Origin of the sequence: Streptomyces sp., assembly GCF_019510245.1 — a bacterium.
Lineage (GTDB): Bacteria > Actinomycetota > Actinomycetes > Streptomycetales > Streptomycetaceae > Streptomyces.
This window is the reverse complement of the sequence record NZ_JAEKKT010000128.1, coordinates 56,426-114,096: the sequence shown is the minus strand read 5'-3', so window position 1 is coordinate 114,096 and position 57,671 is coordinate 56,426. Positions and strand designations below refer to the sequence as shown.

Below are 57,671 nucleotides of genomic sequence, written 5' to 3'. Positions count from 1 at the left end.
CGATCAACGCCACGAGCAGCTGCCTGAACAACACCGCCACCAGTACCTTCACCACCACGACCAGCCCGGCCGACGCCGACGGCTCGGGGAACAGCATCAACTCCGCCGACCTGACCGGCACTTCGGGCTGGCAGAGCGGCAAGTCGGTGACCGTCGGCGGCGCGACCGTCACACTGCCCAAGTTCGGCACCGGCACCTACGACAACATGCTGGCCTCCGGCCAGACCGTCACCGTTCCCGGCAGCGGCGTGACGAACACGGGTGGCGCCGTGGTCTTCCTCGGCTTCGCCACCGGAGGCGCGGCCAAGGGCGCCACCGGCAGCATCACCTACGCGAAGAACAACTGCCTGGACCCGAACGGCGACCCGGCCGACCAGTCCTACACACTGGACACGGTGCCCGACTGGCTCAGCGGCCCCGCCTCGTCCGCCTCGGTGACCCTGGTCCACCAGAACCACAGCAACAACACCCAGACCAGCCCCAGTCCCGGGCCGAAGATCTACGCCATCAGCGTCCCGCTGGCCTGCCCAGGCTCGGTCATCAGCAGCATCTCCCTCCCGCTGTTCACCAATGGTGTCCAGGCCGGCCAGCCCACCCTGCACATCCTGGGCATGGGTGTGCGCCCGCTGACGACCACCGGGAGCGGAACCGGCGCCCAGCACTGGGTCGGCACCTGGTCCTCCGTCCAGGACACCGCCAAGGTGACACAGTCCGGCGGCACCACCGCCACCGTCAACGGGCAGACCCTGCGCGTCCCGGCCCACGTCAGCATCGGCACCGATGACGGCAACGGCGTCCGCCTCCACCTGTCCAACGCCATGGGCACCGCACCCGTGACCTTCGACGCGGCCTCCGTGGCTCCGCAGGACGGCACCGCGGGTGGCGCCACGGCAGCCTCGGCGCCGACGCCGTTGACCTTCAACGGCGCCGCCTCCGTCACCGTCCCGGCCGGCGGCGACGTCACCAGCGACCCGGTGACCCTGCACGTCGACCAGCAAGCGACCGTACTGGTCAGCCTGCAGGTGCACGGCTCGGTGGCGGCCATGCCGGGCCACGCGGCGGCCCAGACCCCGGTCTGGGTGAGCGACGCGGCCAACCGCACCGGCGACACCGCTGCCACCAAGTACACGCAGACCACGTACACCGGCCTGCCCTACCTGACCGGCATCGACGTGACCACGCCCACCACCGCACCCACCGGCTCCCTGGTCCTCTACGGCGACCAGAGCGTCAACGGCGACACCGCGAGCGGCGACGGCCGGCACCACCTCAGCGACGCCATCACAGGCGCCATCGTCGACGATCCCAACGGTGAAGGCACCGTGGACTACGGCGTGCTGAACGCCGGTACCAACAGCAACAGCCTGAACAACAACCTGCTGCCACAGATCACCAACAGCGACACCCCGACCAACGCGCTCAACCCGCTGGACCGCAACGTCCTGGCGCAGGGCAACGTGCGCACCGTCCTCGTCTCCACCGGCGCCAGTGACCTTCTCAACTGCACGAGTGATGCCAACACCTGCGCCACGAAGGTCGAGAACGGCCTGGCCGCCCTCAACAGCCAGCTGAGTTCGTACTACACCGACGACGGACAGGCCTACATAAACGGGCAGCCGGTCACCCAGAACTCCAACCTCACCGTCTACCTGACCACCATCCCGCCGTTCACCGCGGCCCACCCGGGCACGGCCGCCCAGGAGTCCGCCCGGGAGGCGGTGAACCAGTACCTGCTCGACAACTTCCCGAGCCAGGTCATCGACTTCGCCGCGGCGGTCTCCACGGACGGCACGGCCACCTCGTCGACCGTGAAGGCGGCGGACCTCTCCAGCGGCAACCCGTCGAACACGTACTACGACGACCTCGCCGCCCGCTACCTCAACGACACCAACACCCAGGTCGTCGGCATCGCGCCGAACCTGATCGTCCCGGAGGCCACCGGCGGCGACACACCCGACAACGAGTGGGAGATGGCCGCCGACGGCACCGACGCACGCGGGGACAACCCGTTCACCGCGGTCGGCGGGGCGACCTTCGGCTCGACCGGACCCAACGCCGTCAACGCGCCGGCCACCGCCACCTCCTTCGACGGGAGCGGCGGCTTCCTGGAGAGCGACCACACCGCCGTCGACACCTCCGCCGACTACACCGTCTCCGCCTGGGTGAAGCTCGACTCCACGGACAATCCGGCCACGGCCATCTGTGAGGGAACCAGCCAGCACCAGGCGTTCTACATCGGCTACGACCGGGGCAACAAGGGCTGGATGTTCCAGACCACGACCACCAACGACGACAACGCCGACTTCCCCACCGCGGAAGGAGACACCAACACCGGGGCCGTGGGCACCTGGACCCACCTCCTGGTCACCTACACCGCACCCGTGGACGGCGACGACAGCAGCGGCGTCATGTCCATCTACCAGAACGGCACCCTGATGGGGACCGCCACCAACCTCACCCCGCAGTACGACTCGTCGATGCCCCTGACCGTCGGCGGCTGCATCAACGACCCCGCCGCGACCTCGCCGTACAACGCCTTCCCGGGCTCCGTCTCGGACGTGCAGGTCTACCCGTACGCCATGCCGGCGAGCCAGGCCGACGCGGCCAGCGTGATCGTCCCGGCGGGCTGGGACAACGGCATGCCCGAGGACGAGTGGAAGCTCGGATCGAACGGCGCCGACACCGCATCCCTCAATCCCGTCACCGCCACCGGCAGCGCCGCCTACGGCAGCGACGCGCCGAGCGGACTGTCCGGCAGCGTCGCCTTCGACGGCAGCACCGGCTTCCTCAAGAGCAGGCAGAGCGCGGTCAACACCCTCGGCGACTACACCGTCTCCGCCTGGGTGAAGATCAACTCAGCACTCGGCACCACCGCCGTCTGCCAGGGCACCACCCAGCACCAGGCCTTCTACCTCTCGTACGACAAGGCAAGCAGCGCCTGGATGTTCCAGACGACCACCACCAACGACGAGAACTCCGACTTCCCCACTGCGGAGGGAGACAACAACTCTGCACCGGTCGGCACGTGGACGCATCTCGTCGCCGCCTTCCGGGCACCGGTCCCGGGGCAGTCCACCACCGGCAACATGGCCCTCTACCAGAACGGCACCCTGATGGGCACGGCCACCAACCTCAGCCCCCAGTACGACTCCTCCCTGCCCCTGACCGTCGGCGGCTGCGTCAACAGCGCCTCCGCCACAACCCCGTACCTTGCCTTCCCCGGCTCCGTCGCCGACGTCCACGTCTACCCGAGGACACTCTCGGCGACCGAGGTCAGCAACCTGCACTGACCGCGTAATGCGCCTCGGGCCCCGCCACTCCCGGCCAGGAGCGGCGGGGCCCGCCCACGTTTCGGACGTCCCGGTCGCCTCGCCCACCCGCGGGAAGATCCGATTCCGCCCGTCATGCCCTCAGGGCCGGTCGGCACCGGCCGTCACGCGTCCCCGTAGGCCTCCCCGCCCAGTTCGAGGGTCGCGGTGCCCGCCGTGGCGTCGGCGAGCCAGGCGCGGAAGGTGTCCACGTCGGCGTCCGGCAGGCCGATCTCGATGGTGACGGCCTCGCCGTAGCGGACGTCGCGGACCTCGCGGCCGGTGGCGCGCAGGTCGTTCTGGACCTTGCCGGCCCGCTGGTGGTCGACGGTCACCGTGGCCAGCCGGAAACGGCGCCGGGTAAGGGTGCCGAGGGTGTCGAGGGCCTCGCCGACCGCACCGCCGTAGGCGCGGATGAGGCCGCCGGCGCCGAGTTTGACCCCGCCGTAGTAGCGGGTGACGACGGCGACGACGTACCGCATGTCGCGCCGGAGCAGCATCTGGAGCATGGGGACACCGGCGGTGCCGCCCGGTTCGCCGTCGTCGCTCGCCCGCTGGGTGGCGGCGTCGGCGCCGATGACGTAGGCCCAGCAGTTGTGGGTGGCGTCGGCGTGCTCCCTGCGGACCGCCGCGACGAAGTCCTGCGCCTCCTGCTCGGTGGCCGCCGGGGCGAGGGCGCACAGGAAGCGGGAGCGGTTGACCTCGGTCTCGTGGGTGCCCGCGCGGGCCACTGTGCGGTACTCGTCCTGCATCCGCCCAGCCTATGCGGACAGGTGCGCCGCTCCTTCCCTACTTCTCCTTGCGTCCCCGGGCCACCATCACCTCTGTCAGCAGGGCCGTTCCCGGGGCGAGCGAGGCCCACCTCGTGCCGTGCCAGGCCAGGACCGCGATCGCGGACGTCGGGAACTTCTCGCGCACCTGCTCCAGGGTGTCGCCGAGACCGTCGCCGGCGAGGTCGAGGACGAGTTCCTCCAGGCCGGGGTTGTGCCCGACCAGCAACAGCGTCTCCACCTCGGCCGGCACCTCGTGGACGACCGCCAGCAGGTCGGGTACGTCGGCCGCGTAGACCCGCCCGTCGTAGCGGACCGGCGGCGGTGTGCCCCACTGGCCGGAGGCCAGTTCCCAGGTCTGCCGGGCGCGTACCGCGGTGGAGCACACCGCGAGGTCGGGCAGGCAGTCGGACTCAGCGAGGGCACGGCCGGCCGCGGGGGCGTCGCGGCGGCCGCGGTCCGCGAGCGGGCGCAGCCGGTCCGGGACGCCCTCGGGCCGGGCCGACTTGGCGTGCCGGAGCACGACCAGGCGGCGCAGCGGGCCCGCGCCCGCCCGGGTGATCACGACGCCCGTCCGAGGTCGCGGGTGAGGTCGAGGGCGAGCAGCCGGTCGGCGTAGGCGCAGGTCTCGAAGCGGGCGCCGTCGGGGATCTCGGGCTGGTTCTCCATCCAGCGCAGCACGGCGAGCACCCCGGGCACGTCGAGGTCGTCCTCCCAGGCGTCCCGGAGCCGTCCCCGCACCTTCTCGGGCACCGGCCGCGAGGGGCTGCGCGCCCAGTGCGCCACCGACTGCCGCAGCCTGCCGAGCCGCCGCCCGGCCGCGTCGAGGGCGCCGGCGCCGAGGTGGACGGCGGTGCCGCGCGGGGCGTCGAGGAGGGCGAGCCGCAGTGCGGCGGGGTCGGCGAGCCTGCCCAGGACACCGGCGTCGGGACCGTCCGCGGGGGCGACCGCGACGGTCAGGCCGGCCCCGGTGGCGGGCAGGGTGCCGCCCGTGGCCGTCACGTGGACGACCTGCACCTCGCCCAGTCCCGCGGCGAGGTCGCGGCCGTCCTCGAAGGGGCGGATGCCGAGGGCGGTGGCGGCGGCGTGCAGCTCGACCTGGTGGCGGTGGGCGATGAGCAGGGGCAGGACCGGGGTGCCGCCGAGTTCCAGGGCGCGCAGGAGGAGGTCGGTGGTGAGCAGGACCCGCAGCGCCGTCAGGTCATGGCCCGAGGCGTGGGCCTCGACCCGGGTCAGGGCACGGCGGGCGGCAACGGCGGGGACGGTCTCACCGGACTTGGCGTCGAGAATGCGCAGCACGGGCTGAGCGTAGGCGTGCGGCGGGCCGCCCGCAGGCACCTTGCGCCGATTCAGGTCACCGTGGCGGGACATGCGGGACATGCGACACCCTCTGCCGCGCCCATGGCCCCGGCGGTAGGGCGCGGACCGGCTCCGGGCCGGGGAATCAGGGTCCGGCGGCCGCTGTTGCCCACGGCGGATGATCCCCGAGCCGAGGAGGCCGACGGTGTACGGAGACGAAGCGACGGTCCGCAGGATTCTTACCGGGACGGGTGACACCTGGGCGGTGGTCGGTCTGTCATCCAACCGGGGACGGGCCGCGTACGGGGTGGCCCAGGTGCTGCAGCGGTTCGGCAAGCGGATCGTGCCGGTCCACCCCAAGGCGGAGACGGTGCACGGCGAGAGGGGCTACGCGTCGCTCGCGGAGATCCCCTTCGAGGTCGACGTCGTCGACGTCTTCGTCAACAGCGAGCTGGCCGGGGCGGTCGCGGACGAGGCGCTGGCGAAGGGCGCGAAGGCGGTGTGGTTCCAGCTCGGGGTGGTCGACGAGGGGGCGTACGAGCGGGTGCGGGCCGCCGGTCTGGACATGGTCATGGACCGCTGCCCGGCCATCGAAATTCCTCGCCTGGGCCGGAACTGAGCCGGATTTGAGGAAGATCTGAGCTTGCCTGTCTTACCTTCTTCGCACTCAACCGAACTGAATACGGACATTCTGTGACCCTTGCTGACCTGTGTAAAAGCTTTGGCCAAGACAGGAAAGATCGAGGGTCAAATCTTTGGCAACAGTCTTCTCCGCTTGCGGCATGCCCCCTTAACTTGTGCCCTCTTGCTCGTTAAATCTGCGTTCAGAAACTGAGAGGCCACTTGACATGGTGAGTGTCGAGAAAGCCGCGACGGAGGACATCACACCTTCGGGCGGTCTGAGGCGGGACGTCGGCCTGATCGGCCTGATGTGGGCCTCTGTGGGTTCGATCATCGGCTCCGGATGGTTGTACGGCGCGCACGACGCCGTCATCCAGGCCGGCCCCTCGGCGATCATCTCGTGGGTGATCGGCGCGGTCGCGATCGTGCTCCTGGCACTGGTGCACGCCGAGCTCGGCGGCATGTTCCCGGTGGCGGGCGGTACGGCCCGCTACCCGCACTACGCGTTCGGCGGCCTGGCCGGCATGTCCTTCGGCTGGTTCTCCTGGCTGCAGGCGGCGACGGTGGCGCCGATCGAGGTCGAGGCCATGATCGGCTACGCCGGTCACTGGTCGTGGGCCCAGCACTTCCAGCACGCCGACAAGACCCTGACGACCAGCGGTCTGCTGGTGGCGATCGTGCTGATGGCGGTCTTCGTCGGCGTGAACTTCTTCGGTGTCCGGGTGCTGGCGCACACCAACAGCGCCGCGACCTGGTGGAAGATCGCCGTTCCGCTGGGCGCGATCTTCATCATGGCCGCGACCCACTTCCACCCGGCCAACTTCCACTCCGAGGGCTTCGCGCCGTTCGGCGCCAAGGGCGTGCTGGCCGCGATCAGCACCAGCGGGATCATCTTCGCGCTGCTCGGCTTCGAACAGGCCATCCAGCTGGCCGGGGAGAGCCGCAACCCGAAGAAGGACCTGCCGCGCGCCACACTCGGCTCGGTCGCGATCGGCGCCGTCATCTACGTCCTGCTCCAGGTCGTGTTCATTGCCGCGCTGCCGCACAGCTCCTTCGCGCACGGCTGGGCCCACCTCGCGTACAAGGGTGACAGCGGCCCGTGGGCCGGCCTCGCGACCCTGGTGGGCCTCGGCTGGCTGGCTGTCGTCCTGTATCTCGACGCGATCATCTCCCCCGGCGGCACCGGCCTGATTTACACCACCGCCACCTCACGCGTCTCCTACGGCCTGGCGAAGAACGGCTACGCGCCGAAAATCTTCACCAAGACCGACGCGCGTGGTGTGCCGTGGTTCGGCCTCGTCATGTCCTTCGTGACCGGTGTGATCTGCTTCCTGCCGTTCCCCAGCTGGCACCAGCTGGTCGGCTTCATCACCTCCGCCAGCGTACTGATGTACGCGGGCGCCCCGCTGGCCTACGGCGTCTTCGCCGACAAGCTGCCGGGTCACGAGCGCCCGTACCGGCTGCCCGCTGGAAAGCTGGTCTCGCCGCTGGCGTTCGTGGTCGCCAACCTGATCATCTACTGGTCCGGCTGGGGCACCCTGTGGCGGCTCGGCCTCGCGATCGTGCTCGGCTACCTGCTGCTCGGCGGCTACGCCTGGTACGCCCACAACAAGAACCTGCCGGACGCGCCCCGGCTGGACTTCAAGGCCGCGCAGTGGCTCCCCGTCTATCTCATCGGCATGGGACTGATCTCCTGGCAGGGCAGCTTCGGCGGCCAGAACCACATTGCGCTGTGGTGGGACATCCTGGTCATCGCCGCCTTCTCGATCGGCATCTACTACTGGGCCAAGGCGACCGCCTCCACGGCCGAGGACATCGAGCGGAGCATCGACGAGGTCGTGGTCACGGACGCGCCCGCGCACTGACCCCTCCTCCTCACCCGCGTCCCGTCAGCCACGGTGGCACTGCCGTGGCTGACGGGACACCGTCATAATGCAGGGGTGACTCACCCCTCCCCCCACCGCAACTCCCCTTCCGAAGAACGCCGTACGGTCGTCGTCGTGGGCGCCGGGCCCGCCGGGCTGACCGTCGGGAACATCCTGCGGGCCGCCGACGTCGACTGCGTGGTCCTGGAGACCGAGAGCAGACAGTTCATCGAGACCAGGCCGCGGGCCGGGGTCATCGAGGAGTGGGCGGTGCACGGGCTCCGGGAACGCGGCCTGGGCGACGGTCTGGTGGCCCGGGCGCAGGTGCACAGCGAGTGCGAGTTCCGGTTCGGCGGCGACCGGTTCCGGTTCGACTACGGCGAGCTGACGGACCGGCACCACTACGTCTATCCGCAGCCGTTGCTGGTGACGGACCTGGTGCGGGAGTACGCCGACGTGCGCGGCGGGGACATCAGGTTCGGGGTGCGCGACGTCGCGCTGCACGAACTGGAGACGGACCGGGCCGCCGTGTCGTACCTCGACCCGGCGACCGGTGAACGGCACCTCCTGCGCTGCGAGTTCGTGGCGGGCTGCGACGGCGCGCGCGGCGCGACCCGGGACGCGATACCGCGGGGGCGGGTACAGGTGGCCCGGCAGGACTACGGGATAGCGTGGCTCGCGCTGCTCGCCGAGGCGCCGCCGTCCTCGGACTGCGTGGTGTTCGGCGTCCACCCGAACGGTTTCGCCGGGCACATGGCGCGCAGCCCCGAGGTCACCCGCTACTACCTGCAGTGCCCGCCGGGCGACGATCCGGGGAACTGGTCCCACGACCGGGTCTGGGACGAACTGCGCGAGCGGCTCGGCGCGGCCGGGGCGCCGCCGCTCACCGAGGGGCCGCTGATCGAGAAGCGCGTGCTGGACATGCACGACTACGTGGTGGAACCCATGACGTTCGGCCGCCTCTTCCTGGCCGGTGACGCCGGGCACCTCACCGCGCCGATCGCCGCCAAGGGCATGAACCTCGCCCTGCACGACGCCTTCCTGCTGGGCGACGCACTCGCCGCACACGTCACCAAGGGCGACGACAGCGGTCTGGAAGGCTACTCCCACGCCTGTCTGCGCCGGGTCTGGGACTACCAGGAGTTCTCGCAGTTCCTGTCCGGCATCTACCACGGCACGGCCTCCGGCGATCCGTTCCTCGCGGGCACCAGCCTGGCCCGGCTGCGCAGGCTGTTCACCTCGCGTGCGGCGGCGACGGCCTTCGCCGAGCAGTACCTCGGCTCGGCGGCCTCCTTCTGAGCACTACGCGGAGACGACCGCCCGGTTCCCGGTGCGGGTGGTGAACGGCGCCGTACCGGCGAGGGCGGGCAGGACGCCGGAGAAGCTCAGCCGTCCTGTGCGGTAGCGGTCTCGGTCAGCCGGTGGTCCGCCACCTTCAGCGCCTCCTCGACCAGCCGCCGCAGATGACCGTGGCGCAGCGAGTACACCACCCGCCGCCCCTCCTTGCGCGTGCCCACCAGGCCGGCGAGCCGCAGCCGGGCCAGATGCTGGCTGACGGCGGGACGGGCGGCGCCGCACACCTCGGTGAGCGTGCCGACGTCGGCCTCCCCCGCGATCAGGGCATGCAGCAGGGTGAGCCGGGTGCGGTCACCGAGCAGGGCGAGGAGTTCGGCGGCGAGCGCGAACTGTTCCTCGCCCGGGGTGCGCGGGTGCGCAAGATGCGCAGGTGATAGGTGCAAGCGTGCGCTCATACGCACATAATGGCGTCGTGGGCGTCCCGTGTCCACGTCCCGCGCACCGGAGAGGGGAGCCGCATGAGCGACCGGCACCACCACGAACACGCACACGCGGACGACCGCCATCCTCACGAGCACGCACACACGGACGACCGCCGCCGCCACGAGCACGCGGGCAACCGCGGGCCCGGGGACCGCCACCGGCACGGCGACCCCGCCCACGGCCATGACCACGACCACGACCTCCAAAGCGCCCACGACCACGGCCACGACCTCGGCCGCAACCACCGGCACGGCCACTCCCACGCCCCGTCCGCCGGCCTCCGGCACCGCCTCACCCACCTCCTGACGCCGCACTCCCACGAGACGGCCGACAAGCTCGACCCCGCACTGGAGTCCTCGGCGCGGGGCATGCGCGCACTCTGGGTCTCGCTGGCCGTGCTCGGCGCGACCGCGCTCGTGCAGGCGGTCGTCGTGGTCCTGTCCGGCTCCGTCGCCCTGCTCGGGGACACGGTGCACAACGCGGCGGACGCGCTGACCGCCGTCCCGCTGGGCATCGCCTTCGTGCTCGGGCGCCGCGCGGCGAACCGCCGCTTCACCTACGGCTACGGGCGGGCCGAGGACCTCGCGGGGCTCGCGATCGTGCTGACGATCACCGCGTCGGCCGTCTTCACCGCGTGGACGGCCGTCGAACGGCTGCTGGATCCGCGTCCGGTCACGCACCTGACGGCCGTGGCGGTGGCCGCCCTCGTCGGGTTCGCCGGGAACGAGTGGGTGGCCCGGTACCGGATCCGGGTGGGCCGGGAGATCGGCTCGGCCGCGCTGGTCGCCGACGGGCTGCACGCCCGCACCGACGGGTTCACCTCACTGGCCGTGCTGCTGGGGGCCGGCGGCGCCGCCCTCGGCTGGCAACTCGCCGATCCGCTGGTGGGGTTGGCGATCACCGCGGCGATCGCCCTGGTGCTGCGGGACGCGGCGCGCGAGGTGTTCCGGCGCGTGATGGACGCGGTGGACCCGGAGCTGACCGACCGGGCCGAGCGGGCGCTGCGCGAGGTGCCGGGGGTGCGGGCGGTGGGTGAACTGCGGCTGCGCTGGATCGGGCACCGGCTGCGCGCCGAGGTGGCGGTCGTGGTCGACGGCGAGTCGACGGTACGCCAGGCGCACGCGATCGCCGTCGGAGCGGAGCACGCGCTGCTGCACGCCGTACCGAGGCTGACCGCGGCCCTGGTGCACGCGGACCCGGCACCGGTGCCCGGCCAGGCGGACCCGCACCTGGCGCTGGCGCACCACGCGCACGTCGCCTCCTAGACGCCCAGCCCCGCCAGCACCACCGCGCCCGGCAGCTCGGCGAACGCCTCGCCGGGGACGAGGAGCTTGCCGCGCCGCCGGCCGCTGCCGACCAGGACGTAGGGCAGCTCGGCCACGGCCGGGTCCACCAACAGGGGCCAGTCGCGCGGGAGTCCGATCGGGGTGATGCCGCCGTACTCCATGCCGGTCGCGCCGGTCGCGGTGTCCGCCGAGGCGAACGAGGCCTTACGGGCGCCGAGTTGGCGGCGCACCACGCCGTTGACGTCCACCTTGGTCGTGGACAGCACCAGACAGGCCGCCAGGGTGGTCTCGCCGCCTCGCCTGCCCGCCACGACCACGCAGTTGGCCGACTTGCCGAGCAGGTCGCGCCCGTAGTGCTCGACGAAGACCGCGGTGTCCGCCCACTGCGGGTCGGTCTCGACGTAGACGATCCGGTCGGCGGGCACGGCGCCGGTCCAGTGGCGCACGGCGTCGGCGACCGGCGCGGTCAGCTCGTCGAGGCAGTCGGGGGCGGGGACGGCGGTGTCGAAGTCTCCGATGGGTGCGCGCATGTCCGCACGCTAACAGCCCGGCCTGCCGGGCTCAGGGCACGGGCGGCACGGAGACCGTCATCACCATCTCCATCGGCACGTCCCCGGTGTTGCCGTACACATGCGCCGAGTTGGCCTCGAAGGAGGCGCTGGCGCCGGTCGGCACGCGGTAGTCGACCCCGTCGACGGTGAGGGTCAGTTCACCGGCGGTGACATGGACGATCTCCACCGTGCCGGACGGATGCGGCTCCGACGGGCTGCTCTCGCCGGGCATGAGCCGCCAGTCCCACATCTCCAGCGGGCCGGGCGCCTCGGTCCCCGCCAGCAGCCGGTTGAAGCTGCCGGCCTCGGTGTGCCACAGCCGTACGGCCTTCTCGACGGGGACGATCTGGACCTTCGGCCCCTGCTCGTAGTCGAGCAGGGTGGTGATGCTGATGCCGAGCGCGTCACCGATCTTGACGACGGTGCCGATGCTCGGGTTGGTGCGGGCCTGCTCGATCTGGATCAGCATGCCCCGGCTGACCCCGGCCCGGGCGGCGAGCACGTCCAGGGTGAAGCCGCGCACCGCCCGCCAGTGCTTCACGTTGCGGGCCAGGGACTGGGTCAGCAGGTCGAGGTCCGACACGTTCCGTCCATCGTCGAGAGCAGTGCGGCGGGCATGGTGGTCCACTATCTTGAATGACGCAGTTCATCTGACTGAACTACGATGGGGTGTACCTGATCGTTCACCGAACTGTACTGCGAGGCAGGCCGTGACAGCATTCTTCGCCCTGACCACCAGCCTCCTGTGGGGGCTGGCCGACTTCGGCGGCGGGCTGCTCACGCGACGCGCCCCGGCGCTCACGGTGGTCGTCGTGTCGCAGGGCCTGGCGGCGGTCGTCCTGGGTGTGATCGTGGTCGCCACGGGCGGCTGGAGCGAGGCCGGGCCCCGGCTCTGGTTCGCCTTCGCGGCCGGCCTGGTCGGACCCGTCGCGCTCTTCTCCTTCTACAAGGCCCTCGCCCTCGGCCCGATGGGGGTGGTCTCCCCGCTGGCCACGCTGAGCGTCGCCGTCCCGGTCGCAGTCGGCCTGTTCCTCGGCGAGCGGCCGGGGCTGCTCCAGGTCGCGGGCATCGCGGTCGCCGTCACCGGAGTCGTCCTGGCCGGCGGCCCGCAGCTGCGGGGCGCGCCCGTGCAGCGCCGCGCGATCCTGCTCACCCTGGTCGCCGCCGGCGGCTTCGGCACGGTGTTCGCGCTGATCACGGAGGCGTCCACCACGGTCACCGGGCTGTTCCTGGCCCTCTTCGTACAGCGGGTGACCAGCGTGGCGACGGGCGGCACGGCCCTGTGGCTGTCCGTGCGGCGGGGCGCTCCCGCACTGCCGGAGGGCGGCTTCGCCTGGTCCACGCTCCCGGCGCTGGGCTTCGTCGGACTCGCGGACGTCGCGGCCAACGGCACGTACTCGGTCGCCGCGCAGCACGGCCCGGTCACGGTCGCCGCGGTGCTCGCCTCGCTCTACCCGGTCGTCACCGCGCTCGCGGCCCGCGGCTTCCTCAGCGAACGGCTGCGCGCGATCCAGGCGGCGGGCGCCGGGCTCGCACTGGTGGGCACGCTGCTGCTGGCCACCGGCTGAACCGGCGCCCGGGCGCCGGCTCGGCCGGGCGCCGCTCAGCTCCCGGGCTCCAGATCGGCGAGCCGCGCCACGTCCGCCTCGTCCAGCTCCGCCAGCGCACGCAACTGCTCCGGCGTGGTGCCCTCCGGTATCGGCACCGGCGGGGGCGTGCGCAGCGGCGGCTGCCAGCCGTCCTCGGCCGTCCAGCGGCGTACGACCCGGGCGGGCGCGCCGGCCACCACGGCGTGGTCGGGCACCGTGCCCCGGACCACCGCACCGGCGGCCACCACCACGTTCCGGCCGATCCGCGCGCCCGGCAGGATCACCGCGCCGGTGCCGATCCAGCAGCCCGGGCCGATCTCCACGGGCTCCATGCGCGGCCACTGCCTGCCGATGGGCTCGTGCGGGTCGTCGTAGGAGTGGTTGGTGGAGGTGACGTAGACGTACGGGCCGAAGTAGCAGTCGCTGCCGATGGTGACCGTCGTGTCCGCGATGACATGGCTGCCGCGGCCGAGGACGACGCCGTCGCCGATGCGGAGGATCGGGTCGGGGCCGAGGTCGAGGTCGGGCATCAGGCCCGCGGTCAGGGTGACCTGTTCGCCGACGATGCAGTGCGAGCCGAGGTGGATCCACGGTTCGCCGAAGACCGTGCCGAGCGGGAAGGCGAGGCGGGTGGCCTCGCCGAGCGCGCCGAACCGGAGGCGGCCGGGGTGGTCGGCGGTGACGGATCCCGTGCGCTGCACCCAGGCCCAGGCGGCGTGCACGGCGCGTTGGGCGAGGCGGCGGCGCCAGGACGAGAACGTGTTCTTGGGCTTCGGCACGCAGTCACGCTACTCAGCGGGCGCCGACTTCAAGAGGGTGGGCCGCTGTGATCTTCGCCCCAGGTGGTGGCGTAGGTTGCGGGGACATCGACGACGACGGGAGACCGTGATGACGCACAAGGCGCTGATCGTGGGGATCGGCGGGCGCGAGCCGAAGATCGAGGCCGACGTGTTCGTGGCGCCCACGGCGTCGGTGATCGGGGACGTGACGCTGAAGGCCGGGGCGAGTGTCTGGTACGGCGCGGTGATCCGGGGTGACGTCGAGACGATCACCGTGGGGGCGCGGGCGAACGTGCAGGACAACGCCACGTTGCATGCGGATCCGGGGTTTCCGGTGCGTGTCGGGGAGCGGGTGTCCGTCGGGCACAACGCGGTGGTGCACGGGGCGACCGTGGAGGACGACTGCCTGATCGGGATGGGGGCGACCGTGCTGAACGGGGCCGTGATCGGAGCGGGGTCGCTGGTTGCGGCGCAGGCTCTGGTGCCGCAGGGGATGGTGGTGCCGCCGGGGTCGTTGGTGGCGGGGGTGCCGGCGAAGGTGCGGCGCGAGCTGACGGAGGAGGAGCGGGAGGGGGTGACCCTCAACGGGACCTTCTACGCGGAGTTGGCTGTGGCGCATCGCGAGGTGCATGAGTAGGTCGTGGGGCGGGTGCGGACGCGTGGGGGCTTGTCGCGCAGTTCCTCCCCCAGCCTTCGGCCGGGGGGGACCCCCAGCGCCCCTTCGGGGGCGCTTCAGTCCCCGGCGCCTACAGGCTCGGCTTCCTTCTCCGTGAGCTGGACCTTCTTGGCCTTGCGGCGGACGATCAGCATGGAGGCGAGGCCGAAGAGGACCGCCGCTGCCAGGCCCACGTACGAGAACCTCTTCAGCCAGTCCTCCGCGACGATGCCGACGTAGTAGACGACGGCCGTGGTGCCGCCCGCCCAACAGATGCCGCCCAGGAGGTTGGCGGTCAGGAACTTCCAGTACGGCATCTGCAGGACGCCGGCCAGGGGGCCCGCGAAGATGCGCAGGAGGGCGATGAAGCGGCCGACGAAGACCGCCCACATGCCCCACTTCTCGAAGGAGCGCTCGGCGGTGGCGACGTGGCCCTCGCTGAAGTGTCTCGGGAACTTTTTCCCCAGCCAGGCCAGCAGTGGGCGGCCGCCCTTGCGGCCGATCGCGTAGCCGATGGAGTCGCCGATCACCGCGCCCGCGGTCGCGCAGGCGCCGAGGACGAACGGGTTGACGCCCGAGTGCTGGGAGGAGAGCAGCGCGGCGGAGACCAGGACGATCTCGCCCGGCAGCGGGATGCCCAGGCTCTCCAGTCCGATCACCAGCGCCACCACGGCGTAGACGGCGACCGCAGGCACCGAGTCGAGCCATTCCTGCACGTGCACCGCCGGAACCTCCCCTGTCGCGTACTCCTTCCCCAGGAAGGCTACCGGGTCGGCGGGGTACCCCCGTGCCCGCGGCACCGGCCCGCCCTCCTGCCTTCGGTTTTCGGACATCCGGGTGTCATACGGGACGGGAAGGCTCCCCGGCGTCTGCTCGCCCGCGGCTCCCCACCGCAGGCCCGCCGTGGAAGGACAACGTCCCCGTGTCCTCACTCTCCTCGCTGTCGTCGTCCCGCCCCGACGCGTCCGTGCGTCCGCTGCCCGCGCCCTCCTCGTCGGCGGGCCGGCCGCTCCGGCTCGCCCTGTGTCTGTCCCCGCTGCTCATCGCGGCGGTCTGGGGGCTGACCAACCAGTCACTGCTGTACGAGGGCGTCACCCGGCTCGCCCGCGCCGAACCGGCGTGGCTGCTGGCCGCCGGCGGTTTCACCTGCCTGACCTGGGTGGTGGCCGCCTGCATGCGGCAGGGCGCCGTGACCGACCGGCTGCCGCCGGGGCTGCTGCTGGCCTCCCAGTTCGCCGCCGGCGCCGCCAACCACGCGCTGCCCGCCGGCCTCGGCGCACACGCCGTCACCGTGCGTTTCCTGCGCACCCGGGGCGTTCCCCTGGAGCGGGCCACCTCCTCGATCGCGCTGTACTCGGTGGCCAAGTCGGGCGCGAAGACCGTCGTGCTGATCGTGTTCCTGCTCTCCTCGTCCGCCTGGCGGCGGCTGGGCGAGCTGGTCCCGGACGGCGTGGTGCTGATCCCGGTCGCCGCGGTGCTCACCCTGGTGGCCGTGGCGACGGTCGTCGTACGACCGCTGCGGCGGCCGGTCACCGGGTTGGTGCGCTCGGCGCTCACCGACGCCCGGACGGTTCATGCCCGGCCCTCCCGCGTGCTGGCCCTGTGGGGCGGGGCCACCGCCATGCCGCTGGTGCAGGCGAGCGTGCTGGCCTGCACCGGGGAGGCGCTCGGGCTGGGACTGTCGTGGGGCACCGTGATCTTCGCGTACCTGGCGGCCGGCACGGCGGGGGGTGCCGTTCCGGTACCCGGCGGGGTCGCGGTGGACGCGGCGCTGGTGATCACACTGGTCGCGTTCGGCTCCCCGGTCGCGGTGGCCGCCGCGACCGTGATCGGCTACCGCGTCCTGACCGACTGGATTCCGCTGCTGCCGGGTGCTCTGGTGCTGTCGGCGATGATCCGCGCGAAGGTGCTGTGAGGCGTCAGTCGCGCCGGGCGACGATGCGGTAGGCATTGGAGACGCGGAGGCGGCGGGAGAGCGGCCGTACGGCGAAGCGGTCCAGGAGGGTGCCGGTGACCAGGGCCGGGACGCCCGCGATGAGCAGGGCGGCGCGGAGCGTCTTGCGCACGGCACCGGGCGGGGTCGGCAGCCAGGGGGCGTCCTCGCGGGGGGCGGTGTGGTCCAGGGCGAGCCAGACGGCGGCCAGCAGGTCGACCGGGTCGTGGGCCTCGGCGTGCTCTTCGGCGACGACCGTGAAGCCCAGGCCGGTGAGCCGTTCGCGCAGGTTGGCGACCGGGATGAAGTGCAGGTGCTGCGGCTGGAGCCAGGGCAGCCACCAGCGGCCGAGGAGGCGGGCGTAGCGGCTCTCGGGGTCGGGGACCTCGATGAGGAGGTGGCCGCCGGGGCGTACCGTCTCGTGGGCGGCGCGCAGTTCGCGGTCGGGATCGGTGCTGTGCTCCAGGTAGTGGAACATGCTCACCACGTCGTAGCGGGCCGCGAGTTCGGGGGCCAGGTCGGGGAAGGCCCCGCGGTAGGCGTGCTCCACACGGCCCTCACGGGCGGCGAGTTCGACGCCGTCGGTGAAGTCGAGGCCGTCGAAGGCGGTGCCGGGCAGGACCTCGCGGGCGGCCTCGCAGAAGTGGCCGTGGCCGGTGCCGACGTCGAGCCAGTTCTTCGGGGTCGCGTCGTGCGGGACCATGGACCGGGCGCGGCCCTGGTACATCTTGGTGCGGCCGCCGAAGGTGCCGCTCATCTTCTGCTCGCCGAGGCCGTCGTAGAAGTCCCGGTAGTAGAACTCCAGGCCCGTCTCGTTGAGGCGCGGGTTCTGGAAGGTGTGGCCGCACTCCGCGCAGCGGTCGAGGACGAAGGTGCCGGGCTTGTGCTGGAGCAGGTCGGTGGTGCGCAGCCGGGTGGTCAGCCGGTCGGAGGCGCACCAGGGGCAGGTGGTGCGCCGGGGTTCGAAGAAGCGGTCGGTGCCCTCGGCCAGGTCCCGCTGGTAGGCGGAGCGCAGCGCCTCGATCTCACTCTGCTTGCTCATCGGCTCTCCTTGCGTGCGGGTCGGCTGCGAGGGCTTCCAGGTGGGTCGCGGCGGCCGGCGCTCCGCCCGCCGCGCGGAACGCGGTGCGGATCCTGGCCGCCGCCGTGCGCGGGCCGGGCTCGTACAGGACGGTGTCGAGGGCCTCGCCCAGCCGCGGGGCGGTGACCCGGCCGAACCGGACCCGCAGGCCCGCCCCCGAGGCGACCACCTGCCCGGCGATCACCGGCTGGTCGTCGCGGATGGGGGCGACGACCAGCGGGACGCCGTGCCACAGGGCCTCGCAGACCGTGTTGTGCCCGGCATGACAGACGACCGCGTCGACCCTTTCCAGGAGCGGGAGTTGGGGCAGCGACGGCAGGATGAGGATGTCCTTGTCGTCGGCGGCGGGGGGCAGGGTGCCGCCCGGGTCGGCGACCAGCGCCTGGACCCGGTCGGCCCGTTCGCGTACGGCGGCCACGCACTCGGCCAGGAACCGCCCGCCCACGTCCGCGTTGGCGGTGCCGAGGGAGACGAGGACCCGCTCCCGGCTCGGGTCCAGCCACTCCCAGGGGAACCCGTCGGCGACCGGCCGCTCGGAGATCGACGGGCCGACGTAACGGACGGCCGGCCGGTCGGTGGGGCCTGCCAGTTCGGATGTGGTGAAGGCCAGGGTGAGCTGCGGCGAGAAGCGCGGATGCCGTCGTAGGCGCCGCCGAACTCGGCCGAGGTGGTCGCCGAGGTCGCCCAGGGCAGTCCGAGCCGCTCGGCCACCAGGGCCCCCGCGAAGGCCTGTTGGTCGGCGACCACCGCGTCGGGGCGGAACTCGTCGGCGGCCGCCCGCACGCCGGGCGCCATGGCGTCCGCCAGGGGCACCAGGAACCACTCCCAGAGGAACTTCAGCGCCTCCGCGCCGCGCAGGTCGGCGGGCCGCTCCCCCTCGGCGGTCCCCGCGCACGGGAACACCAGCGCCTGCGGCCCGGCGAGCCGGTGCACCAGCCCGGCGTCCGCACAGACCCAGGCCACCCGGTGCCCGCGCGCGGCGAGTTCGGCCGCGACGCCGACGGCCGGGTTGATGTGGCCGACCAGGGGCGGTACGACGAACAGGAAGCCGCTCACCGGGCCCCGGCCCGTACGTCGCCGCTGACCGAGTGGATCAGCTCCAGGATGTGTCCGCCGACCGTGCCGGCCGCCTCGACCAGCACGGAGTGCTCGTGCCCGGGCAGCACCACCGACCGGTAGTCCGCCAGCAGCGCCTCCTTCAGCGGGACCACCTCGACCAGGTCGGAGTCCCCGCCGTACACCCCGAGCACCGGGCAGCGTACGGCGCTGATCTGGTCCTCCGTCAGGACCCGGCTGGCGGGGATGTCCCGGCCGAGGCTGGTCTCGCGGGCGAGCCGGGCCGCGCCCCTGGCCAGCCGGGCGGTGTTGTGGCTGCGGTTGGCGGTGATCCAGGCGATCGCGTCCGACTCGTTGTGGGCGAGTTCGGTGACCACCCGGTGCAGGATGGCGCCGAGCTTCGCGGCCCAGGCGGCGGTCGCCGGTTCGGACTCGATCAGGGTCAGGCTGGCGGCGCGCTCCGGGTGGCGGGCCGCGTAGCCGAAGGCGATGGTGCCGCCGTAGGAGTTGCCGACGAGGTGGACCGGGCCGGTGATCGACAGGTGGTCGAGCAGGGCCTCCAGGTCGTCGATGTTGTGGTCGAGGGTGTAGCCGCCGGACGGGCGGGCGCTGCGGCCGTGGCCGCGCAGGTCGTACATGACCACGTCGAGGCCGGAGGCGGCGAAGGCGGGGGCCACGGTGAAGTAGTAACTGGCGAGGCTGTCGGTGAGCAGCCCGTGGACGAGGACCACGGTGGCGAGGGGGGTACGGCCCTCCCCCGGGCCCATTCTCTGTACGTGCAGCCGGATGTCCCCGGCGTCGACGATCGCCATGGCTCAGCCCGCCTCCGTGGCCTTCAGGCTCCACACCACGTACTCGACGAGCCGGCCGACGGTCAGCTCGATGATCTCGTCGAACTCCATCCCGGCCAGGAACTCGGCGAAGTTGACCCGCTTCCCGTACCGCTCCTCCAGGAGCCCGGCCAGGGTGACCAGGTCGATGCTCTCCAGCTCCAGGTCGCGGTTGAAGGTGGTGCTCATGGCGATCTCGGCGTCGTCGTCGCCGTACTCCTCCAGGAGGGTGCGGAGCATCCGCGCGAGGTCGGCGAGCACGGCCTCCTCGTCGGCGCGGATCTCGGGTTCGGTGGGATTCATCGCGGGTCCTCCTCGAGGTCTGCGGCTGCCGGTCCGGTGGTCCAGGCCACGACGTAGTCGCGGTCCGGCAGGGCGGGGGGATTGCGGACCGGCGCACAGTGCACCGGGTAGGCGCGTTCAAGGCGGCCCGAGACCAGCAGCCGGCTGCCGTCCGGGGCCGCCTCCAGGACCGTGAAGTCCCTTGGCCTGCCGTCGAATCCGGTGCCCTCCGCCTTGGCGACGGCCTCCTTGGCGGCCCAGAACCGCGTGAACCACAGAGCCGTCGAGCCGTCCGCGGAAAGGGTGTGCAGCAGCCGGAGTTCGTCCGTGCCGAGCGCGACCTCCATGGCCGCCGGGTCGCGTTCGGTGACCTCTTCGAGGTCGATGCCAGGACCGGGTCCGGGGGTGTGCGGACGTACGATCGCCACCGCCGCCTCGGCCCGGTGGGCGAGCGAGACGTCCAGCGCGGGCAGGGTGCGGCCGTGCACGCCGACCACGTACGGGCGGCCCAAGTCGTCGTTGCGGACCCGGAGTTCGGCCGGGAAGACCGGGCCCTCGCCGTGCTGCCAGAGCCACTGGCGTACCGCGTCCTTGGCGGCGATCCGGCCCAGCAGCCACTGCCGGCGACCGCGGGGCGGGTGCTCGGCGTACTGCGAACGCTCCGTGCCGCCGCAGGAGTTGCGCATGATCAGCTCGCGGGAGGCCAGGTCCGGCCAGCGTTCGTGGACCAGGGTCCAGCCGCCGGGCCGGGCCTCGGAGAGGGTGTTGCGCTCCGGGAAGCGCTCGACGGGTCGGGTGTGCGGGTCGTTGTCGAAGCGACGGTCCTGCCAGCCGTCGATCCGGGCCCAGACCCGGTCGCCGACGGTGAGCTCCACGTCCGCCTCCAGGACGGTGTCGGTGAGCGAGGTGATCCGCACGAGGCAGCCGACCTCGGTGCCGGGGGCGGGGTGCGGGCCGTGGAAGCGTGTCTCCCGCAGCTGCACCGGGAAGACGACGGTCCGCTCGGTGCGGGTGGACATGATCCAGTAGCCGAGCAGCTGGCCGACGTTGTCGAGCAGGGCGCCCGGGGCGGCAGGCGTGGTGATCACCCCGCGGACGTGCCGGTCACCGATCGCGGTGAGCTCGGTGACGCCCTGGAACGCCGGGCCGTGGAACATCCAGCGCTCGGCGTACAGTTCGGCGGCGGTGTGGTCGGGGATGCGCTCGGCGGCCGGGGGCCGGGCGGGACCGGCGGGCGGCGGGGCGTGGTCCGGGGCCACCTCCACGACCGCGCGTGCGGTGGGGCCGAAGGTGACCGAGACGCGGCCGGGCTGCTCGGGGGCGACCGTGACCGGGACGTCGACGGCGGGTGTGGCGGTGAGCCAGCGGTCGAAGCGGGCTCCGTGCACGGCGACCGCCCGCAGTCCCGTGGCCTCCTCGGCCGCGTCCATCATGTGCTGGACGATCGTGGTGGCGGGGACCACCGGCCAGCGGTCCTCGGTGTCGGGCCAGTCGGGGCGTTGCGGGAAGAAGCAGTGGTCGAGGAGGTGGGGCATCGTCTCCGGGGACACCTTGAGGGTGGTGGTGCGGGAGGTGGCGGCGGGGGCTCCCGGCGTCGGAGACGGGACGGTGCGCCGGGGTGCCGTGGTACGAGGGGCCGTGGTGACCGGCGAGGCGCTGATCGCGGTGAGGACGGCCGCTGCCGTGTCCGCCGTCTCCCGTAGCAGCGCGTCGAGTTCGGCGGCGGCCGGGACGCGGGCGGCGAGGTCGTCCAGCGGGGACGGCCCGGCGGGGGGCCGCCTGCTGCCCAACGCCGCGCGCAGTTCGGCGAGTTCAGGTCCGCCCAGGGACACCAGCGCGCCGCCCAGGTCGAGCCGGACGGGCGGCCGCTGCCGGGCCGGGGCGGCAGGGCCGGCCGTCCCCGGCAACGCCGGTGCGACAGCGGCCCCGGCGGTCCACAACGCCGTCGCCACGCGCCGGAGTTGGGCGAGCCCGGTGCGGTGCGGTGAGTTGGCGGCGACGGCGAGGTGGTCGCGGTCGCCGAGGGTGTCGCCGATCAGGGAGGCCAGCTGGCCGGGGCCGGTCTGGACGAAGACCCGGTGCCCGGAGGCGTACAGGGCCTCGACCAGCTGCCGGAACCGGACCGGCTCCAGCAGGTGCCGGACGAAGAGTTCGCGTACCTCCGCCTCGGCCGCCGGGAAGGGGGCCGCGGTGGTGCCGGACCAGACCGGGACCGTCGGCCGGTGCAGCCGGAAGCGCTCGGCGGCCTCCCTGATGGGGGCCAGGTACGGCTCCAGCATCGGGGTGTGGAAGCCGGACCGGAACGGGAGCACCTGACACAGCACACCGTCGGCCCGGAAGGCGCGGACGAAGTCCGCCACCGCCCGGTCCGGACCGCAGACCATCGACTGGTTCGGGGCGTTGTCGTGGGAGAGCACGATCCCGGCGCCCGTCCAGTCCGCGTGGAGTGCGGCGAGGACCCGGTCGGCGGGGGCGCCGACGGCGGCGAAGGCGAGGCCCGGGACGGTGACCGCATCGGGGTCGAACCCGGCCATGAAAGCGTCGACCTGGTCCCCCGCGTAGAGCCCGGCGGCCACCATCGCCGTCCATTCGCCGACGCTGTGCCCGGCGACCGCGTCCGGTACCACGCCCATCCGGCGCAGCGCGCTGTCGAGCAGCCGCCCCACGCCGACGACACCGAACCCATGACGGCCTACGTCCCCGACCCGCACCGCGTCGGCGGCCGGGCCGGTGACGGTGGGGAGGCCGAAATGCGCGGCGATGTCGTCGACGCGGGGAGTGAACTCGCCTTCCAGGCCCGGGAAGACGAAGGCCAGTCCGCCGGTGCGGAGCAGCGGGGCGGGCCGGAACCACACGTCGTTGCGGCCCTGCCAGGCCCGGCCCCTGCCGACCGCGCGCCGGGCGAGGGCGAGCCGTTTGGCGGTGGGGTCGACGATGCCCAGGCGGACCGGGGCCGCCTGGGGATGGGTCTCCTGCGGGTCGAGGCCGGCGGCGAGGACGGCGGAGTCGTCGGCGGCGAGGATCGCGGTCAGCCGGTCGGGGGTGTCGGCGGCGAGCAGGAGGACGCGCTCGGGTTCGGTGACCTCGACGCCTTCGGTCCTGCGGGGTGCGGTGACCGGTGTGCCGCGGCGGCTGACGGGGGCCGCGCGGCGGCCGGGGGCCTCCTCCAGTACCACGTGCGCGTTGATCCCGCCGAACCCGAAGGCGTTCACCGCGGCTCTGCGGAGCGGCTGTCCGGGGACGGTCTCCCAGGGCCGGGCCCGGTCCAGGGTGCGGAAGCGGGTGGCGGCGAGGGCCGGGTGCGGGTCGTCGCAGTGCAGGGTGGGCAGCAGGGTGGCGTGGTGGAGGGCGAGGGCGGCCTTGACCAGCCCGGCGACTCCGGCGGCCGGCATGGTGTGGCCGATCATCGACTTCACCGAGCCCAGCACCGCCCGCTCGTTCTCGTCGCCGATCGGCCCGAACACCTCGGCCAGGGTGGCCAGTTCGGCTGTGTCACCGGCCGGGGTGGCGGTGCCGTGGGCCTCCAGGAGGCCGACCGAGTGCGGGGCGGCGGGGTCCAGGCCCGCGGCCCGCCAGGCCTGGCGTACGGCATGGATCTGGCCGCCGGGGTCGGGGTTGACGAGCCCGGCCGTACGGCCGTCACTCGCGACGCCGGTGCCGCGGATCACGGCGTAGACGCGGTCGCCGTCGCGTTCGGCGTCGGCGAGGCGCTTGAGGACGACGACCCCGGTGCCCTCGCCGATGAGGATGCCGTCGGCGTCGCGGTGGAAGGGGCGGATGCGCTGGCTCGGGGAGAGCGCGCGCAGCTGGGAGAAGACGCTCCACAGGGTGATGTCGTGGCAGTGGTGCACTCCCCCGGCGAGCATCAGGTCACAACGCCCGGCGGACAGTTCGGTGACCGCCTGGTCGACGGCGACCAGGGAGGAGGCGCAGGCCGCGTCCACGGTGTAGGCGGGGCCGCGCAGGTCGAGGCGGTTGGCGATCCGGGAGGCGGCGAGGTTGGGCACCAGGCCGATCGCGGACTCGGGGCTGGCGGGGCCCAGCCGTTCGGCGAACGCCTCGCGCACCCGGGCCAGTTGACTCGGGGTCAGGTCGGGCACCAGCTCGCCCAGGGTGCGCACGAGCTGCCCCGCCGTGCGGACCCGCTGGTCGAGCCGGACCAGGCCGGGGGTGAGATAGCCGCCCCGGCCAAGCACCACGCCGATCCGGTGCCGGTCGGGCAGCCGGTCCGCGCCGCCCGCGTCGGCGATCGCCGCTGCGGCCACGTCCAGGGCGATCAGCTGGTCGGGTTCGGTGCCCGCCACGGAGTTCGGCATGATCCCGTACCGGGTGACCTCCACCTCGGCCAGCGCGTCCACGAAGCCGCCGCGCCGGCAGTACACCTGGTCGGGGACGGCGGGCCCGGACGCCGAGCCGGGCCGGTAGTAGTCCGCGTCCCAGCGCCCGGCCGGCACGTCGGTGATGGCATCCGTGCCGGTCAGCAGGTTCCGCCAATACGCGTCCAGGCCGGCGGCGCCGGGCAGCAGCACCGCCATGCCCACGATCGCGACCGGTGTCCGGCGGTCGTCGCTCATGTCACCAGCCCGAGGCGGTGTAGACGACGGCCCGCACGGACTCCTCGCCCCAGGCGAGTTCCCGCAGCAGCGCGGCGGTGCCCTCGTCGGGGTCGATCAGTCCGATGCCGCGGCGCGCGTACTCGCGTCCGAGTTCAGGGCTGACCATGCCGGTGTGTCCGCCCACGGGCGCCCACGGCCCCCAGTGCACGGTCAGCGCGCGGTTCCCGGTGCGCTCCGCCCAGCCGGCGCCGAGGCTCTCCAGGGCGTCGTTGGCGGCGGCGTAGTCGGCCTGCCCGCGGTTGCCGAGGACGGCCGAGATGCTGCCGAACAGGACGGCGAAACCGGGGCGGTCGGGCAGTTCTTCAAGGGCGGCGAGCAGGGTGGCCGCGCCGGTCGTCTTCGTGCCGTAGACCCGCTGGAAGGACTCCGGGGTCTTCTCGGCGATCAGCCGGTCCTCGATCACCCCGGCCGCGAAGACGACCCCGTCCAGGCGCCCGTGGTCGGCGTGGATCTCCTTGACGGCCTGGAGTGCGGCGTCGCGGTCGCGGAAGTCGACGGCACGGTAGCGGGCCTCGCTGCCCAGCGCCGCGAGTTCCCCGAGGGTGGCGGTGATCTCCCGCTGGGCCAGGATCAGTTCGGCCTCGCGGTTGATCTCGGCGGGCTTCAGGCCACCGCGGGCGGCGAGGACGGCGCGGAGTTCGGCGGGGGTGCGGGCGCCCGCGGTGCCGGCGGCCTCGGGACCGTTGGGCGCGGGTGTCCGGCCGAGCAGTTCGATCCGGCAGCGGCAGGCGGCGGCGAGGGTGGCCGCGAACTTGGCGGTGATGCCCCGGGCGCCGCCGACCAGCAGCACCACGGAATCCCGGTCGAGGCCGAGCGCGGCGGCCTCGGCGGCCCCCGCCCCGGCCGGTCCGGCCCCGGTGCCGCCGAGCGCGCCGGGCGCCACCTCGACCAGTTCCAGACCTTGCCGGCCGGTGGCCGTGCGCAGGACGACCGGAGCCGGTTGCGGTGCGAGCAGTTCGGCGAGCAGCGCGTCGGTGACCGCCTCCGGTGCGGTGTCGGCGAGGGTCACGACCCGGGCGACGGTGTCCGGGTACTCCCGGGCCACGGTCCGGAAGAGCCCGTGCAGCCCGGCCGAGCGGGCCGCTTCCGTGCCGTCGGCGGGGCGGGCGGCCAGCAGCCAGCGCGGGCTCCTGGCCAGGGCCGCCCGCAGTACCGGGTAGGCGTCGGGCAGCCGGGCAGTACGGGGGTGTCGCTGCCGGGCAGTACGGGGGTGTCGCTGCCGGGCAGTACGGGGGTGTCGCTGCCGGGCAGCGCGCCCAGGTACAGCACGCCGTCGACGGGGCCGTCCGCCTCCCCGAGCAGGTGGTCGGCGGCGACGGTCACGGCCTCGGCGCCGTACCCGGCGAGCCGTGCGGCCGCCTGTGCGGCCGTCCGTGCGCCGTCCCCGAGGACGAAGAACCGCTTGCCGGACAGCAGGGTGGACGGGTCGGCCACGGAGTCCGGGTCTGCCAGGGCCACCGGCCGCAGCTCGAACCGCTTGGGCGCCTCGCCCGCGGTGACCTCGTCGGCCGCGGCGGGGCCGGGTGCGGGTGCCGGCAGGCCGGCGGCCGCGGCGGCCGGCTCGGGCGTGGTGCCCGTCCCGTCGCCGGCGGCCGGGGCTGTGGCCGTGGTTGCGGCTGTGGCCGTGTCCTCCTCGGCGGCGCCCACCCGTGCCCGCAGCCATCCGGTGACGGCCGCCGCCGTGCGCGCCTTGGCCAGCTCCTCCAGTTCGGCGTCGTCCAAGGTCTCCGCGCCGCCCGCGATGCCGAGCCGCTTCGCCAGTTCCCCAGCGATCTCGGCCCGCTTGATCGAGTCGATGCTCAGGTCCGCTTCCAGGTCGAGGTCGGGCTCGATCATGTCCACGGGGTAGCCGGTGCGCTCGCTGATGATCTCCAGGACGACCCGCTCGACGTCGGCCGTCGCCTCGGGCTCGGCCGCGGGGGCGGATGCGAGGGCCGGCACGGGTGCGGTCTCCGTCGACTGCGGCTGCGGCTGCGGTACGACCGGTTCGGCCGACGGCAGCTGCTGGAGCACCGGCGCGGCCGGCACCTGCACCTGGACCTGTGCCGCCCCGAAGTAGGTGAGCAGTACGTCGCGCTGTGCGGCGATCATCTCCCGGCTGGTGCGCAGGAACTCGGAGATCAGCGCGTCGCGGTCGGCGGGGGCGCCGTGCGGCTGGTTCGTCGTCACAGTCGTCGTCTCCACGACTCGTCGGGCCGGTGCGAGGGCACCGGGCAGGAGGTCTCCGGCGGCGGTGCGCACGAGCTGTCCGTCGACCGTCCAGCCGGGCCGCTTCGGTGCGGGGGTGCGGAGCGCGTCCACGGCGTCCCGGCCGCGCAGCAGCCAGGCGGTGCGCACCGGTGCGCCGGCCGTGGCCAGCTGGGCCAGCGCGTCGAGCCAGCCACGCAGTCCGCTGCCGGCACGCGGCTCGCAGGCAACGGTGGTGTGCGGGCGGCTGCCGAGGATCTGCCCGACGAGCCGGGTGAGGACGGTTCCGGGCCCGGCCTCCACGAAGACGCGGGCACCGGCGTCGTACATCGCCTCGATCTGGGCGGCGAAGGCGACCGGTGAGCCGATCTGGGCGGCGAGTTCGGCGCGCACCGCGTCGGCGTCGGACCCGTAGGGGGCCGCCGTGCGGTTGGACCACACCGGGAACTCGGGCGGTCGTACGACCGTGTCCGCGAGGACCTCCGCGAACCGGTCGCCCGCCCCGGCGACGACCGGGCTGTGGAAGGCGCAGGCCACCGGGATCCGCTTGGCACCGAGACCGGCCGCGCGCAACAGCCTCACAGCTTCGGTCACTTCGCCGGTCGGGCCGGAGATGACGGTCTGCCGGGGCGAGTTGTGGTTGGCCAGTACCACGGAGGCAGGGGCGCCGGCCGTGCGCAGCGCGCGCTCGACGTCGTCCGCCGCGCCGGACACGGCGGCCATGGTGCCGGGTTCGTCGCCCGCGGCGGCCAGGATCGCGGCCGCGCGTTCGGCGCTCAGGTCCAGGAGGGCCTCGGGGGTGAGGGCACCGGCCGCGCTCAGGGCGACGAGTTCGCCGTAGCTGTGTCCGGCGGCCAGGTCGGGGCGCACGCCGGCCGCCGTCAGGAAGGCGTGGGCGGCGAGGCCGGTGATGCCGAGGGCGGGCTGGGCGGCCCGGGTGTCGGTGAGGGCGGCCCGGCGGCGCTCGCGGGTGTCGTCGTCGAAGGCGGCGGGCGGGTACAAGGTGTCGGCGTGGGCGCGGCCGAGCCGGAGGTAGTGCTGGAGCTCGGGGAAGGCGATGAGGACGTCGGCGAGCATGCCGGGGCGCTGGCTGCCCTGGCCGGGGAAGAGGAAGGCGACCTTGGCGTCGGCGTCGGGCTGCGGGTCGGTCAGGTGGATGCCGGCGGCCGGGTCGTGCTCTCCGGCGAGGACGCGGCGCAGTTGCCCGGCCAGCCCGGGAACGTCGGCCGCGACCACCGCGGCCCGTACCGGCTCGTGGGAGGCGTCCGCGAGGCGCGCCGCGGCGAGCGCCAGGTCGCGCAGCCGCCAGGAGCCGGTCGAGGCTGCCCGCAGGATCTCCTCGATGCCCCGGTGGGCGGCCTTGTCGTCCCGCCCCCGGAACAAGAACAGCTCGGCGGGCCAGGCGTCCAGTCCCTGCTCGGGCGGTACGGCGCTGTCGTACGCCCTCAGCACCACGTGGAAGTTGGTGCCGCCGAACCCGAACGCACTGACCCCGGCGACCCGTTCGGCGGGCGGAGCAGGCCAGGGCCGGGCCTCGGTGTGGAAGGCGAAGGGGCTGTCCGCCTCATTCCAGGCCGGGTTGGGGTGGTCGAGGTGCAGGGTGGGCGGCTGGACGCCGGTGTGCAGGGCGAGCGTGGTCTTGATCAGCCCGGCCAGGCCCGCGGCGCACTTGGTGTGCCCGATCTGGGACTTGACCGACCCGAGCCCGCAACCTCCGTTCGCCGCGCCCGCCTCCGCGAACACCTCGCTGAGGATGGTGAGTTCGGTGCGGTCGCCGACGACGGTCCCGGTGCCGTGCGCCTCGACCAGGCCGACCTGGGCCGGTGAGATCCCGGCGTTGCGGTACGCGCGCAGCAGCGCGGCCCGCTGGCCCTCGGGCCGGGGCGCGGTCAGGCCGAGGGAGCGGCCGTCGCTGGACGAGCCCAGCCCCTTGATCACGCCGTAGATCCGGTCGCCGTCGCGCTCGGCGTCGGCAAGTCGCTTCAGGACGACGCAGGCCACGCCCTCGCCCAGTGCGATGCCGTCGGCGGAGCCGTCGAAGGCGCGGGAACGTCCCGTCGGGGAGAGCGCGTGCACCGAGGAGAAGAGGACGTAGTCGTTGATGCCGTTGTGCAGGTCGGCGCCGCCGCAGAGCACGACGTCGCTGGTGCCGGCGGTGAGTTCCTTGCAGGCGACGTCGACGGCGGCCAGCGAGGAGGCGCAGGCCGCGTCCACGGTGTAGTTGGCGCCGCCGAGGTCGAGGCGGTTAGCGATCCGTCCCGAGATGACGTTGGCGAGCATGCCCGGGAAGGAGTCCTCGGTGAGCCGGGGCAGCTGGTCCTCGACGCCGTCGGGGACCTTGCCGTAGTAGGAGGGCAGTACGGCGCGCAGGGTGGCCGCGTTGGAGAGGTCGCTGCCGGCCTCTGCGCCGAAGACGACAGAGGTGCGTGACCGGTCGAACTCCCGTCCCTGGAGTCCGTATCCGGCGTCGTCCAGGGCGCGCCGGGCGGCCTCCAGGGCGAGCAGCTGGACGGGCTCGATGTGACCGAGTGAGGCGGGCGGGATGCCGTAGCCCAACGGGTCGAAGGGGATGGGCGGCAGGAAACCGCCCCACTTCGAGGTGGTGGAGCCGTCGGCGTGGTGCACGGCCGGGTCCCAGCGTTCCACCGGCACCTCGGTCACCGCGTCGTGTCCGGCGACCACGTTGGCCCAGAAGGTGGCGAGGTCGGGGGCCTCGGGGAACATGCAGGCCATGCCGACGATCGCGATGTCGAGCGGGGCGGGGGCCGGGGGCTGGGGCGGCCGCGTCACCGCCGTCGTGCGCCGCGCGAGGAAGTCGGCGGCTCCGTCGGTCACGGCGTGGTGCAGGGCGGCCACGCTGGTGGTCGCCGAGCGCAGGACCGCGACCTCTCCGGCCATGAACATGCCGTCGGAGAACTGGCGTTGCTCGTCCACGGGGGTCAGCTCGCCGTCGGCCGAGCGGTCGACGCCCTTGCTGGCGATGCGCAGCCGGCCGACGTTTAGCCGTTCCAGCTCCTCCCACACCCGCCGGTCGGGCACCCCGCTGTCCCGCAACTCGGCCTCGCGCTCGCGGTAGTTGTAGGTGAACGGACTGGGCACACAGCGGGTGGCGTGGCCGGGTGCGGTCTCCAGGAGGGTGGTCGTGGCGGCCGCCATGACCTGGCGCTGGAACAGCGGCTGGATCGCGCCCCGCGCCACGGCCTCCTCGGTGAAGAGGTAGGCGGTGCCCATGAGCAGGCCGACGGCCGCGCCCCGGGCGGTGAGCGGCGCGGCGAGCGCGGCGACCATCGCCGCCGAGCGTTCGTCGTGGATGCCGCCCGCGAAGAGGATTTCCAGGCCCTCGGCGTCGGGGAAGTCCTCCAGCACGGCGAGCTGGGCCTCCCAGAGCGGGAAGCTCGCGCGCGGTCCGACGTGACCGCCGCACTCGGAGCCCTCGAACACGAACTTCCGCGCCCCTGCCTCCAGGAACTGCCGCAGCAGCCCGGGCGAGGGCACGTGCAGGAAGGTGCTGATCCCGGCCCGCTCCAGCGCCTCGGCCTGCGCGGGCCGGCCGCCGGCGACGATGGCGTGGCTGGGCCGCAGCTCCCGTACCGCGTCGAGCTGGGCGTTCCTGAGCTCCTCGGGCGCGAAGCCCAGCACGCCGACGCCCCAGGGCCGTCCGTCGAGCGCGGCCTTGGCCTCGGTCAGCATCTCGCGGGTGCGGGTGCCGTCGGCGAGGGCCAGCGCCAGGAAGGGCAGAGCCCCGTCGTCGGCGACGGCGGCGGCGAAGGCGGCCCGGTCGCTCACCCGGGTCATCGGGCCCTGCGCGACGGGCAGCCGGGTGCCGAGCGCACGGCTCATGGCCGAGGTGCCGGGCCGCAGCGCCTCGCAGGCGGCCGCGTCCACGCGTATCGCCGCCGTCAGCTCCCGCACCGTCCGCCGCACATCGCCCCACCGCTCGGCGAACCGTGCGGCGAGGAAGCCGTCCTGGCCCACCGGGAGCAGTTGGCTGCGCAGGTCCTCGGCGCCGAGCAGCGCGGCGACCGCGGCCGGATCGTCGGCGGGCGGGCGCACGGCGTCCGGGCCGCGGCGGTGCAGGACCCGGTGACCGGCCGCGACGGCCGTCTCGGAGCCGTCCAGGGAGCGCAGCGCGGCCGCCGTCGCCTCGGGGAGCCGGGACTCGGCGAGCAGGGCCAGTTGGCTGTCGAGGATCACCCCGGCCGCGCCGCCGGCCACCGCGGCCGCCGCCGTGTGCGGTCCGATGCCGCCGGCGGCCCAGACCGGAACGTCCAACTCGGCTGCTTCCATCAGCTGTTGCAGGAGGACGAAGGTACTCAGCTCGCCGACCCGGCCACCGCTCTCGGCGCCCCGGGCAATCAGTCCGTGTGCTCCGGCCGCGACCGCCGCGCGCGCTTCGGCCAGGTCGGTCACCTCCGCCAGCACACGTGTGTGCGGGGCGAGTTCGGCAACGGTCCAGGGTGCGTCGGCGGCCCGGACCACGGTGTCGGGCGCCGGGCCGAGCTCGTCCGCGGTGAGGGCGCAGCCGGCGGCGACCCGCACACCGTACGGTCCCGGTGCGGCCCGTCTCAGGCGGGCCAGCGCTTCCCGGGTTCTTCGGTCGCCGCGGCCCAGGTCGAGGACGCCGAGTCCGCCGGCGGCGCAGACCGCTGTGGCGAGCCTGGCACCGGGTTCTCCGAAAGGGGTGATGCACATGATCAGGTCGACGGCACGCACAGGGGACGTCATGACGCTCCGAATAATCGGGAGGACAGCACGGTGGGGGATGTGTGCGGCGGAAAGCTCGTGGTGAGGCCACCGGAAACTAGCGAGTTCATTACTCGCGGGTCAATAACGGAGGGGGCCCGTCACGTCCGGTAGTATTGATTCGGCCAGCGGGAGGAATTCACCGCAAGAGCCGAAAATCCGAGCAATCCACTGCGGATCGGCGGCCGTTCGGCACCCGGATCACGGGCGGCACACCGCCACAAGCCCGTCAAAGCGCACGGGCCATTCACCCGGCACTCACCACGGCGCAACGCGCGGTGCCGCCGCGCCGAGCTCTGTAAATTCGGGATGACTTCGGTCCGCTGGCTCGATCGTTTCACATCGGAAACCCGAGCGGAGCGCCGCTGCGCCAGCCCTCACCCAATCCTGACAAAAACCTGCCGTCAACCACTTCGCTTCAAATGAAACGCACGGCGGGGAAAATTCTTGTAAACCCTTGAAGTAAACGGCCGGAGAGCTCCTGCCCGCCGGCCGTTCATTGACAGGAATTCAGTGGTGGCGGCCGCCCACCCGCACGCCGGTGCGCAGCTTGAGGTCGCCCGACGAGGCGCCGACCCAGACGGTCCGCCGCCCGGTGCCGAGCGTCCAGCGACGGTGGCCCGCGTCCCAGGACGACAGGGTGCGCGCGGCGACCCGCACGGTCACCCTCCGCCGCTCCCCGGCCCGCAGCTCCAGCCGCCGGTAGCCGCCCAACACCCGCACCGCCTGGTCGAGCCGGAGATCCGGGGACGGTCCGACGTACACCTGCGGCACCGCGATCCCGGTGCGGCGCCCGGTGTTGCCCACGGTGAAGCCGACCTCCAGTGCGCCGCGCGTCCACCGCGCCTCCGGGTCGGAGTAGGCGAAGGAGGTGTACGACAGCCCGTGCCCGAAGGGGAACAGGGGCCGCACGCCCTGCGCGTCGTACCAGCGGTAGCCGGCGTGGATGCCCTCCGAGTACTCCTCCACACCGTCGACGCCGGGGTAGCGGCGCGGGTCGCCGGCCACCGGGTGGTGGTCGTCGTCGGCCGGGAAGGACTGGGTGAGGCGTCCGCCCGGGTCGCAGTCGCCGAAGAGGACGGCGGCGGTGGCGGCCGCGCCCTCCTGGCCGGGGTAGTACATCTGCAGCACGGCTCCGGTCCCCGCCAGCCACGGCATCGAGGTGCACGACGAGGTGTTGAGGACGACGGTGGTGCGCGGGTTGGCCGCCGTCACCGCGCGGATCAGCTGTTCCTGGTGGCCGGGCAGGGCGACGGTGCTGCGGTCGAGACCCTCGGTGGCGTCCTCGTAGGCGAACAGCACGACATGGCGGGCCGCTCGGGCCGCGGCCACCGCGTCGGCGACGTCCTCGGCGCGGGTCGCACCGGTGATGCGGCGCAGCCGGAACAGCAGACCCGAGTCGCCGCCGTCCGCGGTGATCTTCAACGTGTGCGCGCCGCGGGCCAGTCGAAGCGTCTTGCGGCGGACGCCCAGGCCGTCGGGGGCCGCGGCGACCAGGCCGCCGGAGAAGTACTCGCCGTATCCGGCCGCGAGCGGGAAGAGCTCCTCGCCGTCGAGCAGGACCTTGGGGCGGGCGGTGGCCGCGGAGGAGAAGTGGAGCACGAAGGTCCACTCGTCGTCCTCGGCGACGGTGAGCGTGCCGTCGTACGCCCAGGTCTTCCCGGCGCCCACCTGCTGTCCCTCGCTGGTGAAGCCAGGGCTGAGGGCATCGGCGGGCAGGGCCTTGCCGAACAGGTCCTCGCCGAGGGCGTAGGTGACCGGGCCACGGGTCCGGGCCCTGATGGCGTCGAGGGGGCTGTCGGCGTGGTCGGGGACGACGTGGGCGCTGCCGCCGCCGCTGACGAAGGGCAGCGAGCCGGTCGGTCCGATCACCGTGACGCCGCCGCCGTCCAGGGGCAGGGTGCCGCGCTCGTTGCGCAGCAGGGTCGCGCCGGCCTTGGCGACCGCCAGGGCCACGGCGGCGCCCGCCGCGGCGTCCCGGGCGGGGCGCGGCGGGGCGCTGCCGTCGAGCAGGCCGAAACGGTCCATCACCGCGAGGATCCGCCGTACCGCCCGGTCGACGTACCGCTCGGGCACGCTGCCGTTCTGCACCGCCGACTTGAGGGCGGCCCCGAAGTACGTGCCGTCGGGCATCTCCATGTCGAGGCCGGCGGTGATCGCGGCGGCGGTGCTGTGCGCGGCGAACCAGTCGGTCATCACCCAGCCCGCGAAGCCCCACTGGTCGCGCAGGACGTCGGTGAGCAGTGTCTTGTTCTCGCAGGCGAAAGTGCCGTTGACCTTGTTGTAGGAGCCCATGACCGCGCCGGTGCCGGCGTCCACCGCCGCCTCGAAGCCGCGCAGTTCGAGTTCGTGCATGGTCTGTTCACCGGCGTGCACGTCGATCGAATTGCGGTCCTGCTCCTGGTTGTTGAGGGCGAAGTGCTTGACGGTCGCGATCAGGCCCTCGCCCTGGATGCCCCGGATCTCGGCGGCGACCAGGTCGGAGGCGAGCAGCGGGTCCTCGCTGAACGTCTCGAAGTTGCGGCCCGCGTACGGGGTGCGGATGAGGTTGACCATCGGGGAGAGCAGCACGTCCTGGCCGAGGGCGCGACCCTCGCGGCCTATCACCTGGCCGTAGCGGCGGGCCAGTTCGGGGTCGAAGGCGGAGGCGAGCAGCACCGGGGCGGGCAGTGCGGTGGCGTGTTCCGTGATGCGGACGCCGGCCGGGCCGTCGGCGAGCCTGAGGGGCGGGATGTTCAGCCGGGGGACGCCGGGCACGTAGCCGGCCTGGCCCAGCGAGTCGGGGTCGTCGGCCCCGTGCAGCAGGGAGATCTTCTCGTCGAGCGTGAGTCTGGCGAGCAGCCGCTCGACGCGGGGTCCTGCCCCCGCCTCGGGTCTGTCCGCCGCCGCGGCGGTCGTCAGGGGGACGAGTCCGCCGGTGGCCGCGGCGGCGACCGCGACGGCACCGGCCGTGAGGCGCAGGGCGGATCGTCGGGAGACGGTGTCGGACATGAGCCGTCACTCCTTCGGTGTGCGGGCACGACGATGTGAACCGCGAGGCCGCCGAAGGCAGCTCCCGGAGCGCGTTCGGCCTGTGAACGCATAAACCGCCACAGGATTTTGACGAGCCCACAGTCGAACCACCGGCGCGTCGGAAACGTAGATCCCGTGGTGACTCGTGTCAACGATCCGAACAGGAAAAGGGCCTGAGCCGACAAGAACCGAAGGCGGGGGGCCGGCCGGGACCGGGGACGGCCGGGGGCCGGCCGGGACCGGGACGGCCGTGAGCCCGCCGGAACCGGGGACCGGGTCGGTCGGGGGTCCGCCGGGACCGGGACAGTCGACAGTCCGCCGGGACCGCGACGATCGGGAGCCCCCGGGGACCGGGACGGTCGACAGTCCGCCGGGACCGGGACAATCGCCAGTCCCCCGGGACCGCGACGATCCGGAGCCCCCGGGGACCGGGACGGTCGACAGACCGCCGGGACCGGGACAATCGCCAGTCCCCCGGGGACGGCCGGGATCTGCCGGGCGTCAGGGCCGGTCCGCGCTCGCGCGCTTGCGCGCACGGTAGTTGCGCAGGTTGGCCGCGTTGCCGCAGACGTGGACGTCGTGCCAGACGCCGCTGTTGTTGCGGGAGCGGTCGTAGAAGGCGGTCATGCAGCGAGGGTTGCGGCAGGACTTCAGGCGACGCAGCGTGTCGGTGCACTGCGCCAGGTAGACCTCCGTCAGGGCGAGTGAAGCCACCTGCCGCCAGCCCGTGCCGCGGGGCTCGGCATGGACGACCCCGTGCTCGTCGAGACGCAGGGCCGTGGGCAGCGTCAGCACCGACGCCGCAGGGGCGGGCTCCGCCGCCGGGTCGCCGTGCCGGGCGTGGAGGCTCTGGGCCAGGTCATGACGGAAGCCACGGAGGCCCTCCACGTCCTCCGCCGTCAGCTCGACACCGGGGGCGGGCCGGTGGGTGGCGCCGCTCCAGCTCCGCAACGCCTGGTCGAGCCAGGCACGGGAGTCCTCGGCGGTCTGCAGCAGGTCGGGCTTGCGCGGCTTGCCGGCGGACAGCGTGTTCAGCAGGTCCTGCACGAAGGCGAGCCCGCCCGGGGCGGGCTCCACGCCGTAGCGGGCTGTGGCGGTCCAGGACACGGCGGACCTCTTTCGGTAAACGGCGTCGGGCGGCAGTTCCCCGATCTCGGCCGGGGAGGGACGACGCTACGTGAGCGCTTCGTTTAACGACACAACCGAACGATATATGCCCATGTCATGCAGGGGACACCGATCCCGCAGTCCGCACGGTCGCGCAGACGTCCACAGCAGTCGACGGCCGAGGTCAGCGTCACATCCGGGCGAAAGAATCAATGGGCATACACTTCTGTCGTGTGGCGTTATGTCCGACAGCGGGTGTTCGACACCCCACGCGAGTCGCTTCTCTCCGACGTGGACCGCGCCGCAATCCGATGGAGGCCTGAAGATGATCATTGACGCTGCGGAACTCGACGCCGCCCACGCCTACAAACTGCTGATCGGGAGCATCATTCCGCGGCCGGTCGCCTGGGTCAGCACGGTGTCGCCCGAGGGTGTGGCCAACCTCGCGCCCATCTCCTTCTTCACCGCGGTGGGCAGGAAGCCGCCCATCGTCTCGATCACGCTGCAGCCGCAGGCGGACGGCGTCACGCTGAAGGACACCTTCGTCAACATCCGTGACACCGGCGAGTTCGTCACCAGTCTGGTGACGCTGCCGCAGGCGGACGCCATGCACGGTTCGGCGTTCGAGTTCGAGGCGGGCGTGGACGAGTTCGAGGCGCTCGGCCTGCGCAAGGAACCGTCCGAGGTGGTCGGCGCGCCCCGGGTCGGGGATGCGCCGATCTCCTTCGAGTGCGTCGTCGACCGGATCATCCCCGTCGGGGACGACAAGGTCGACTCTGTGGTCTGGGGCCGGGTGGTGCGCTTCCACGTCCGGGACGACCTCTACCTGGACCGGGGCAGGATCGACACCGCCGCGCTGCCGGCCGTGGGACGCCTGGCCGGCGAGTACACGCTGGTCGAGAACGTCTTCACCACCCCCCTGGACAGGGAACTGCTGGCGGCGAGGCGCGGCCGGCGGATGCAGCGCCTGGACGGACGGCCCACCGGCTGGTCCCCGATCGACACCGAGGAGTGGTCCCCGTCCGGAGCCACCACCGCCCCCGGAAAGTGAGCGCGGCCACCGCAGACCCGCCGCCCGCCGTCGGCCCCCCAGCCATGGAGAGACCCAGAGTGCATGCCCAGCCCCACCCGCCTCGTCCCCCGCATCACAGGCGCCGCCGGCCCGTCCGTGTGTGGCTGCAGCCGTTCCTGATCGGCCTGGTCATCGTCTCGGCCTTCGTCAGCTGCTACATCGGACTCACGCGCGATCCCCAGCCCCACCGGATCCCCGTGGCGGTCACGGGCCCGAAGCTGGCGGACAAGGTCCAGCAGGACCTCGGGGACGCCATCGACGTCCGGCACGTCCGCTCCGCCGCCGAGGCACGCGACGCGCTGCGCCATCGCGACGTCGTGGCCGTGCTCGGCAGCGGCCCGCACGGCAGCGCGCTCGAACTCGATGTCGCGAGCGCGAACGGCCTGTCGACGACCACCGCGGTCACCAAACTCGCCACTGCCTACGCGCACGGCGCCGACCGGCACCTCAGCGTCTCCGACATCGTGCCGCTCGGCCGGTACGACGCCCGCGGCCTGGCCGGGTTCTACGTCTCCTTCGGAGTGACCCTCTCGGGCTTCGCCCTCGCCCAGAACGTCGTGGGACTCAGCGGCCAGCTCCGGCTGCGGCACCGCTTCGCCCTGATGGCCGCGTTCGCCGCGGCGTCCGGCCTGGTCGCGGCCGCCATCGCCGGCCCCGTCCTCGGAGCCGTCCCCGCGCCGTATCTCCCCCTCGCCTTCGTCCTGGCCCTGCTGGCCGCCGCCGCGGCCTTCGCCACGAAGATGCTGGCCACCTACGTCGGCCCGCTCGGTATCCCCCTCGCCACCCTGCTGCTGCTGACCGTCGGCAACTCCACCAGCGGCGCGACCATCGGCACCAACCTGATGCCCGGCGGAGCCCGGGCCCTGTCGGAGCTGCTGCCCCCCGGCGCCGCGGTCCGCGCCATCGCCGACCTCAGCTACTTCCAGGGCTCCCACCTCCTCGCCCCGCTGGCGACCCTCGTCCTGTGGGCAGCGGGCTCCGCGGTCCTGCTGACCTTCCGCACCACCAAGCAGAGCCCGGCGCCCCTCCCCGCACTCGCTGATCCCGCCCGGGGCGCGACTTCGTAGCGGACGGCGGCTCTGATCTACTGCGGGGCAACGCCCGATCAACGAAAATCCGAGGTCATGACCACCCATTGCTGCGAGGCGATGAACAGCCGTGTGAACGTGCCCTGCGACCGGCACGACGACCCCTTCGCCTGCCCGGACGCGCTGATCGGATTCAGCGCCCGGTTCCAGGAGTACGGGCTGATCATCCATGACGGCGGCACGTCGAGCATCACCATCGGGTTCTGCCCCTGGTGCGGCCGGCGCCTGCCCGAGTCGCAACGGGACCGGTGGTTCGACGAACTGGAACGCCGCGGGATCGACCCGTGGGAGGACGAGGTCCCTGCCGAGTTCCGCGACGAACGCTGGCTGACCCGGTCTGCCCCGGGCCGAGAAGGGGCGGATCGTCCTCCCGCAGGAGAGTAGAGGGGCGCGCCGCGCGTGCGCGGCGTGTTCGACCGGCCGCCCCCGCCCGGCATCAGCCGAGCAGACCGCCCACCCCCTTCGCGACGTCCGGAACGGAGTCCACGACGGCCGTCACGGTGGCCGGCACCCTGTCCAGGGCATCGGCGGCCGCCTCGCCGGCCGGTAGCGGGGTCCCGGGACCGTGGGGCGCGGTCGGTGTGACGGCGACGGGCGGCCGCCGGTTCTGCGCCTGCGCGACCCGCGTGCCGTACGGCTCCCGCGATTGGGCGGACTGTTCCTCCGGAACGGGCGGGGGCGCGGGGACCTCCGTCGGCCCGGTCCTGCCCGGCACGGGTGGTGCGGGAGGCATGGTCTTCGGCGTGACGGAGACACCGCCGCTCCCGGACTCCATCTCCCACCGCTGCCGCACCGACCCGTTCCGCCCGGCCACGACCACCCGCGCGCCGTCCACCGCCAGCGCGAGGTCCTTGTCCCAGCGGAGCAGGAGCTCGCCGCGCACCGTCAGGTCGTACGACACCTCCCCCGCGTGCACCAGGCAGCCGGAGACCACGACGCTGTGCGCACCGGGGTCGGCGGCGAGGCACAGGGTGGGGTCGAGCGCGCTGCGCAGCATGCCGTCGTCCTGGTACGACCACTGCTGGGACCCGGTGTCCGAACACGGGCCGAGCCGCAGTTCGGCCCCGGTCCGCATCCGGCCCCCGCGTACGTCGACGCAGCGCCCGGTGTCGAGGCTGCGCAGCCTGCCGTGGGCGATCTCGACGGGCTCGCCCACCGAGGCCGGCGACGGGGAGCCCGAGGAGGGCGGGTTCGCGACGGGGCCGGTGCCGGACCGGGTGGTGCCGCCGACGGGAGCTCCCCAGGTGGTGGTGCCGGGGCGTGGGACACCGCTGTCGTCGGACCAGCTCTTGGCCACGAGCACGGTGGCGAGGAGTGCGAGGGCGACCAGGCCGGCACCGGCCAGCACGGCTCTGCGCCGTCCGCTCTCGGTCACGATGCGGTGCCGTCCGCCGGGCAGCGCTGCCGCGCGCCCGGCTTCGCCTCCGGCCGGCCAGGCCTCGGTGGGTGAGCCGGGTCCGGGCCGGGAGTCGAGATAGCGGTGGGCGCCCCAGCCGAGCACGGTCTCGGCGAGCAGTACCTCCAGGCCGCCGTCGAAGTGGCTGAGTTGTTCGGCGGCCTGCCGGCAGTACCGGCACTCGCCGAGATGCCGCTGCACATCCGGGAGCAGGGCGCCGCCCCGGCGAATGGGGACGTCGAGGAGCCGGTTGTAGAAGCGGCATTCCTTGGAGGGCGCGAGTTCCCGGTGGGTGCGCACCAATCCGGTCCTGAATTGTTCGCGGGCCTGGTCGAGGGCGGCCGTCGCGGTAGCGGTGTCGACGCCCAGCAGACCAGCGGGTATGTTTATGGGTTCGGCTTCGACCTCGGTATGCCAGAGGAGGCATTGCGAGGCGCCCGGAAGAGCCTGGAAAGCACGTTCGGCGAGTTGCCGCCTTTCGGGGGTGCCGGGTCTTGCGGCGCTGAGTCCGCGACCGCCGGTGGTCTTGCGCAGTTCCGGTGCGATCACCGATACGGCTTCGTCGGCGGCCCACGCGCGGACGGTCTCCCGTACCGCCACGAGGAGCTGCGGACGCAGGGCGCCGCCCACCGCGCCGCCGGCCAGCCTGCCGAGGACCCGCTCGAAGGCGGCGCTGGCGACGAGTTGGGCGGTGGGCGTGGCGGCGGCGAGGCAGACCACGGCGTAGTCGCAGGTGGCGCGCCAGTGCCGGGCCAGCAGGAGGGCGACGGCATGATGCCTGGCGGCGGGGGCGCCGGTGAGCTGGGCGATGAGATTGCGGTCGGACTCCCCCGGGGTCGAACCGGGGCGAGGCGGGTAGGGCGGGCGTGGGGGGTAGGGGGATTGCACTGAACCATTTCCTTCCGAGCCGCAGGGCGGCATGCCGGAATGGCGCCCTGACGGAATGCAGTGCTGATTGGTGCGTACCTTTTGGGGTCCGTAACGGCCGCGACCTGACGGCCGCACCGGTCCATGAGCCCTCCCGCGGGGTGGCTCACCTTTGCACACAGGTCTCACAGGAAACAAGAAGGTGAGGTGACTCAAGTTCAAAGAGGCGGGAATTCAGATAAGTTACCGGCGGTATCCGCATCCGGTCCGGATTCAGCGGTCGCACAGGTTCAACTTGTGTGCGCCGGGGACCCGATGGCACACGAAATCTTCAACTCGCCGAGCGCCGGGGCCGCCGTGGCGGAGCGCCGGGTTCCACAGCCGCCTCCCATGTTTCTCCCGGCCCCCTCTCATCCCGGTGGGCCAGCATGTGCCGCATGATCGCCCCCCACTCCTCCCCCGTCCCCCCGTCCCCCCGACCGGTCCGCAAGGCGGTCGTGCCGGCCGCCGGGCTCGGCACCCGGTTCCTGCCCGCCACCAAGGCGACGCCGAAGGAGATGCTGCCGGTCGTCGACAAGCCGGCCATCCAGTACGTCGTCGAGGAGGCCGCCAAGGCCGGGCTCGACGATATCCTCATGGTCACCGGCCGGCACAAGCGGGCCATCGAGGACCACTTCGACCACGCCTTCGAGCTGGAACAGGCGCTGGCCGCCAAGGGCGACACCGTGCGGCTGGACGCCGTGCGCGATCCCGCGCGGCTCGCCGACATCCACCACATCCGCCAGGGGGACCCGCTCGGCCTCGGCCACGCGGTGCTGTGCGCCAGGCACCACGTGGGCGACCAGCCCTTCGCGGTGCTCCTCGGCGACGACCTGATCGACGCCCGCGAGACCCTGCTCAGCCAGATGCTGGACGTCCGCGACCGCCACCAGGGCAGCGTCGTCGCATTGATGGAGGTCGACCCGTCACAGGTCCACCTCTACGGCTGTGCCGCCGTCGAGCCGACCGGCGAGGCCGGTGTGGTCCGGGTGACCGGCCTGGTGGAGAAGCCGTCCCCGGAGAAGGCGCCCAGCAACTACGCGGTCATCGGCCGCTACGTCCTGGACCCCGAGGTGTTCGACGTCCTGGAACGGACCGCGCCAGGCCGCGGCGGCGAGATCCAGCTGACGGACGCGCTGCAGGACTTGGCGGCGGCCGGCACGGTCCACGGGGTGGTCTTCGACGGACTGCGCTACGACACCGGCGACAAGGCCGACTACCTCCGCACGGTGGTCCGGCTCGCCTGCGAACGTCCGGACCTGGGGCCGGAGTTCACGGCGTGGCTCAGGGAGTTCGTGGCGGGCATGGCGGAGACGGGGGCCGGGCGCGAGGAGTGCCGCGCCGCCTGAGCGACCGCCCCCGTTCCGGCGTCACGACGGTGGACGGGGCGAGGGCCCGGCGACCCTCACCCCGTCCGCCGTTCGACACCGCCTGCCGGCCCGCGCCATTCAGCACCCGGCATCCGGAACCGGCCGCCGACGGCACAGGGCCGGTCGGTCAGTTGTTGGGACGCAAGGTCCAGACCACGGTCATCTCACCGGTGACCGCGCCGTCCTCGCGCGTGATGGCGACGGCGACCGGGAACTCGGGGCGCTTGCCCTCGTCGAGTTCCGCGACGACGTCGGCGATCGGGCGGCCCAGGGTCGCGGTGGCCTTGACCGGACCGAGGGCGACCTTCTTGTAGGCGATCTCGGCACTGACGGCGAGCGGCACGGCCCGGGAGAGCTGGTCCCCGAAGGCGGCCAGCACGATCGCGCCGCTCGCGGACTCGGCGAGGGTGAACATCGCACCCGCGTGCGGGCCGCCGATGTGGTTGTGGAAGTCGCCCTGGTCCGGCAGGGACAGCACGGCCCGCTCCGGAGTGGTTTCCAGGTACTCCAGGTTGAGGGTCCGGACCATCGGGACCGTGGCGGCGAGCATCTCGCCGATCGACATCTGGTCAGTGCTCATGACGAGCATGTTACTAGCGAGTAGCAGAGCCTGGCCAGAGCAGTGCCATGACCGTTGTCACAGGCACGGCCTCGGGCGCACGCCATCGGCCGGACCGGCCGGCACTAGGGTTACGAGCCATGTGGCCAGAACAGCAGCCGCCAGGGGGCGAGCAGTACCCGCAGAACAACCCGTATCAGCAACCGGGTTACCAGCAGCCGAATCCGTACCAGCAGCCCGGCTACCAGCAGTATCCGCAGCAGGGCGGGTACGGGCAGCAGCCGCAGTGGGGCCCGCCAGGGCCCGCCGGAGCTCCGCAGCCACCGCAGGGCGGGGGCGGGGGCGGCGACCGCACGAAGCTGGTCGCGATCATCGCGGCGACGGCCGTCGTGGTGGCGGCCGGAGTGACCGGCTTCCTGGTCCTCGGCGGCAAGAAGGACGACAAGGCCGGCACCGGCGGGAACCAGCAGGTGAGCCAGTCGCCCTCCGCCTCCGCCTCGGCCTCCGCGTCGGCGGACGACGACCCGCGCGGTGGCGACGAGACCGAGAAGCCGACGATCGCGGGCTGGAAGACCGTCGTGAACCCCAAGTGGGGCACGGCCTTCGACGTGCCGGCCGACTGGGAGGTCCTCACTCCGGGGACGTCCGTGGGCTTCGAGGACAAGGACGGCAAGCCGATCATCACCATGTCGGCGCCCGCCCAGTACAAGTCCAAGTGGTGCACGAGCGACGACGACAAGGACGGCAGGACCGAGGACACGGCCCTGGCGGCGGTGGGCACCAAGGGCGAGAGCGGTGCGAAGACCCCGGGCGACGCGGCGGTCCGGGAGGTCCCCTGGTGGGTGTACGGCGGATACACGTACCCGAACAAGAAGGCCATCACCTACGACGAGAAGGCCACCGCCTACACCACCGCGTCGGGTCTCAAGGGCGCCTATGCCTGGGCGCGTTCGACACAGAGTCCGCAGAAGGGCAAGTGCGCGAGCGACGGCAGGGCGATCACCTTCGGCTTCGAGAACTCGGCCGGCGACCTGGTCTCGTGGGACTTCTACGGCGCCGAGGGAGTGAACGGCGCGGTCCCCACGGCGACGGTCATGAAGATCCTCAGCACGGTCCGGCTGCACGGCACCCCGACCGGGAGCTGACCACGGCCGGCGACCGGATGCCAAAGGTCCGGACGTCGGAGGGCCGGACGCCGAAGGACCGGACGCCCGGGAATCGGGTTGGCAGGGCGGACTCCCGGCGTGGATAGTCGGGCGGTGACCTCCGCCCCCGACTCCCCCGGCTCCCCCGGCTCCCCCGGCCCCTCCGCCGCCCCCGGCACCGCCTCCCGCCTGCGCAGACCCGCCTGGGCGGGCCGCAACTACAGCCTGCTGACCGCGGCGACGATCGTGACGAGCCTGGGTGCCAACGGCTCCCTGATCGCCGCCGCGTTCGCGGTGCTGGGCGCGGGCGGCGACGCCGGGGACGTCGGTCTGGTGGCCGCCGCCCGCACCTTCCCGCTGGTGCTGTTCCTGCTCGTCGGCGGCGCCGTGGCGGATCGTTTCCCCCGTCACCGCGTGATGGTCGCGGCCAACGCCCTCAACTTCGTCTCCCAGGGCACCTTCGCCGTCCTCGTGCTCACCGGCGACCCCCGCCTGTGGCAGATGATGCTGCTCACCGCGCTGGGGGGCACCGGCCAGGCGTTCTTCAGCCCGGCGGCGGAGGGCATGCTGCTGTCGTCGGTGAGCGGCGATCAGGCGAGCCGTGCGTTCGCCGTGTTCCGGATGGCGATGCAGAGCGCCGCCCTCGGGGGCGCGGCCCTGGGCGGCGCCCTGGTGGCCGCGGTGGGCCCCGGCTGGGTGCTGGCGGTGGACGCGGCGGCGTTCGCGGTCGCCGGTGTGCTGCGTTCGTTCCTCGACGTCAGCCACATCCCGCCGCGGGACCCGGGCGACGGGATGCTGGCCGATCTACGGGACGGCTGGCGGGAGTTCACCGGCCGCCCCTGGCTGTGGGGGATCGTCGTGCAGTTCTCGATCGCGAACGCGGTGGTGGGCGCCGCCGACGCGGTCTACGGCCCGCTGGTCGCGCGCGACAGCCTGGGCGGAGCCGGACCCTGGGGCCTGGCACTGGCCGCGTTCGGCGCGGGTACGGTGGGCGGCGCCCTTCTGATGACCCGCTGGAAACCCCGCCGGCTCCTGTTCGTCGGCACCCTGTGCATCTTCCCGCTCGCGCTCCCCTCCGCGGCGCTCGCGGTGCCCGCGCCCGTGGGGGTCCTCTGCGCGGTGATGTTCGTGGCGGGCACGACGGTCGAGGTCTTCGGCGTCTCCTGGATGACCGCGCTGCACCAGGAGATCCCCGAGGAGAAGCTCTCCCGGGTCTCGGCGTACGACTGGTTCGGCTCCGTCTCCCTGCTGCCCCTGGCGATGGCGCTGGCCGGCCCCGCTGAGCAGGCCTTCGGCCGGAGCCCGGCCCTGTGGGGCTGCGCCGGCCTGGTCGTCGCCGTCACGGCCGCGGTGCTCCTCGTCCCCGACGTCCGCGACCTCACCCGCCGCACGGTCCCGGTCACCACACAGCCGTCGGCCGCCTCACCCGATCCCGAACGCTCCGCCGGGGGGCTCGGGTGACGGTACGGCGTCCGCCTCCCCGACCGGCCGGGCCGCGCCTACGAACTCCCGCAGCGCGGGCCCGTGTTCGACCCGCGCCGGGAAGGCGTCGGCAGCCGTACGACGGGCCAGCGCACCCGCGTCGATGGGCCGGTGCGAGGCGATGAGCACCGCGTTCCCGAACCGCCGGCCGCGCAGCACGCCGGGCTCGGCTATGAGCGCCAGCTCCTCGAAGACGTCGGCGAACGTCGCGAGTTGGGAACGCAGGAAGCCGAAGGGAGCCGAGTCCGCGAGGTTGGCCAGGTAGACCCCGTCGCCCCGAAGCACCCGCTCGGCCTGCCTCGCGTACCCCAGCGAGGTGAGATGCGCGGGGATCCGGGACCCGCCGAAGACATCGGCGACGATCACGTCGGCCGAGTCCCCGGGCGCCGCTTCCAGCCAGCCCCGCGCATCGGCGGCGTGCAGGGCGATCCCGGTGCCGTCCGCCAGCGGCAGATGCTCGGTGACCAGGTCCAGCAGCTCCCGGTCGGCGTCCACGACATCCTGCCGGGACCCGGGCCGGGTCGCCGCCACGTACCGGGGAAGCGTGCAGGCACCGCCACCGAGGTGCAGCACGTCCAGGGGCACGCCGGCCTCCGCCACGGCGTCCAGCACATACCCGAGCCGCCGGGCGTACTCGAACTCGAGATGCGTCGGCTCGTCGAGATCCACGTACGACTGCGGCGCCCCGTCGACGGTCAACAACCAGGCCCGCTCCCGATCGACGTCGGGCATCAGCTTCGCGGTCCCGTGCTCGGTGACCCGGACGACGGGTATCGATTCACTCACCCCACCATTGTCGCCCTCCCAAGGAGACCTGGCGCAGTGTCCGACCACCACGACGGCGCCCCGGAAGGGGCGCTGGGGGTAGTACCCCGGCCGAAGGCTGGGGGAGGGACTGCGCGACCAGCCCCCACCGGCCCGCAGTCCCCCACACACCGCAACCTCACTCCACGGAGGTCACCGTCCCCTCACTCCACGGAGGTCACGGTCCCCGCCCCCACGGTCCGGCCGCCTTCACGGATGGCGAACCCCAGCCCCGCCTCCAGCGGCACGTCCCGCCCCAGCTCCACGGTCATCTCCACCGTGTCCCCGGGCCGGGCGACCGCCGTCTCGCCGAGGTCGACGTCCCCGACCACGTCCGCCGTACGGATGTAGAACTGCGGCCGGTACCCCGTCGAGACGGGAGTCGTACGACCCCCTTCACGCCCCGACAGGACGTACACCCGCGCCGAGAACCGCCGGGCCGGCACCACGCTCCCCGGCGCCGCGACCACGTGCCCCCGCCGCACCGCGTCCCGGGGCACGCCCCGCAGCAGCAGCGCCACGTTGTCCCCGGCCTGCGCCTCGTCCACCGGCTTCCCGAAGGTCTCCAGGCCGGTGACGACCGTCTCCACCTCCGCGCCGAGCACCTCGATCCGGTCCCCGACCCGCACGGTCCCCCTCTCGACCGCACCGGTCACGACGGTCCCGCGCCCGGTGATCGTGAGCACGTTCTCCACCGGCAGCAGGAACGGCGCGTCCAGATACCGCTCGGGCATCGGCACGTACGTGTCCACCGCGTCGAGCAGCGCCTCGACCGACGCCGTCCACCGCGGGTCGCCCTCCAGCGCCCTGAGCCCGGAGACCCGTACGACGGGCACGGAGTCGCCGCCGTAGCCGTGCGCGCTGAGCAGCTCGCGGACCTCCAGCTCGACGAGTTCGACGAGCTCCTCGTCGGCCGAGTCCGCCTTGTTCAGCGCGACCACCACGTGGTCGACGCCCACCTGCCGGGCGAGCAGCACGTGTTCGGAGGTCTGCGGCATGATTCCGTCGAGCGCGGAGACGACGAGGATCGCGCCGTCCAGCTGCGCGGCGCCGGTGACCATGTTCTTGACGTAGTCCGCATGGCCCGGCATGTCCACGTGGGCGTAATGCCGGGTGTCGGTCTCGTACTCGACGTGCGCGATGTTGATGGTGATGCCGCGGGCGGCCTCCTCGGGGGCCCGGTCGATGCGGTCGAACGGCACGAACGTGCCGGTGCCGCGGTCGGCGAGGACCTTGGTGATGGCGGCGGTCAAAGTGGTCTTGCCGTGGTCGACATGACCCATCGTGCCGATGTTGAGATGCGGTTTGGTGCGGACGTATGCCGTCTTGGGCATGGCTGTACCTCGAAGCTTGGCCGTAGGAAGAGCGGGGACCCCGAGGAACTGGCCGACCCTCCCCCTGCGGGGTCCGCCGGACTTTCCGGGGAGGGTCAGCTTCGGGCGCCGTCGACAGCGGCCGCGAGAACGGGAACGGCAGCCTTCGGCGCATCCGCGACTGCGGATGCTGCGACGAGGAAGGCGAACCGGAACATGACACAGATCATGGCCGACGCGTCGTCCCACGTCGAACGGTTTTCCGCGGCTCCGGTTCACCCAAGGGACAGGAACCATACGGCGATCACACATCCGCTTCGGTTAGTGTCACCGAATGCTCGATGCCAACCGCTCTGGCACCGCCACGGTCCCTCCCCGGGCCGCCGCCGAGGAGCTGACCCTCGCCGTGCCCGCTCCGATCGGCTTCGGCGCACGCTGCACACGCGTGCTGCTGTCGCCGTGGTCCCGGCTGTCCCTGCTCGTCGCGCTGCTGGCGGCGGCCGGGGCGTCGGTCCTGCTCTTCGAGCCCCAGAAGCTGATGACGCAGGGCTGGCCGCCGCACGTGGCGGGCACCACCGCGGTGGTGGTCTTCGCCGTGGCGTACGGCCTGATCACGGTGGCGTTCGTGCCCCGGCCGATCCTGAACCTCGCGGCCGGCGCGCTGTTCGGCTCGGCACCGGGCATGGGCGCGGCCATGGCCGGCACCGTGCTCGGGGCGTGGATCTCCTTCGTGCTCGGCCGGATGCTCGGCCAGGAGGCCCTGCGTCCGCTGCTGCGCGGCCGGCTCCTGAAGGCGGCGGACAGCCAGTTCAGCAGGCACGGCTTCCGCTCGATGCTGGCGGTACGCCTGTTCCCCGGCGTCCCGTTCTGGGCCGCGAACTACGCGGCCGCCGTCTCCCGCATGCGCTGCACACCGTTCCTGGTGGCCACCGCCCTGGGCTCGATCCCGAACGTCGCCGCCTACGTGGTGGCGGGCGCTCGCGCCTCGACCCCGACGTCCCCGGTCTTCCTGATCTCGGTGGCGGCGATCGTCATCCCGGCGGTGGCGGGCGCGGTAGTGGCATGGCGAAAGCGCCACCACCTACGCCCCCAGCGATAGCGCCCGGTAGCTACAGAGCCCCGCAACCACAGCGCCCCACAACTACAGCGTCCGGTAAGGGGCGCTGGGGGTACCCCCGGCCGAAGGCCGGGGGAGGAACTGCGCGACCAGCCCCAACGGCGCGTCAGCCGCCCCGAGACACCACGCAGCACCCCATGGGGCGCACAGCCCTACCGAACCGCCTCCAGAATCATCGCGTTCGCCAGCCCACCCGCCTCACACATGGTCTGAAGCCCGAAGCGAGCGCCGCGCTCCCGCATCGCATGTACCAGCGTCGTCGTCAGCCGAGTCCCGCTCGCCCCCAGCGGATGCCCGAGGGCGATCGCCCCACCGTTCACGTTCACCTTGGCGAGATCCGCCCCCGTCTCCTGCCGCCAGGCCAGCACCACGCTGGAGAACGCCTCGTTCACCTCGAACAGGTCGATGTCCCCGATGCCGAGCCCGGCCCGCCGCAGCACCTTCTCCGTCGCGGGGATCACGCCGGTCAGCATGAGCAACGGGTCGGAGCCGGTGACGGCGAACTCGTGCAGGCGGGCCAGCGGCCGCAGCCCGAGCCTCGCCGCGGTCTCACCGGAGGTGATGAGCACCGCGGATGCGCCGTCGTTGATCGGGCTCGCGTTGCCCGCGGTGACGTTCCACTCGATCTGCGGGAACCGCTCGGCGAACCCGGGGTCGTAGTAGGCGGGCTTGAGCCCGGCGAGGATCTCGGCGGTGGTGCCGGGCCGTACCGACTCGTCACGGGCGACACCGTCCAGCGGGGCGACCTGCGCGTCGAACAGCCCCGCCGCCCACGCGGCCGCCGCCTTCTGGTGCGAGGAGACCGCGAAGTCGTCCATCTCCGCCCGGCTGATCGACCACTTGGCGGCGATGAGCTCGGCGCTGATGCCCTGCGGGACCAGGCCCTCCGGGTAGCGCGCGGCGACTCCGGGGCCGAAGGGGTCCTTGCCGGCCGGCACGTTGGACCACATCGGCACCCGGCTCATCGACTCGACGCCGCAGGCGATCACGATGTCGTAGGCACCGGACATGACCCCCTGCGCGGCGAAGTGCACGGCCTGCTGGGAGGAGCCGCACTGGCGGTCCACGGTGGTCGCCGGGACGGTCTCGGGGAAGCCGGCGGACAGGACGGCGTACCGGGTGGTGTTCATGGCCTGCTCGCCGACCTGGTCGACGGTGCCGCCGATCACGTCGTCGACGAGGGCGGGGTCGACGCCGGAGCGTTCGACGAGGGTGCGCAGGGTGTGGGCGAGGAGTTCGACGGGGTGGACGTGCGCCAGGGACCCGTTCGGCTTGCCCTTGCCGACGGGGGTGCGTACGGCTTCGACGATGACTGCGTCACGCATCTCTGGGACCTCGATTGCCAGTCTCGATTACCGGTGAGTAGGAAATCCGAACCCACCATAACTCTGAGGGTTTGAAAATCCAACCCTCCACTAGACTGACCCCATGGCCGCCCCCAAGGACCCCCGCCCGTGTTCGATCGCCGACGCCCTGGCACTCGTCGGCGAGAAGTACTCCCTGCTGGTCCTGCGGGAGGTGTGCCTGGGCAACGGCCGCTTCGACCAGCTCGTGCGCAACATCGGCGCCCCGCGCGACATCCTGGCCACCCGGCTGCGCCGGCTCGTAGACGCCGGGATCCTCACCAAGCGCGTCTACAGCGAGCGGCCGCAGCGCTTCGAGTACCTGGCCACGCAGGCGGGCCTCGAACTCGAGCCGGTCCTGCTGACCCTCATGGCCTGGGGCGACCGCCACCTCCATCCGGACGGCGACCGCCCCATGGTGATCGAGCACGGCTGCGGAAAGACCCTCACCCCGGTCGTCACGTGCGCGGCCTGCGGCGACCCGGTACGGCACGGCGACTCGACGGCCCACCCGCAGGCACCGGGCTGGACCGTCGCCGGACCCGAAACCGCCTGAGCGGGACTACTCCCCCGCCCTCACCAGGGATGCGCCTCCAGGTACTTGGCGATCTCCGCGCGCTCCCAGGCGCCGTCGGCGACGACGACCCGGTAGCGGCGCCGGAGGGTGTCGCCGGGGGCCAGTTCCAGCTCGTCGTGGAAGGCCCAGGAGGGGGCGATGCCGGCGAACGGGTCGTTGCGCACGAACCAGTGCGCGGGATGGCCGCCGCGGGCACCCAAGTGATCGTTCTCCGGGGCGTGTTCGAAGACGACGGTGGCGTGGCCGTCGGCGCCGTCGTGCTCGCCGGACAGCGCCAGCCAGGGAGACTGGGAGCCCATGGACTCCGGGCCCTCCCCCTGCGGGCCGACGATCCGGCCGTCCCGGAAGGCGCGCGGACCGCGCCAGAACAGGCCCGTGTAGCCCGCCCGTTCACGCCCGGCCGTGGTCGGGCTGCCGAACAGCAGCGGTTCGGCACGCCGGTTGGTGATCTCGCTGGTCCAGGTCAGCGCCCAGGAACGGGCCGCCGGATCCACGTCATGGACCTCGATGCGGCGCCGCTCCTCCGCCCACAGCGTCCCGTCGTACGGATGCCAGGTCAGCCGTTCCACGACGACCAGGCGGTCCTCGGCCGACGACAGCTCGTCGAAGCCGGCGTGCCGCATCGAGCCGACGCGCTCCGGGATGGCCACGTAACCCCGGCCGTGCACATAGGAGTTGCCACCCCACAGGTTCGCGCCCGACAGGTGCGAGGCGGTCAGGGAGATGCCCTTGTGCCAGCGGTGGTCGTTGGGCCGGTAGTCGGTCACGACGTCCCCCGCGAGGGTGCGCACCGGGTGGAGGTAGGGCCGCGGCGCCTCCCAGGCCGCCTCGGGCCGGTAGACGTACGAGAACAGCTGCACCCCGGTGACCGGCTCGGTCACGGTGACCCGGTCGCCGTGGGTGTGCGTGATCCGCAGCTCGCCGCTCACGCGGACGCCTCCTCGCGCACGGTCGGGGCCCAGCCCGGGGCGTTCCCGTGCAGGGCCGTGTAGTAAGGATCACCCGGACCGATCTCGCCCGCGTGGACCGTCACGTCGGTGAACGCCGCCTTGTACAGGGCGGTGATCAGCTCCAGGCTGGTACGCCCGTCCGCGCCGCTGCTGCGCGGCCGCTCCCCCGCCCGCATACTGGCGACCAGCTCGCGCAGCTGGGCCAGGTGCGAGCTGGGCACGTCCGGGCCGAAGTCCCGCCAGGCCGCCGCCTCGTCGGCGGGGACGCCCGGGGCCGGGGTGATGCGCCAGTCGTCGTTGCCGTGACCGTACAGGTGGGTCAGCTCGACCGTAGCGCGCTCGCAGTCGATGCGGATGCGGCTGACCTCGTCGGGGCTGAGCACGCTGTTCACGACGGTGGCCAGGGCGCCGTCCGGGAACCGGACCAGGGCGGTGGAGACGTCCTCGGTCTCCACGTCGTGCACCAGCCGGCCGGCCATCGCCCGCACCTCGCTCCACGGCCCGAGCAGGTCGAGGAGCAGATCGATCTGGTGGATGCCGTGGCCCATCGCCGGGCCGCCGCCCTCGGTCGCCCAGCGGCCCCGCCAGGGCACCGCGTAGTAAGCGGTGTCCCGGTACCAGGTGGTCTGGCAGTGGGCGACCAGCGGGCGGCCCAGCGCCCCCTCGGCGAGCAGCCGCCGTACGTGGGTGGACGCGGAGCCGAAGCGGTGCTGGAAGACGATCGAGGCGTACGGCCCGCCGTCCGCCCCCTCCTCCGCCTCGATCGCGTCGAAGTCGGCGAGGCTCGGCACGGGCGGCTTCTCGCACCACACCCAGGCGCCGGCCCGCAGCGCGGCCACCGTCTGGTCCCGGTGCAGGGTCGGCGGGGTGCCGATGGTGACCAGGTCGGGCCGCTGTTCGGCGAGCATCCGGTCGAGGTCGGTGTAGGCGTGCGGGATGCCGGCCTCGGCGCACATCGCCTCGACGGCGGTGGCATCGATGTCGACGGCGGCGACGACCTCGGTCTCCCCCTCCGCGGCCAGCTGGGCGAGGGCGGGCAGATGCGAGCCGCGCCCGATGGCGCCGGCGCCGACGACGGCGGCCCGGATGCGGCGGCCGGCGAAGGGGGCCGTGGAGCGGGGGGAGCGGGGCATGGACGTGATCAGCACTCCTCGGGCGCGTACCGACGATGGGGGCGAACTCCCGCCCGATGTGCGCCGCACACGCACCCCGATGTGCGGAGCAAGCGCTTTCTCCTGCAGAAACGTAAGCGGCGGCACCTTGACCGGTCAACACCCCGTGGCCGCCGGTCCGCCTGCCGAACCCCTGTGCCCCCGCTGTCGCCCCGGCCCGCTACGCTGCGCTTGCACGCGAATGATCACCTGCGCCGCGCGACCGCCGGCCCCTTCCTCACCCCTGGGACGCCGTACCTTCATGTCTTGGTTTGAATCGCTGGTCCTCGGCCTCGTCCAGGGGCTGACCGAGTTCCTGCCCGTCTCCTCCAGCGCGCATCTGCGGCTGACCGCGGCCTTCTCCGGCTGGAAGGACCCGGGGGCCGCCTTCACGGCGATCACCCAGATCGGCACGGAGACCGCGGTGCTGATCTACTTCCGCAAGGACATCGGGCGGATCGTCTCGGCCTGGTTCCGGTCGCTGTCCGACAAGGCGATGCGGCGGAACCACGACGCCCAGACGGGCTGGCTGGTGATCGTGGGCTCGATCCCGATCGGTCTGCTGGGCGTGACGTTGAAGGACCAGATCGAGGGCCCGTTCCGCGACCTGCGCATCACCGCGACCATGCTCATCGTCGTCGGCGTCGTCATCGGCATCGCCGACCGGCTCGCCGCCCGCGACGAGACCGGCGGCAGGCACCGCGCCCCCAAGCAGCGCAAGACGCTGGAGAACCTCGGCGTCAAGGACGGCCTGGTCTACGGCCTCTGCCAGGCCTGCGCCCTGATCCCCGGCGTCTCCCGTTCCGGCGCCACGATCAGCGGCGGCCTGTTCATGGGCTACAAGCGCGAGGCGGCGGCCCGCTACTCGTTCCTCCTCGCCATCCCGGCGGTACTGGCCTCCGGCGCCTTCGAGGTCAAGGACTCGGTGGGCGACGGCCACGTGGCCTGGGGCCCGACCCTGTTCGCGACGGTGATCGCGTTCGCGTCGGGCTACGCGGTGATCGCGTGGTTCATGAAGTGGATCTCCAACAAGAGCTTCATGCCGTTCGTCTGGTACCGCATAGCCCTGGGTATCGTCATCATCGCCTTGGTCTCGGCGGACGTGCTGAGCCCCCACGCGGCGGAGTCGGCGAGCTAGGGGCCGTCGTTGGGGGGCGGGAGGGCGGCGCCATCTAGCATTTCCCAGCGCCTGACTGCATCACCACGCCATGATCATCTCCCACTCGTCTCCCACCTGGGAGGCGGGACGCATCCGCCTATGAGGTTGATGGAGATCTACGAGTCTGGCCCTGCCGCGTCAGCGGCAGGGCCAGACTCGTCATGTGGCGATGGGTGAGTGGGTCGGCGAGATGGTCGGGCCGGATGCGCGGGAGACATACCGGCTTGATGAACCACGTGTCCGGCGACAGTTCGCCTTCGGCATCAGGTTCGGTGACGTCCACCGTCCCTGCGGCCACCGCGCGCAGCCACACGGACACCCGGCGGGCCTCATCGGTGAGCAGACACGGATCGGCGAAGGACCACTCTCCCTCAGGAGCCGCCGCCGTGCCCTCAATGACCAGCCAGTTGTCGTCGTACGAGTCGCCCCGAACGGTGGCGAACTGATAGCGCACTGGGCGGAGGTCGACACTGCTGGAGAGATCGTTCGCGAGCACTGGGCCAGGATGTCTTGCGCCGGCCAGCAGCGGACTGCGCCCCAGCCCGGTTGCACGGGCCAGAGCGCCGCACACGCCGTCCGGGCGTCCGGCAGGGGCGGCGAGGTGTACGCGCCGGACACATTCATCGATTCCCTTTCTCAATGCCATGACCAACAACTGTTGGACCTCTGAATCATCGATTCCTAGGCTCGGCCGAGCAGGCCTTCCGTACGGGAAGACCTCGACCACCTGCGTTCCACACCCGGAGGAGACGTCCGATGAAGCAACGCACGATCGGCGGACGAAGGGTTTCTGCGATCGGGCTCGGCGGCATGCCGATGTCCATCGAGGGCCGCCCCGACGCCCGCAGATCGATCGCGACGATCCACGCCGCGCTGGACGCCGGTGTCACGTTCGTCGACACGGCGGACGCGTACCACCGCGACGCCGCCGAGGTCGGACACAACGAGGAGCTCATCGCCGGGGCCCTGCGCACGTACGGCCGGGGAGCGGACGACGTGCTGGTCGCGACGAAGGGGGGTCACCTGCGGCCCGGCGACGGCAGCTGGACCGTGAACGGTGATCCGGCCCATCTCAAGCGGGCCGCCAAGGAGTCGGCCAAGCGCCTCGGCGTCGAGGCGATCGGCCTCTACCAGTTCCACCGCCCCGACCCGCGCGTCCCGTACGCCGATTCGATCGGCGCGATCCGTGACCTGCTCGACGAGGGCGTGATCCGCATGGCGGGCATCTCGAACGCGACCGTGGACCAGATCGACGAGGCGAACCAGATCCTGGGCGGTCGCCTCGACTCGGTCCAGAACCAGTTCTCGCCCAGGTTCCGCTCCAGTCTGCGCGAGCTGGAGCACTGCGCCGAACTCGGGATCGCGTTCCTGCCCTGGAGCCCACTGGGCGGCATCGCGAACGCGCCCGAGCTCTCGGCGCAGCAGGCCGCCTTCCGCGAGGTCGCGGACGAGGTCGGCGTCAGCGTCTACCGGGTGACCCTGGCCTGGGAGCTCGCCCTGGCGCCCGTGGTGGTCCCGATCCCCGGGGCCTCCCGCCCCGAAAGCATCCGTGACTCGGCGGCCGCCACCGACGTCGAGCTCACTCCGGAGCAGATCTCCCGCCTGTCGGCGGCCTGAGGTGCCCGGCACCGCACCGCCCACCCACTTTATGGACAAGGACCCGATCGTGAAGACGTTCAAACTGCCCGGCACCGACATGGTCGTCCCGAACATCGTGCTCGGCCTGATGCGCATCCAGGACAAGAGCGACGCCGAGGTCCGCGAACTTCTCGCCACCGCGATGGACGCCGGCATCACGTTCCTCGACCACGCCGACGTGTACGGCAGCGAACTGCACGGCTGCGAGCGCCGTTTCGCCGAGGCGATGCGACTGAGCCCCTCGCAGCGCGAAAAGCTGATCATCCAGTCGAAGGCGGGCATCGTCCGCGAAGGCCCGTACTTCGACTTCTCCTACGAGCACATCGTCGAGTCGGTGGATGGTTCGCTCAAGGCTCTCGGCACCGATTACCTGGACATCTTGCTGCTGCACCGTCCCGACGCGCTTGTCGAACCCGAAGAGGTCGCGCGTGCCTTCGACGACCTGGCCGCAGCAGGCAAGGTGCGGGCCTTCGGCGTCTCGAACCACACCCCCCGCCAGATCGACCTGCTGCGCCGCCATGTCAGCCAGCCGCTGGTGGCGAACCAGCTCCAGCTGTCGATCACGCACGCCCCGCTCGTCGCGCAGGGCGTAGCGGCCAACATGCAGGGCCTGGACCAGTCGGTCAGCCGTGACGACGGGCTCCTGGACTACTGCCGACTGCACGACATCACCGTGCAGGCCTGGTCGCCGTTCCAGGCCGGCTTCTTCGACGGGCCCTTCCTCGGCTCCGAGCGCCACCCCGAACTCAACGCCGTCATCGACCGCCTGGCGGCGAAGTACGGGGTACCGTCCCTTGCCATCGCGACGGCCTGGATCACCCGCCACCCCGCCCGGATGCAGGTGGTCATCGGCACGACCACCCCGCAGCGCGTCGCGGACGCCGCCCTCGGATCGGACGTCCCCCTGACCCGTGCGGAGTGGTACGAACTGTTCCGCGCCGCCCAGTACATCGTTCCCTGACCGTCGGCCCACCCGCACAGCGGCGAGCCGTACGCTCGCCGCTGTGCGGCGGGTCCGCGGGCGCTCCGAGCCGCCCGCGGACCCTGACGGCCGACCGGTGGACCCGATCAGTAGGAGAACTGCTGGATCTGGCTGCCGTCGCCCGCGTACGTCCAGCCCGTGCGGGTGGCCGGGTCGAGCTGGACGGCGCGTTCGTGGTGCGAGTCGAGCCGTCCGTTGTAGGCCCCGAACTCCGGGTACTCCACGCCGCTGACCGTTCCCACCGTCTTGCCCGTCCTCAGGTCGACGACGGTGATGCGGCCGGTGGCGTTGTTGTCGGTGAAGCCGTACTGCTGGGAGCCTCCGGTGGGTTGCAGGTCCGGGTAGCGGAAGCCGAGGAGCGCCAGGTGGTGCCGGCCGTCGACCGCGAGGGCGACGGGTGCCTGAGCCGTCCCCACGCTGACCGGGTCACCGCCGCCCAGCTGCGCCAGATACCCGGTGCCGGGGAAGTTGACGCTGATGGAGTGGTACCACGTCTCGTAGAAGTGCCCCTCGTCATCGGAGGCGAGGGTTCCGGCGCACGGGGTTCCGCCCGGGCCCTGGGTGACCGTTGCCGTGTCCAGGTCGACCTTCGCCACCGTGCCGGAGCCGCTCCCGGCCAGGCAGTTGACGGTGGACCCGGTCTTCTGCGCGGTGAAGACACCGGTCGTCCGGTCCAGCTCCAGCAGCCCGTAAGGGGCGCCGCCCACCGCGGCGGAGTCGAGCTGCACAGGTGTGCCCAGGGTGCCGGTCGCCGTGTCCACGGGCAGGACGAAGCCCGCCCTGTCCCCGGCGCGGGACGCCAGCACGGCGGCCCGATGGCGTTCGTCGTCCACGCGTCCGCCGGTCACGACGTACTGGTCGTCGACGCGGGCGGGACGTCCGACGGCGTCACCGGTGCTCGTGTCGTAGGTCTCCAGCCACTGCTCGCCGGTGGTGGTCTGCTTGTGCAGCACGAGTACGTGGTGGGAGGAGTCGACGCCGAACACCTCGTAGATCGAGCCGTAGGCGGGGTCGCCGGTGAGCTTGCGCCCATAGGTTCCGTCGGCGGCGTCGTAGTCGTAGACCGAGCCCTCTCCGGTGGGGCTCTCGACCGACGCGACCGAGGTTCCGCCGGGGACGATCGCGAAGTCGGTCAGGTTGGTGCCGTCCGGGGCCGGTCCGTCGTCGTAGGCCAACAAGGACGTCGGCGACGCCTGCCCGAGAATCCCGCCGTTCCTGTCGACGGCGAAGACCCGCACGTCGTAGGCGACGGACGAGGGCAGGCTGAGCGCCCGGGCGTCGAGCTTCACCGTGCCCCGCGTGCCCTTCAGTGAACGATGCAGCGTGGCCGGGCTGTCCACTCCGTCGTGGTCCCGGACGGTGCCGTTCTGATTGCTGACCAGGTTGTAGGAGCCGTACATGTTCGGGCCGGGGGCGGAGAACTCCAGGAGCGTGCCGGTCGCGCCCTCGATCCGCGACACGTCGTAGCTCACGGAGAACCGGGGCGCTGCCCGGGTGATCTCCAGCAGATGCCCGGACCCGGCGGACGGCCCCCCGGACGGCTCGGCGGCCAGCGCCGGTGCGTCGGGACGCTGCGCGATGCCTGCGCCCTCGACCCGGACCGAGGCGAACTCCCCGTACAGCGGCACGCCCCTGGCGCCGCCGGTGGGATTCTGGACGACGCCGATCCCGTAGATGCCGCCGCCCGCCGTGAACGCGCCGGCCGGGACGGTGACCGTCCCGCTCGGCGCGGTCAGCGGAACGCTGTAGGAAGCGGAGAAGATGGGAGCCGCCGCCGGGCTGAAGTGGCCGACCCCCGACACGACCAGCTCGGGCGAGCTGACGTTGCGCACGCCGCTGAGGTCGTAACGCACCCGCACCGAGTGGCCCGCCCCGACCACGGGCTGGACCACCGGGGCGAGTGCCTCGGCGTATCCCCCGTCGGTGGGGCCGAAGGTCAGCTCGTGGCGCGCGGCGGCGAGCACCTGGCGGCCGTGGCGCACCTCGAACGTGAGGGAGAGCCGGCGGTCGGTCGTGGAGGCGACGGGCAGACCCGCCGCGGTGAGCATCTGTGTGGGCGTCAGCCGCACCGCGGGAGTGGCGGAAGTGAACTCCCGCTTCCCGATGCGCAGCACGTACTCGACACCCTTGTCTCCCGTCAGGCCGGTCACGTCGGCACCGATCGTCACCGGTCCCACCAGGCCCTCTCCGCTGGCACCAGATCCCGTGCCCGGTCCAGCCAGGTCGATGCGGCCCGGATCGGTGGACTCCAGGTAGCTGCCGCCGAGGCC

The 57,671-nt window shown here is 72.7% G+C and carries 42 protein-coding genes and 2 pseudogenes (2 of these 44 running past the window's edge); 19 read left to right on the top strand and 25 right to left on the bottom strand.

The genetic code is table 11. The features are described from left to right. A protein-coding gene (locus JF597_RS16090) for a LamG-like jellyroll fold domain-containing protein (protein ID WP_293994804.1) crosses the window boundary here: on the top strand, nucleotides 1-3,290 show its 3' portion. It extends 2,866 nt beyond the left edge of the window; the window shows 3,290 of its 6,156 coding nt (coding positions 2,867-6,156); the start codon falls outside the window, past its left edge; the stop codon is at nucleotides 3,288-3,290. A gap of 143 nt (nucleotides 3,291-3,433) precedes the next feature. Here the strand turns inward: JF597_RS16090 and JF597_RS16085 are convergent, their stop codons facing one another. Genes JF597_RS16085 through JF597_RS16075 form a run of 3 tightly spaced genes read right to left on the bottom strand, consistent with a single transcriptional unit; the run spans nucleotide 3,434 to nucleotide 5,377 of the window. After that, nucleotides 3,434-4,060 (bottom strand): YigZ family protein, encoded by a 627-nt coding sequence (locus tag JF597_RS16085; protein ID WP_293994802.1) that lies wholly within the window; start codon nucleotides 4,058-4,060, stop codon nucleotides 3,434-3,436. 37 nt (nucleotides 4,061-4,097) lie between these two features. Then, nucleotides 4,098-4,643 carry a histidine phosphatase family protein gene (locus JF597_RS16080; protein WP_293994800.1) on the bottom strand — a complete coding sequence of 182 codons (546 nt, stop codon included), beginning with the start codon at nucleotides 4,641-4,643 and terminating at the stop codon, nucleotides 4,098-4,100. Continuing rightward, nucleotides 4,640-5,377 (bottom strand): hypothetical protein, encoded by a 738-nt coding sequence (locus tag JF597_RS16075; RefSeq protein WP_293994798.1) that lies wholly within the window; start codon nucleotides 5,375-5,377, stop codon nucleotides 4,640-4,642. Before JF597_RS16075 ends, JF597_RS16080 begins: the two co-directional genes overlap by 4 nt. Before the next feature lie 205 nt (nucleotides 5,378-5,582). On the opposite strand from JF597_RS16075, the gene JF597_RS16070 reads away from it, so the two are divergent. From JF597_RS16070 to JF597_RS16060, 3 genes are all read left to right on the top strand, one after another. Beyond that, nucleotides 5,583-5,996 carry a CoA-binding protein gene (locus JF597_RS16070; RefSeq protein ID WP_293994796.1) on the top strand — a complete coding sequence of 138 codons (414 nt, stop codon included), beginning with the start codon at nucleotides 5,583-5,585 and terminating at the stop codon, nucleotides 5,994-5,996. A 229-nt stretch (nucleotides 5,997-6,225) separates the two neighbouring features. Beyond that, nucleotides 6,226-7,863 carry an APC family permease gene (locus tag JF597_RS16065; RefSeq protein ID WP_293994794.1) on the top strand — a complete coding sequence of 546 codons (1,638 nt, stop codon included), beginning with the start codon at nucleotides 6,226-6,228 and terminating at the stop codon, nucleotides 7,861-7,863. A 75-nt stretch (nucleotides 7,864-7,938) separates the two neighbouring features. Continuing rightward, nucleotides 7,939-9,162, top strand: coding sequence for a 4-hydroxybenzoate 3-monooxygenase (locus JF597_RS16060; protein ID WP_293994791.1), 1,224 nt, complete (start codon nucleotides 7,939-7,941; stop codon nucleotides 9,160-9,162). 86 nt (nucleotides 9,163-9,248) lie between these two features. On the opposite strand, the gene JF597_RS16055 is transcribed toward JF597_RS16060, so the two are convergent. Then, complete coding sequence (locus JF597_RS16055) at nucleotides 9,249-9,614, bottom strand: metalloregulator ArsR/SmtB family transcription factor (protein WP_293994788.1); 366 nt, start codon at nucleotides 9,612-9,614, stop codon at nucleotides 9,249-9,251. 63 nt (nucleotides 9,615-9,677) lie between these two features. Here JF597_RS16055 and JF597_RS16050 point away from each other — a divergent pair, with 63 nt between their 5' ends. Then, a complete protein-coding gene (locus JF597_RS16050) occupies nucleotides 9,678-10,907 on the top strand; it encodes a cation diffusion facilitator family transporter (protein WP_293994786.1) in 1,230 nt (409 codons plus the stop codon). On the opposite strand, the gene JF597_RS16045 is transcribed toward JF597_RS16050, so the two are convergent. Further along, a complete protein-coding gene (locus JF597_RS16045) occupies nucleotides 10,904-11,458 on the bottom strand; it encodes a YbaK/EbsC family protein (protein WP_293994783.1) in 555 nt (184 codons plus the stop codon). The genes JF597_RS16050 and JF597_RS16045 overlap by 4 nt on opposite strands. A 31-nt stretch (nucleotides 11,459-11,489) precedes the next feature. Further along, nucleotides 11,490-12,062: a helix-turn-helix domain-containing protein gene (locus tag JF597_RS16040; protein ID WP_293994781.1), complete on the bottom strand. Its 573-nt coding sequence runs from the start codon at nucleotides 12,060-12,062 to the stop codon at nucleotides 11,490-11,492. 127 nt (nucleotides 12,063-12,189) lie between these two features. Between JF597_RS16040 and JF597_RS16035 the strand changes: the two genes are divergently transcribed. Further along, the gene (locus tag JF597_RS16035; RefSeq protein ID WP_293994779.1) at nucleotides 12,190-13,047 is read left to right on the top strand and encodes a DMT family transporter; all 858 of its coding nucleotides are present in this window, start codon (nucleotides 12,190-12,192) and stop codon (nucleotides 13,045-13,047) included. A gap of 35 nt (nucleotides 13,048-13,082) precedes the next feature. Here JF597_RS16035 and JF597_RS16030 read toward each other — a convergent pair whose 3' ends face one another. Next, the gene (locus tag JF597_RS16030) at nucleotides 13,083-13,847 is read right to left on the bottom strand and encodes an acyltransferase (protein ID WP_293994777.1); all 765 of its coding nucleotides are present in this window, start codon (nucleotides 13,845-13,847) and stop codon (nucleotides 13,083-13,085) included. Between the two features lie 109 nt (nucleotides 13,848-13,956). On the opposite strand from JF597_RS16030, the gene JF597_RS16025 reads away from it, so the two are divergent. Continuing rightward, nucleotides 13,957-14,484 carry a gamma carbonic anhydrase family protein gene (locus JF597_RS16025; protein WP_293994774.1) on the top strand — a complete coding sequence of 176 codons (528 nt, stop codon included), beginning with the start codon at nucleotides 13,957-13,959 and terminating at the stop codon, nucleotides 14,482-14,484. Nucleotides 14,485-14,579: 95 nt separating this feature from the next. On the opposite strand, the gene JF597_RS16020 is transcribed toward JF597_RS16025, so the two are convergent. Continuing rightward, nucleotides 14,580-15,224 carry a DedA family protein gene (locus JF597_RS16020; RefSeq protein WP_293994772.1) on the bottom strand — a complete coding sequence of 215 codons (645 nt, stop codon included), beginning with the start codon at nucleotides 15,222-15,224 and terminating at the stop codon, nucleotides 14,580-14,582. Between the two features lie 200 nt (nucleotides 15,225-15,424). Here JF597_RS16020 and JF597_RS16015 point away from each other — a divergent pair, with 200 nt between their 5' ends. Then, nucleotides 15,425-16,417: a lysylphosphatidylglycerol synthase transmembrane domain-containing protein gene (locus tag JF597_RS16015; protein WP_293994769.1), complete on the top strand. Its 993-nt coding sequence runs from the start codon at nucleotides 15,425-15,427 to the stop codon at nucleotides 16,415-16,417. A gap of 4 nt (nucleotides 16,418-16,421) precedes the next feature. On the opposite strand, the gene JF597_RS16010 is transcribed toward JF597_RS16015, so the two are convergent. From JF597_RS16010 to JF597_RS15975, 8 genes and pseudogenes are all read right to left on the bottom strand, one after another. After that, nucleotides 16,422-17,477 carry a class I SAM-dependent methyltransferase gene (locus JF597_RS16010; RefSeq protein ID WP_293994767.1) on the bottom strand — a complete coding sequence of 352 codons (1,056 nt, stop codon included), beginning with the start codon at nucleotides 17,475-17,477 and terminating at the stop codon, nucleotides 16,422-16,424. Next, nucleotides 17,461-18,572: pseudogene (locus tag JF597_RS16005) on the bottom strand (glycosyltransferase). Before JF597_RS16005 ends, JF597_RS16010 begins: the two are co-directional and overlap by 17 nt. Next, nucleotides 18,569-19,384, bottom strand: a complete 816-nt coding sequence (locus tag JF597_RS16000; protein ID WP_293994765.1) for an alpha/beta fold hydrolase — start codon at nucleotides 19,382-19,384, stop codon at nucleotides 18,569-18,571. The pseudogene JF597_RS16005 and the gene JF597_RS16000 overlap by 4 nt, the downstream one beginning before the upstream one ends. Nucleotides 19,385-19,387: 3 nt before the next feature. After that, nucleotides 19,388-19,705 carry an acyl carrier protein gene (locus tag JF597_RS15995; protein WP_293994763.1) on the bottom strand — a complete coding sequence of 106 codons (318 nt, stop codon included), beginning with the start codon at nucleotides 19,703-19,705 and terminating at the stop codon, nucleotides 19,388-19,390. Beyond that, the gene (locus tag JF597_RS15990; RefSeq protein WP_293994760.1) at nucleotides 19,702-24,258 is read right to left on the bottom strand and encodes a type I polyketide synthase; all 4,557 of its coding nucleotides are present in this window, start codon (nucleotides 24,256-24,258) and stop codon (nucleotides 19,702-19,704) included. Before JF597_RS15990 ends, JF597_RS15995 begins: the two co-directional genes overlap by 4 nt. 1 nt (nucleotide 24,259) lies before the next feature. Beyond that, a pseudogene (locus JF597_RS15985) lies at nucleotides 24,260-31,212 on the bottom strand (SDR family NAD(P)-dependent oxidoreductase). Nucleotides 31,213-31,740: 528 nt separating this feature from the next. Beyond that, nucleotides 31,741-34,221, bottom strand: coding sequence for a glycoside hydrolase family 3 N-terminal domain-containing protein (locus JF597_RS15980; RefSeq protein WP_293994757.1), 2,481 nt, complete (start codon nucleotides 34,219-34,221; stop codon nucleotides 31,741-31,743). Between the two features lie 522 nt (nucleotides 34,222-34,743). Beyond that, a complete protein-coding gene (locus JF597_RS15975; protein WP_293994755.1) occupies nucleotides 34,744-35,349 on the bottom strand; it encodes a CGNR zinc finger domain-containing protein in 606 nt (201 codons plus the stop codon). Nucleotides 35,350-35,674: 325 nt separating this feature from the next. On the opposite strand from JF597_RS15975, the gene JF597_RS15970 reads away from it, so the two are divergent. The 3 genes from JF597_RS15970 (at nucleotide 35,675) to JF597_RS15960 (ending at nucleotide 37,893) form a co-directional block, all read left to right on the top strand. Further along, nucleotides 35,675-36,400 carry a flavin reductase family protein gene (locus JF597_RS15970; protein WP_293994753.1) on the top strand — a complete coding sequence of 242 codons (726 nt, stop codon included), beginning with the start codon at nucleotides 35,675-35,677 and terminating at the stop codon, nucleotides 36,398-36,400. A gap of 119 nt (nucleotides 36,401-36,519) precedes the next feature. After that, on the top strand, nucleotides 36,520-37,488 hold the full coding sequence (locus JF597_RS15965) for a hypothetical protein (RefSeq protein WP_293994751.1): 969 nt from the start codon (nucleotides 36,520-36,522) through the stop codon (nucleotides 37,486-37,488). Nucleotides 37,489-37,545: 57 nt separating this feature from the next. Further along, entirely contained in the window at nucleotides 37,546-37,893 is a 348-nt protein-coding gene (locus tag JF597_RS15960) for a hypothetical protein (RefSeq protein ID WP_293994748.1), read from the top strand. 52 nt (nucleotides 37,894-37,945) lie between these two features. Here JF597_RS15960 and JF597_RS15955 read toward each other — a convergent pair whose 3' ends face one another. Then, nucleotides 37,946-39,793, bottom strand: coding sequence for an RICIN domain-containing protein (locus JF597_RS15955; protein ID WP_293994745.1), 1,848 nt, complete (start codon nucleotides 39,791-39,793; stop codon nucleotides 37,946-37,948). Nucleotides 39,794-40,209: 416 nt separating this feature from the next. Between JF597_RS15955 and galU the strand changes: the two genes are divergently transcribed. After that, entirely contained in the window at nucleotides 40,210-41,160 is a 951-nt protein-coding gene (gene galU / locus JF597_RS15950; protein WP_293994743.1) for a UTP--glucose-1-phosphate uridylyltransferase GalU, read from the top strand. 148 nt (nucleotides 41,161-41,308) lie between these two features. On the opposite strand, the gene JF597_RS15945 is transcribed toward galU, so the two are convergent. Next, nucleotides 41,309-41,746, bottom strand: coding sequence for a DUF4442 domain-containing protein (locus JF597_RS15945; RefSeq protein WP_293994912.1), 438 nt, complete (start codon nucleotides 41,744-41,746; stop codon nucleotides 41,309-41,311). 134 nt (nucleotides 41,747-41,880) lie between these two features. On the opposite strand from JF597_RS15945, the gene JF597_RS15940 reads away from it, so the two are divergent. Together JF597_RS15940 and JF597_RS15935 are read left to right on the top strand one after the other, a co-directional pair. Then, nucleotides 41,881-42,885 (top strand): hypothetical protein, encoded by a 1,005-nt coding sequence (locus tag JF597_RS15940; protein WP_293994741.1) that lies wholly within the window; start codon nucleotides 41,881-41,883, stop codon nucleotides 42,883-42,885. A gap of 189 nt (nucleotides 42,886-43,074) precedes the next feature. Beyond that, nucleotides 43,075-44,346 (top strand): MFS transporter, encoded by a 1,272-nt coding sequence (locus JF597_RS15935; RefSeq protein ID WP_293994910.1) that lies wholly within the window; start codon nucleotides 43,075-43,077, stop codon nucleotides 44,344-44,346. Here the strand turns inward: JF597_RS15935 and JF597_RS15930 are convergent. Next, complete coding sequence (locus JF597_RS15930; RefSeq protein WP_293994739.1) at nucleotides 44,308-45,153, bottom strand: spermidine synthase; 846 nt, start codon at nucleotides 45,151-45,153, stop codon at nucleotides 44,308-44,310. The genes JF597_RS15935 and JF597_RS15930 overlap by 39 nt on opposite strands. A 182-nt stretch (nucleotides 45,154-45,335) precedes the next feature. Next, nucleotides 45,336-46,505, bottom strand: a complete 1,170-nt coding sequence (gene tuf, locus JF597_RS15925; protein WP_293994737.1) for an elongation factor Tu — start codon at nucleotides 46,503-46,505, stop codon at nucleotides 45,336-45,338. A 313-nt stretch (nucleotides 46,506-46,818) separates the two neighbouring features. Here tuf and JF597_RS15920 point away from each other — a divergent pair, with 313 nt between their 5' ends. Continuing rightward, nucleotides 46,819-47,583, top strand: coding sequence for a TVP38/TMEM64 family protein (locus tag JF597_RS15920; protein WP_293994734.1), 765 nt, complete (start codon nucleotides 46,819-46,821; stop codon nucleotides 47,581-47,583). A 170-nt stretch (nucleotides 47,584-47,753) separates the two neighbouring features. Here the strand turns inward: JF597_RS15920 and JF597_RS15915 are convergent, their stop codons facing one another. Beyond that, nucleotides 47,754-48,926 (bottom strand): thiolase family protein, encoded by a 1,173-nt coding sequence (locus JF597_RS15915; protein WP_293994731.1) that lies wholly within the window; start codon nucleotides 48,924-48,926, stop codon nucleotides 47,754-47,756. A gap of 103 nt (nucleotides 48,927-49,029) precedes the next feature. On the opposite strand from JF597_RS15915, the gene JF597_RS15910 reads away from it, so the two are divergent. Further along, on the top strand, nucleotides 49,030-49,500 hold the full coding sequence (locus JF597_RS15910; protein ID WP_293994728.1) for a helix-turn-helix domain-containing protein: 471 nt from the start codon (nucleotides 49,030-49,032) through the stop codon (nucleotides 49,498-49,500). A 20-nt stretch (nucleotides 49,501-49,520) separates the two neighbouring features. Here the strand turns inward: JF597_RS15910 and JF597_RS15905 are convergent, their stop codons facing one another. Together JF597_RS15905 and JF597_RS15900 are read right to left on the bottom strand one after the other, a co-directional pair. Then, a complete protein-coding gene (locus JF597_RS15905) occupies nucleotides 49,521-50,450 on the bottom strand; it encodes a PmoA family protein (protein ID WP_293994725.1) in 930 nt (309 codons plus the stop codon). Beyond that, entirely contained in the window at nucleotides 50,447-51,604 is a 1,158-nt protein-coding gene (locus tag JF597_RS15900) for a Gfo/Idh/MocA family oxidoreductase (protein ID WP_293994723.1), read from the bottom strand. The genes JF597_RS15905 and JF597_RS15900 overlap by 4 nt, the downstream gene beginning before the upstream one ends. Nucleotides 51,605-51,884: 280 nt before the next feature. On the opposite strand from JF597_RS15900, the gene JF597_RS15895 reads away from it, so the two are divergent. Then, entirely contained in the window at nucleotides 51,885-52,760 is an 876-nt protein-coding gene (locus JF597_RS15895; protein ID WP_293994720.1) for an undecaprenyl-diphosphate phosphatase, read from the top strand. Nucleotides 52,761-52,878: 118 nt separating this feature from the next. Here JF597_RS15895 and JF597_RS15890 read toward each other — a convergent pair whose 3' ends face one another. Then, entirely contained in the window at nucleotides 52,879-53,277 is a 399-nt protein-coding gene (locus JF597_RS15890) for a hypothetical protein (RefSeq protein ID WP_293994718.1), read from the bottom strand. A gap of 260 nt (nucleotides 53,278-53,537) precedes the next feature. Here JF597_RS15890 and JF597_RS15885 point away from each other — a divergent pair, with 260 nt between their 5' ends. Both JF597_RS15885 and JF597_RS15880 read left to right on the top strand, forming a co-directional pair. After that, nucleotides 53,538-54,398: an aldo/keto reductase gene (locus JF597_RS15885; RefSeq protein WP_293994716.1), complete on the top strand. Its 861-nt coding sequence runs from the start codon at nucleotides 53,538-53,540 to the stop codon at nucleotides 54,396-54,398. Nucleotides 54,399-54,447: 49 nt separating this feature from the next. Beyond that, entirely contained in the window at nucleotides 54,448-55,380 is a 933-nt protein-coding gene (locus tag JF597_RS15880) for an aldo/keto reductase family oxidoreductase (RefSeq protein ID WP_293994713.1), read from the top strand. A 107-nt stretch (nucleotides 55,381-55,487) separates the two neighbouring features. On the opposite strand, the gene JF597_RS15875 is transcribed toward JF597_RS15880, so the two are convergent. Next, a protein-coding gene (locus JF597_RS15875) for a S8 family serine peptidase (protein ID WP_293994710.1) crosses the window boundary here: on the bottom strand, nucleotides 55,488-57,671 show its 3' portion. 2,025 nt of this gene lie beyond the right edge of the window; 2,184 of the gene's 4,209 nt are visible here — the last part of the coding sequence; its start codon lies beyond the right edge, outside the window — the gene reads right to left on this strand; the stop codon is at nucleotides 55,488-55,490.

Excerpts from the sequence above, each read along its gene's own strand:
- JF597_RS16085 (WP_293994802.1), bottom strand. The coding sequence starts at position 4,060 with ATGCAGGACGAGTACCGCACAGTGGCCCGCGCGGGCACCCACGAGACC.
- JF597_RS16065 (WP_293994794.1), top strand. The coding sequence starts at position 6,226 with ATGGTGAGTGTCGAGAAAGCCGCGACGGAGGACATCACACCTTCGGGC.
- JF597_RS16055 (WP_293994788.1), bottom strand. The coding sequence starts at position 9,614 with ATGAGCGCACGCTTGCACCTATCACCTGCGCATCTTGCGCACCCGCGC.
- JF597_RS16050 (WP_293994786.1), top strand. The coding sequence starts at position 9,678 with ATGAGCGACCGGCACCACCACGAACACGCACACGCGGACGACCGCCAT.
- JF597_RS16045 (WP_293994783.1), bottom strand. The coding sequence starts at position 11,458 with ATGCGCGCACCCATCGGAGACTTCGACACCGCCGTCCCCGCCCCCGAC.
- JF597_RS16025 (WP_293994774.1), top strand. The coding sequence starts at position 13,957 with ATGACGCACAAGGCGCTGATCGTGGGGATCGGCGGGCGCGAGCCGAAG.
- JF597_RS16010 (WP_293994767.1), bottom strand. The coding sequence starts at position 17,477 with ATGAGCAAGCAGAGTGAGATCGAGGCGCTGCGCTCCGCCTACCAGCGG.
- JF597_RS16000 (WP_293994765.1), bottom strand. The coding sequence starts at position 19,384 with ATGGCGATCGTCGACGCCGGGGACATCCGGCTGCACGTACAGAGAATG.
- JF597_RS15995 (WP_293994763.1), bottom strand. The coding sequence starts at position 19,705 with ATGAATCCCACCGAACCCGAGATCCGCGCCGACGAGGAGGCCGTGCTC.
- JF597_RS15990 (WP_293994760.1), bottom strand. The coding sequence starts at position 24,258 with ATGAGCGACGACCGCCGGACACCGGTCGCGATCGTGGGCATGGCGGTG.
- JF597_RS15980 (WP_293994757.1), bottom strand. The coding sequence starts at position 34,221 with ATGTCCGACACCGTCTCCCGACGATCCGCCCTGCGCCTCACGGCCGGT.
- JF597_RS15970 (WP_293994753.1), top strand. The coding sequence starts at position 35,675 with ATGATCATTGACGCTGCGGAACTCGACGCCGCCCACGCCTACAAACTG.
- JF597_RS15960 (WP_293994748.1), top strand. The coding sequence starts at position 37,546 with ATGACCACCCATTGCTGCGAGGCGATGAACAGCCGTGTGAACGTGCCC.
- galU (WP_293994743.1), top strand. The coding sequence starts at position 40,210 with ATGATCGCCCCCCACTCCTCCCCCGTCCCCCCGTCCCCCCGACCGGTC.
- JF597_RS15945 (WP_293994912.1), bottom strand. The coding sequence starts at position 41,746 with ATGTCGATCGGCGAGATGCTCGCCGCCACGGTCCCGATGGTCCGGACC.
- JF597_RS15940 (WP_293994741.1), top strand. The coding sequence starts at position 41,881 with ATGTGGCCAGAACAGCAGCCGCCAGGGGGCGAGCAGTACCCGCAGAAC.
- tuf (WP_293994737.1), bottom strand. The coding sequence starts at position 46,505 with ATGCCCAAGACGGCATACGTCCGCACCAAACCGCATCTCAACATCGGC.
- JF597_RS15920 (WP_293994734.1), top strand. The coding sequence starts at position 46,819 with ATGCTCGATGCCAACCGCTCTGGCACCGCCACGGTCCCTCCCCGGGCC.
- JF597_RS15915 (WP_293994731.1), bottom strand. The coding sequence starts at position 48,926 with ATGCGTGACGCAGTCATCGTCGAAGCCGTACGCACCCCCGTCGGCAAG.
- JF597_RS15910 (WP_293994728.1), top strand. The coding sequence starts at position 49,030 with ATGGCCGCCCCCAAGGACCCCCGCCCGTGTTCGATCGCCGACGCCCTG.
- JF597_RS15900 (WP_293994723.1), bottom strand. The coding sequence starts at position 51,604 with ATGCCCCGCTCCCCCCGCTCCACGGCCCCCTTCGCCGGCCGCCGCATC.
- JF597_RS15895 (WP_293994720.1), top strand. The coding sequence starts at position 51,885 with ATGTCTTGGTTTGAATCGCTGGTCCTCGGCCTCGTCCAGGGGCTGACC.
- JF597_RS15885 (WP_293994716.1), top strand. The coding sequence starts at position 53,538 with ATGAAGCAACGCACGATCGGCGGACGAAGGGTTTCTGCGATCGGGCTC.